This is a genomic window from Achromobacter sp. GW823-FHT04E03, from assembly GCF_058796095.1.
In genome coordinates this window covers 393,939-448,290 of sequence record NZ_JBXAIJ010000004.1, presented here as the reverse complement: position 1 = coordinate 448,290, position 54,352 = coordinate 393,939, and the positions used below count along the sequence as shown (strand labels likewise).

General features: G+C 65.7%; 59 protein-coding genes and 2 tRNA genes (1 of these 61 running past the window's edge). 36 read left to right on the top strand and 25 right to left on the bottom strand.

The genetic code is table 11. The annotated features are described in order from the left end of the window. Nucleotides 1–370 carry the 5' portion of a CidA/LrgA family protein gene (locus AC1RHV_RS27230; protein ID WP_054458484.1) on the bottom strand. The gene continues 35 nt to the left of window position 1, outside the view, so 370 of the gene's 405 nt are visible here — the first part of the coding sequence; the start codon lies at nt 368–370; its stop codon lies off the left edge, out of view. Nucleotides 371–467: 97 nt separating this feature from the next. Between AC1RHV_RS27230 and AC1RHV_RS27225 the strand changes: the two genes are divergently transcribed. From AC1RHV_RS27225 to AC1RHV_RS27185, 9 genes are all read left to right on the top strand, one after another. Then, entirely contained in the window at nt 468–1,355 is an 888-nt protein-coding gene (locus AC1RHV_RS27225) for a LysR family transcriptional regulator (RefSeq protein WP_054458482.1), read from the top strand. A 38-nt stretch (nt 1,356–1,393) separates the two neighbouring features. Further along, nucleotides 1,394–2,281 carry an alpha/beta hydrolase gene (locus tag AC1RHV_RS27220; RefSeq protein WP_119450679.1) on the top strand — a complete coding sequence of 296 codons (888 nt, stop codon included), beginning with the start codon at nt 1,394–1,396 and terminating at the stop codon, nt 2,279–2,281. Between the two features lie 265 nt (nt 2,282–2,546). After that, on the top strand, nt 2,547–3,458 hold the full coding sequence (locus tag AC1RHV_RS27215; RefSeq protein ID WP_054458478.1) for a dihydrodipicolinate synthase family protein: 912 nt from the start codon (nt 2,547–2,549) through the stop codon (nt 3,456–3,458). 89 nt (nt 3,459–3,547) lie between these two features. Beyond that, nucleotides 3,548–4,303, top strand: a complete 756-nt coding sequence (locus AC1RHV_RS27210) for an ABC transporter ATP-binding protein (protein WP_082401334.1) — start codon at nt 3,548–3,550, stop codon at nt 4,301–4,303. Beyond that, nucleotides 4,296–5,015 (top strand): ABC transporter ATP-binding protein, encoded by a 720-nt coding sequence (locus tag AC1RHV_RS27205; protein ID WP_054458474.1) that lies wholly within the window; start codon nt 4,296–4,298, stop codon nt 5,013–5,015. Before AC1RHV_RS27210 ends, AC1RHV_RS27205 begins: the two co-directional genes overlap by 8 nt. Nucleotides 5,016–5,072: 57 nt before the next feature. Next, nucleotides 5,073–6,278, top strand: coding sequence for an ABC transporter substrate-binding protein (locus AC1RHV_RS27200; RefSeq protein ID WP_054458472.1), 1,206 nt, complete (start codon nt 5,073–5,075; stop codon nt 6,276–6,278). Nucleotides 6,279–6,387: 109 nt separating this feature from the next. After that, nucleotides 6,388–7,290, top strand: coding sequence for a branched-chain amino acid ABC transporter permease (locus AC1RHV_RS27195; RefSeq protein WP_054458471.1), 903 nt, complete (start codon nt 6,388–6,390; stop codon nt 7,288–7,290). A gap of 1 nt (nt 7,291) precedes the next feature. Beyond that, the gene (locus AC1RHV_RS27190; protein WP_119450682.1) at nt 7,292–8,257 is read left to right on the top strand and encodes a branched-chain amino acid ABC transporter permease; all 966 of its coding nucleotides are present in this window, start codon (nt 7,292–7,294) and stop codon (nt 8,255–8,257) included. Continuing rightward, nucleotides 8,257–8,907: a GntR family transcriptional regulator gene (locus tag AC1RHV_RS27185; RefSeq protein ID WP_054458468.1), complete on the top strand. Its 651-nt coding sequence runs from the start codon at nt 8,257–8,259 to the stop codon at nt 8,905–8,907. Before AC1RHV_RS27190 ends, AC1RHV_RS27185 begins: the two co-directional genes overlap by 1 nt. Here AC1RHV_RS27185 and AC1RHV_RS27180 read toward each other — a convergent pair. Then, nucleotides 8,882–9,364, bottom strand: a complete 483-nt coding sequence (locus AC1RHV_RS27180) for a multidrug/biocide efflux PACE transporter (RefSeq protein ID WP_492302302.1) — start codon at nt 9,362–9,364, stop codon at nt 8,882–8,884. The genes AC1RHV_RS27185 and AC1RHV_RS27180 overlap by 26 nt on opposite strands. Nucleotides 9,365–9,473: 109 nt before the next feature. On the opposite strand from AC1RHV_RS27180, the gene AC1RHV_RS27175 reads away from it, so the two are divergent. Then, nucleotides 9,474–10,337 (top strand): LysR family transcriptional regulator, encoded by an 864-nt coding sequence (locus AC1RHV_RS27175; RefSeq protein ID WP_054458464.1) that lies wholly within the window; start codon nt 9,474–9,476, stop codon nt 10,335–10,337. 33 nt (nt 10,338–10,370) lie between these two features. Here AC1RHV_RS27175 and AC1RHV_RS27170 read toward each other — a convergent pair whose 3' ends face one another. Beyond that, nucleotides 10,371–11,186 carry a ChbG/HpnK family deacetylase gene (locus AC1RHV_RS27170; RefSeq protein WP_175213117.1) on the bottom strand — a complete coding sequence of 272 codons (816 nt, stop codon included), beginning with the start codon at nt 11,184–11,186 and terminating at the stop codon, nt 10,371–10,373. A gap of 36 nt (nt 11,187–11,222) precedes the next feature. On the opposite strand from AC1RHV_RS27170, the gene AC1RHV_RS27165 reads away from it, so the two are divergent. Further along, nucleotides 11,223–11,618, top strand: coding sequence for a GtrA family protein (locus AC1RHV_RS27165; RefSeq protein ID WP_082401333.1), 396 nt, complete (start codon nt 11,223–11,225; stop codon nt 11,616–11,618). Here the strand turns inward: AC1RHV_RS27165 and AC1RHV_RS27160 are convergent. Together AC1RHV_RS27160 and AC1RHV_RS27155 are read right to left on the bottom strand one after the other, a co-directional pair. After that, the gene (locus tag AC1RHV_RS27160) at nt 11,578–13,155 is read right to left on the bottom strand and encodes an ArnT family glycosyltransferase (protein ID WP_492302301.1); all 1,578 of its coding nucleotides are present in this window, start codon (nt 13,153–13,155) and stop codon (nt 11,578–11,580) included. The genes AC1RHV_RS27165 and AC1RHV_RS27160 overlap by 41 nt on opposite strands. A 1-nt stretch (nt 13,156) precedes the next feature. After that, complete coding sequence (locus AC1RHV_RS27155) at nt 13,157–14,209, bottom strand: glycosyltransferase family 2 protein (RefSeq protein WP_119450685.1); 1,053 nt, start codon at nt 14,207–14,209, stop codon at nt 13,157–13,159. Between the two features lie 257 nt (nt 14,210–14,466). Here AC1RHV_RS27155 and AC1RHV_RS27150 point away from each other — a divergent pair, with 257 nt between their 5' ends. From AC1RHV_RS27150 to AC1RHV_RS27130, 5 genes are all read left to right on the top strand, one after another. Beyond that, nucleotides 14,467–14,964 carry a GNAT family N-acetyltransferase gene (locus AC1RHV_RS27150; RefSeq protein ID WP_175213178.1) on the top strand — a complete coding sequence of 166 codons (498 nt, stop codon included), beginning with the start codon at nt 14,467–14,469 and terminating at the stop codon, nt 14,962–14,964. A 186-nt stretch (nt 14,965–15,150) separates the two neighbouring features. Next, nucleotides 15,151–16,359, top strand: coding sequence for a sodium/glutamate symporter (gene gltS / locus AC1RHV_RS27145; protein ID WP_054458457.1), 1,209 nt, complete (start codon nt 15,151–15,153; stop codon nt 16,357–16,359). Beyond that, a complete protein-coding gene (locus AC1RHV_RS27140) occupies nt 16,356–17,861 on the top strand; it encodes a TAXI family TRAP transporter solute-binding subunit (RefSeq protein ID WP_492302300.1) in 1,506 nt (501 codons plus the stop codon). Before gltS ends, AC1RHV_RS27140 begins: the two co-directional genes overlap by 4 nt. A 42-nt stretch (nt 17,862–17,903) precedes the next feature. Next, nucleotides 17,904–18,170: a hypothetical protein gene (locus tag AC1RHV_RS27135; protein WP_054458453.1), complete on the top strand. Its 267-nt coding sequence runs from the start codon at nt 17,904–17,906 to the stop codon at nt 18,168–18,170. A 4-nt stretch (nt 18,171–18,174) separates the two neighbouring features. Next, nucleotides 18,175–18,639, top strand: a complete 465-nt coding sequence (locus tag AC1RHV_RS27130) for a YaiI/YqxD family protein (protein WP_054458451.1) — start codon at nt 18,175–18,177, stop codon at nt 18,637–18,639. Between the two features lie 24 nt (nt 18,640–18,663). On the opposite strand, the gene AC1RHV_RS27125 is transcribed toward AC1RHV_RS27130, so the two are convergent. Then, complete coding sequence (locus AC1RHV_RS27125) at nt 18,664–18,831, bottom strand: hypothetical protein (protein ID WP_042796365.1); 168 nt, start codon at nt 18,829–18,831, stop codon at nt 18,664–18,666. Nucleotides 18,832–18,933: 102 nt separating this feature from the next. On the opposite strand from AC1RHV_RS27125, the gene AC1RHV_RS27120 reads away from it, so the two are divergent. Then, complete coding sequence (locus tag AC1RHV_RS27120; RefSeq protein WP_156337472.1) at nt 18,934–19,095, top strand: hypothetical protein; 162 nt, start codon at nt 18,934–18,936, stop codon at nt 19,093–19,095. A gap of 55 nt (nt 19,096–19,150) precedes the next feature. On the opposite strand, the gene AC1RHV_RS27115 is transcribed toward AC1RHV_RS27120, so the two are convergent. From AC1RHV_RS27115 to AC1RHV_RS27090, 6 genes are all read right to left on the bottom strand, one after another. Next, a tRNA-Val gene (locus AC1RHV_RS27115) sits at nt 19,151–19,225 on the bottom strand. A gap of 60 nt (nt 19,226–19,285) precedes the next feature. Then, nucleotides 19,286–20,008 (bottom strand): DNA polymerase III subunit epsilon, encoded by a 723-nt coding sequence (gene dnaQ, locus AC1RHV_RS27110; protein WP_054458449.1) that lies wholly within the window; start codon nt 20,006–20,008, stop codon nt 19,286–19,288. Between the two features lie 3 nt (nt 20,009–20,011). Next, nucleotides 20,012–23,128, bottom strand: a complete 3,117-nt coding sequence (locus AC1RHV_RS27105) for an efflux RND transporter permease subunit (RefSeq protein ID WP_119450688.1) — start codon at nt 23,126–23,128, stop codon at nt 20,012–20,014. A 33-nt stretch (nt 23,129–23,161) separates the two neighbouring features. Next, nucleotides 23,162–24,250: an efflux RND transporter periplasmic adaptor subunit gene (locus AC1RHV_RS27100; RefSeq protein ID WP_054458445.1), complete on the bottom strand. Its 1,089-nt coding sequence runs from the start codon at nt 24,248–24,250 to the stop codon at nt 23,162–23,164. Nucleotides 24,251–24,430: 180 nt separating this feature from the next. Then, nucleotides 24,431–24,892 carry a ribonuclease HI gene (gene rnhA, locus AC1RHV_RS27095; protein ID WP_054458443.1) on the bottom strand — a complete coding sequence of 154 codons (462 nt, stop codon included), beginning with the start codon at nt 24,890–24,892 and terminating at the stop codon, nt 24,431–24,433. A 67-nt stretch (nt 24,893–24,959) separates the two neighbouring features. After that, nucleotides 24,960–25,733, bottom strand: a complete 774-nt coding sequence (locus AC1RHV_RS27090; protein ID WP_054458442.1) for a class I SAM-dependent methyltransferase — start codon at nt 25,731–25,733, stop codon at nt 24,960–24,962. A gap of 20 nt (nt 25,734–25,753) precedes the next feature. Here AC1RHV_RS27090 and gloB point away from each other — a divergent pair, with 20 nt between their 5' ends. The 4 genes from gloB (at nt 25,754) to AC1RHV_RS27070 (ending at nt 29,467) form a co-directional block, all read left to right on the top strand. Next, complete coding sequence (gloB, locus tag AC1RHV_RS27085) at nt 25,754–26,575, top strand: hydroxyacylglutathione hydrolase (RefSeq protein ID WP_054458440.1); 822 nt, start codon at nt 25,754–25,756, stop codon at nt 26,573–26,575. Nucleotides 26,576–26,582: 7 nt separating this feature from the next. Next, nucleotides 26,583–28,001 (top strand): transglycosylase SLT domain-containing protein, encoded by a 1,419-nt coding sequence (locus AC1RHV_RS27080; RefSeq protein WP_054458438.1) that lies wholly within the window; start codon nt 26,583–26,585, stop codon nt 27,999–28,001. A 390-nt stretch (nt 28,002–28,391) separates the two neighbouring features. Beyond that, nucleotides 28,392–28,838 (top strand): hypothetical protein, encoded by a 447-nt coding sequence (locus tag AC1RHV_RS27075; protein ID WP_492302299.1) that lies wholly within the window; start codon nt 28,392–28,394, stop codon nt 28,836–28,838. After that, nucleotides 28,778–29,467 carry a DUF8462 domain-containing protein gene (locus AC1RHV_RS27070; RefSeq protein ID WP_492302298.1) on the top strand — a complete coding sequence of 230 codons (690 nt, stop codon included), beginning with the start codon at nt 28,778–28,780 and terminating at the stop codon, nt 29,465–29,467. Before AC1RHV_RS27075 ends, AC1RHV_RS27070 begins: the two co-directional genes overlap by 61 nt. 68 nt (nt 29,468–29,535) lie before the next feature. On the opposite strand, the gene AC1RHV_RS27065 is transcribed toward AC1RHV_RS27070, so the two are convergent. Continuing rightward, complete coding sequence (locus AC1RHV_RS27065; protein ID WP_492302297.1) at nt 29,536–30,468, bottom strand: pyridoxal-phosphate dependent enzyme; 933 nt, start codon at nt 30,466–30,468, stop codon at nt 29,536–29,538. Between the two features lie 24 nt (nt 30,469–30,492). Continuing rightward, nucleotides 30,493–31,566, bottom strand: a complete 1,074-nt coding sequence (locus AC1RHV_RS27060; protein ID WP_492302296.1) for a succinylglutamate desuccinylase/aspartoacylase family protein — start codon at nt 31,564–31,566, stop codon at nt 30,493–30,495. Nucleotides 31,567–31,672: 106 nt separating this feature from the next. Here AC1RHV_RS27060 and AC1RHV_RS27055 point away from each other — a divergent pair, with 106 nt between their 5' ends. After that, on the top strand, nt 31,673–32,557 hold the full coding sequence (locus AC1RHV_RS27055) for a LysR family transcriptional regulator (RefSeq protein WP_492302295.1): 885 nt from the start codon (nt 31,673–31,675) through the stop codon (nt 32,555–32,557). Nucleotides 32,558–32,674: 117 nt separating this feature from the next. Beyond that, complete coding sequence (gene fabI, locus AC1RHV_RS27050) at nt 32,675–33,460, top strand: enoyl-ACP reductase FabI (RefSeq protein WP_013391441.1); 786 nt, start codon at nt 32,675–32,677, stop codon at nt 33,458–33,460. A gap of 51 nt (nt 33,461–33,511) precedes the next feature. Here the strand turns inward: fabI and AC1RHV_RS27045 are convergent, their stop codons facing one another. Further along, nucleotides 33,512–33,910, bottom strand: coding sequence for an OsmC family protein (locus AC1RHV_RS27045; RefSeq protein ID WP_054458431.1), 399 nt, complete (start codon nt 33,908–33,910; stop codon nt 33,512–33,514). A gap of 190 nt (nt 33,911–34,100) precedes the next feature. Here AC1RHV_RS27045 and AC1RHV_RS27040 point away from each other — a divergent pair, with 190 nt between their 5' ends. After that, entirely contained in the window at nt 34,101–34,784 is a 684-nt protein-coding gene (locus tag AC1RHV_RS27040; protein WP_492302294.1) for a tellurite resistance TerB family protein, read from the top strand. Between the two features lie 22 nt (nt 34,785–34,806). Here the strand turns inward: AC1RHV_RS27040 and AC1RHV_RS27035 are convergent, their stop codons facing one another. Both AC1RHV_RS27035 and nadC read right to left on the bottom strand, forming a co-directional pair. Then, complete coding sequence (locus AC1RHV_RS27035) at nt 34,807–35,793, bottom strand: tripartite tricarboxylate transporter substrate binding protein (RefSeq protein ID WP_054458428.1); 987 nt, start codon at nt 35,791–35,793, stop codon at nt 34,807–34,809. A gap of 76 nt (nt 35,794–35,869) precedes the next feature. Further along, on the bottom strand, nt 35,870–36,754 hold the full coding sequence (gene nadC, locus AC1RHV_RS27030) for a carboxylating nicotinate-nucleotide diphosphorylase (protein ID WP_119450693.1): 885 nt from the start codon (nt 36,752–36,754) through the stop codon (nt 35,870–35,872). A gap of 248 nt (nt 36,755–37,002) precedes the next feature. Between nadC and AC1RHV_RS27025 the strand changes: the two genes are divergently transcribed. Beyond that, complete coding sequence (locus tag AC1RHV_RS27025; RefSeq protein ID WP_119450694.1) at nt 37,003–37,137, top strand: type II toxin-antitoxin system RelE/ParE family toxin; 135 nt, start codon at nt 37,003–37,005, stop codon at nt 37,135–37,137. A gap of 44 nt (nt 37,138–37,181) precedes the next feature. Here the strand turns inward: AC1RHV_RS27025 and AC1RHV_RS27020 are convergent, their stop codons facing one another. Further along, complete coding sequence (locus AC1RHV_RS27020; RefSeq protein ID WP_054458550.1) at nt 37,182–38,111, bottom strand: NUDIX hydrolase; 930 nt, start codon at nt 38,109–38,111, stop codon at nt 37,182–37,184. Between the two features lie 199 nt (nt 38,112–38,310). Here AC1RHV_RS27020 and AC1RHV_RS27015 point away from each other — a divergent pair, with 199 nt between their 5' ends. Then, a complete protein-coding gene (locus tag AC1RHV_RS27015) occupies nt 38,311–38,538 on the top strand; it encodes a hypothetical protein (RefSeq protein ID WP_175213113.1) in 228 nt (75 codons plus the stop codon). Between the two features lie 52 nt (nt 38,539–38,590). On the opposite strand, the gene AC1RHV_RS27010 is transcribed toward AC1RHV_RS27015, so the two are convergent. Then, complete coding sequence (locus AC1RHV_RS27010; protein WP_175213112.1) at nt 38,591–39,496, bottom strand: LysR substrate-binding domain-containing protein; 906 nt, start codon at nt 39,494–39,496, stop codon at nt 38,591–38,593. 139 nt (nt 39,497–39,635) lie between these two features. Between AC1RHV_RS27010 and AC1RHV_RS27005 the strand changes: the two genes are divergently transcribed. The 3 genes from AC1RHV_RS27005 to AC1RHV_RS26995 all read left to right on the top strand — a co-directional run bounded on the left by AC1RHV_RS27005 (nt 39,636) and on the right by AC1RHV_RS26995 (nt 44,027). Further along, complete coding sequence (locus AC1RHV_RS27005) at nt 39,636–40,625, top strand: Bug family tripartite tricarboxylate transporter substrate binding protein (protein WP_492302293.1); 990 nt, start codon at nt 39,636–39,638, stop codon at nt 40,623–40,625. Between the two features lie 67 nt (nt 40,626–40,692). Next, complete coding sequence (locus AC1RHV_RS27000) at nt 40,693–41,973, top strand: TolB-like translocation protein (protein WP_054458419.1); 1,281 nt, start codon at nt 40,693–40,695, stop codon at nt 41,971–41,973. 182 nt (nt 41,974–42,155) lie between these two features. Beyond that, nucleotides 42,156–44,027, top strand: coding sequence for a PhoX family protein (locus AC1RHV_RS26995; protein WP_492302292.1), 1,872 nt, complete (start codon nt 42,156–42,158; stop codon nt 44,025–44,027). A 79-nt stretch (nt 44,028–44,106) separates the two neighbouring features. Here the strand turns inward: AC1RHV_RS26995 and AC1RHV_RS26990 are convergent, their stop codons facing one another. The 3 genes from AC1RHV_RS26990 to AC1RHV_RS26980 form a co-directional block, all read right to left on the bottom strand. Beyond that, nucleotides 44,107–45,312 (bottom strand): porin, encoded by a 1,206-nt coding sequence (locus tag AC1RHV_RS26990; RefSeq protein WP_492302291.1) that lies wholly within the window; start codon nt 45,310–45,312, stop codon nt 44,107–44,109. A 125-nt stretch (nt 45,313–45,437) separates the two neighbouring features. Next, nucleotides 45,438–46,943: a sodium:solute symporter family protein gene (locus tag AC1RHV_RS26985; protein WP_492302290.1), complete on the bottom strand. Its 1,506-nt coding sequence runs from the start codon at nt 46,941–46,943 to the stop codon at nt 45,438–45,440. Beyond that, nucleotides 46,940–47,221 (bottom strand): DUF3311 domain-containing protein, encoded by a 282-nt coding sequence (locus AC1RHV_RS26980; protein WP_492302289.1) that lies wholly within the window; start codon nt 47,219–47,221, stop codon nt 46,940–46,942. Before AC1RHV_RS26980 ends, AC1RHV_RS26985 begins: the two co-directional genes overlap by 4 nt. Nucleotides 47,222–47,456: 235 nt before the next feature. Between AC1RHV_RS26980 and AC1RHV_RS26975 the strand changes: the two genes are divergently transcribed. From AC1RHV_RS26975 to AC1RHV_RS26945, 7 genes are all read left to right on the top strand, one after another. Then, entirely contained in the window at nt 47,457–47,993 is a 537-nt protein-coding gene (locus AC1RHV_RS26975) for a helix-turn-helix domain-containing protein (RefSeq protein WP_492302288.1), read from the top strand. Nucleotides 47,994–48,074: 81 nt separating this feature from the next. Continuing rightward, nucleotides 48,075–48,572 (top strand): VOC family protein, encoded by a 498-nt coding sequence (locus AC1RHV_RS26970; RefSeq protein ID WP_492302287.1) that lies wholly within the window; start codon nt 48,075–48,077, stop codon nt 48,570–48,572. 45 nt (nt 48,573–48,617) lie between these two features. Continuing rightward, nucleotides 48,618–49,037: a RidA family protein gene (locus AC1RHV_RS26965; RefSeq protein WP_492302286.1), complete on the top strand. Its 420-nt coding sequence runs from the start codon at nt 48,618–48,620 to the stop codon at nt 49,035–49,037. After that, nucleotides 49,034–49,972: a dihydrodipicolinate synthase family protein gene (locus AC1RHV_RS26960; protein WP_492302285.1), complete on the top strand. Its 939-nt coding sequence runs from the start codon at nt 49,034–49,036 to the stop codon at nt 49,970–49,972. The genes AC1RHV_RS26965 and AC1RHV_RS26960 overlap by 4 nt, the downstream gene beginning before the upstream one ends. Next, nucleotides 49,969–51,174, top strand: coding sequence for an NAD(P)/FAD-dependent oxidoreductase (locus AC1RHV_RS26955; protein WP_492302284.1), 1,206 nt, complete (start codon nt 49,969–49,971; stop codon nt 51,172–51,174). The genes AC1RHV_RS26960 and AC1RHV_RS26955 overlap by 4 nt, the downstream gene beginning before the upstream one ends. After that, the gene (locus tag AC1RHV_RS26950; RefSeq protein WP_492302283.1) at nt 51,167–51,460 is read left to right on the top strand and encodes a (2Fe-2S)-binding protein; all 294 of its coding nucleotides are present in this window, start codon (nt 51,167–51,169) and stop codon (nt 51,458–51,460) included. Before AC1RHV_RS26955 ends, AC1RHV_RS26950 begins: the two co-directional genes overlap by 8 nt. Next, on the top strand, nt 51,450–52,931 hold the full coding sequence (locus AC1RHV_RS26945) for an FAD-dependent oxidoreductase (protein ID WP_492302282.1): 1,482 nt from the start codon (nt 51,450–51,452) through the stop codon (nt 52,929–52,931). The genes AC1RHV_RS26950 and AC1RHV_RS26945 overlap by 11 nt, the downstream gene beginning before the upstream one ends. Nucleotides 52,932–52,960: 29 nt before the next feature. Here AC1RHV_RS26945 and AC1RHV_RS26940 read toward each other — a convergent pair whose 3' ends face one another. The 3 genes from AC1RHV_RS26940 to AC1RHV_RS26930 all read right to left on the bottom strand — a co-directional run bounded on the left by AC1RHV_RS26940 (nt 52,961) and on the right by AC1RHV_RS26930 (nt 54,336). Further along, nucleotides 52,961–53,371: a PIN-like domain-containing protein gene (locus AC1RHV_RS26940; protein WP_492302281.1), complete on the bottom strand. Its 411-nt coding sequence runs from the start codon at nt 53,369–53,371 to the stop codon at nt 52,961–52,963. Then, nucleotides 53,368–54,084 carry a DUF433 domain-containing protein gene (locus AC1RHV_RS26935; protein WP_492302280.1) on the bottom strand — a complete coding sequence of 239 codons (717 nt, stop codon included), beginning with the start codon at nt 54,082–54,084 and terminating at the stop codon, nt 53,368–53,370. Before AC1RHV_RS26935 ends, AC1RHV_RS26940 begins: the two co-directional genes overlap by 4 nt. Nucleotides 54,085–54,245: 161 nt before the next feature. After that, nucleotides 54,246–54,336, bottom strand: a tRNA-Ser gene (locus tag AC1RHV_RS26930). Between the last annotated feature and the right edge of the window lie 16 nt (nt 54,337–54,352).

Below are 54,352 nucleotides of genomic sequence, written 5' to 3'. Positions count from 1 at the left end.
GATCGATGGTCAAGGCCGTGCCCGTCATCACCAGGGCCGTGCCCAGCAGGATGACGGCCAGCAGCTTCAGGCCTAGCACGCCCAGGAATTCGCGGTGGTCCAGCAGCGACATGACGGCCGGCACGAAGAACAGCAGCATCTCGCCCAGCAGCCAGCTGGCGCCGCGATGTACGTTGCGCACCCGCAGGCGGCGCGTGGCCAGCAGCAACAGCACCAGCGCCATGCCGATGACGCCGCCCGGCACGGGCAGCCCCAGCAACTGGGCCAGCGCCTGACCCAGCAGGGAGAAGAGGACCAGCAGGCAGATTTGCAGCACGCGGCTGCGGCGCAGCTTGCTGCGTAGAAGAATGGCGAGGCGTGGGCGAGACATGAGACGAAGTTCCTGCGGCAAGCAGATGTTTTACGCCTGCGCCGCCCATAGATAAAATGAATTCATTGAATTCATGCCATTCCAATAAGGCATAAACATGGAACTGCGTCCCCTGCGCGCCTTGGTCGAAGTGGTCCGCCAGGGCGGTTTCTCCCAGGCCGCCAAGACCATCTTCGCGACCCAGCCCACCGTGAGCAAAGCGGTGCGGCAGCTGGAAGACGAACTGGGCATGCCGTTGCTGGACCGCCACGCCCAGCCGCCGCGGCTGACCGCCGCCGGCGAAATCGTCTACCGCCGTGCCGTCGCCATGCTGGCGCAGCGCGACGATCTGCACGCCGAGCTGGACGAACTGAAGGGGCTCAAGCGCGGCGTGCTGCGCCTGGGCCTGCCGCCGCTGGGCAGCAGCACGCTGTTCGCACCCATGTTTGCGCGCTTTCGCAGCCGCTATCCGCAGATTGAAATCAGTCTGGTGGAACACGGCAGCCGCCGGCTGGAGGAAATGGTGATGGCCGGCGAGATCGAACTGGCCGCCTCGCTCAAACCGGTGCCCGACATCTTCGAATGGCAGCCCGTGGCGCGCGAGCCGCTGGTGGCGCTGATGCCGGCCGACCACCCCAAGGCGCATGCTGAAACCGTCGGGCTGAGCGACTTGCGGGACACGCCTTTCATTCTGTTCGAGACGGGCTTCGCCCTGAACCGCATCATCCACGACGCCTGTCAGCGCGCCGGCTTCGCCCCTGCCGTTGCCGCGCGCAGCGGCCAGATCGATTTCATCGCGGCGCTGGTGGCGGCCGGCCTGGGGGTGGCCTTCCTGCCGCGCCTGAAGGCCCGCGAAGAGCTGCACGCCGGCGTGGCGCGGGTGCCGCTGCGCGATGCCGGCACGGACTGGGAGATGGTGCAGGTGTGGCGGCGCGGCGGTTACCTGTCGCATGCCGCCCAGGCCTGGCTGGCCCTGACCCGCGAAGTCCATCCCGAAGTATGCTGATGCCGGAACCCAGCCGCCTCGCCCGGGTCAGATAATCCATGCCAGCCTTCCCCCGCCTCTCTCCCCGCCGCCTGTTCGCCGTTGCCCTCTTGGCCGGCGCCAGCGTCGTCGGCTGCACCCAGCTCGATTCCTGGCAGCGGCAGACCATTTTCTCCCCCCAGTCCGAACCGCAAACGTGGTGGCGCGAGCCCGCCGCCGGCACCCAGGTTTACGACCTGACGCTGGCCGGCGGCGACAAGGTGCGCGCCTGGTACTGGCAAAGTCCCCAAGCCGGCGCGCCCACCGTGCTGTACCTGCATGGCGCACGCTGGAACCTGAACGGCAGCGCCTTCCGCATCGACGGCTGGACGCGCATGGGCTATTCCGTGCTGGCTATCGACTACCGCGGCTTCGGCGCCTCGACCCCGCGCCTGCCGTCCGAGGAAAGCGCGCTGGAAGACGCAATGGCCGGGTTGAAGGAGCTGGCCCGCATCCAGCCCGATCCGGCGCGCCGTTTCATCTACGGCCACAGCCTGGGCGGCGCGATCGCGATCGACCTGGCCGCGCGCCCCGAACAACCGGCGTTCGCCGGCCTGATCGTGGAATCCAGCTTCACCAGCATCGGCGCGATGCTTGCCACGCTGCGCTGGGGCAAGGTGCCCGGCGCCAGCCTGCTGGTCACGCAGCCGTTCGCCTCGGTGGAAAAGCTTGCGCGCATGCACACGCCCATGCTGTTCATGCACGGCACCGCCGACCGCGTGGTGCCGCACACCATGAGCGACGAGCTCTACGCCGCCGCCAGCAACGTCGCGCCCGAGCTCAAGCGCCTGGTCAAGATCGAAGGCGCCTCGCATTCCGGCGCCTTCCGCAGCGGCGCGCAGTATGAAACCGCGGTGAAGACTTTCATGCAGGACGCGAGCCGCGCGTATCCGCGCAAGGCAGGCTGACAGCCCTCCGCGTCGACGCGGCGGGCTCGGACTGCCTGCCCATGCCTCCTTAGCGCGCTTCCCTTTCGTGACCCGCCCCGCGGAAAGACACGCGCCGCGCTGGCCCCACGCCGAAAGCAATGCCCTCTTGGGAAATCCCCCCGGGTTGACCCGCCCCGGGAAATCCCCGAATCAAAATATCTTCTAAATATATTTATCAGATATTAGACTTTGCACCTGCTCGCCGCTCCGCCATTGAAGCGACGGCATCTTGAGGAGAAGCCAGTTGAGTAACGTGCATTGGCAGGGCGTCTTCCCTGCCGTAACGAGTAAGTTCCATGCCGACGAGACCCTCGACTTCGAGGCGATGCGCAAGCACTTCGGCTTCCTGATCGACAACGGCGTACACGGCCTGGTCACTTGCGGTTCGCTGGGCGAAGCCAGCACCCTGACCCTGGAAGAAAAGCTGGAAGTGACGCGCTGCGCGGTGGAAGTCAGCGGCGGCCGCATTCCGGTCCTGGCCAACGTGTCCGAGACCAGTACCCGCGAAGCGCTGCGCTTCATCAAGGCCGCCGTGGAACTGGGCGTGGACGGCTTCATGCTGATGCCCTCGCTGATCTACGTGGCGGACTCGCGCGAAGCGATGCAGAGCATCCGCACGATGGCCGAGGCCGCGCAGAAGCCCTGCATGATCTACAACAACCCCGTCGCGTACCGCGTGGATCTCAAGCCCGAGCACATGGCCGAACTGGCCGACTGCAAGTGGCTGGTCGCCATCAAGGAAAGCAGCGACGACGTGCGCCGCCTGACCGACCTGCGCAACGCGCTAGGCACGCGCTATCAGCTGTTCATCGGCGTGGACGACCTGTCGTTCGAGGCGCTGGCGCTGGGCGCGGACGGCCTGCTCGCCGGGCTGGTCACCGCCTTCCCGCGCGAAACCGTGGCCCTGTACGACCTGATGAAGGCCGGCAAGTGGCAGGAAGCGCTGGCGCTGTACCAGTGGTTCACGCCGCTGTTGCACCTGGATGTCTCGACCAAGCTGGTGCAGAACATCAAGCTGGCCGAGACCCTGGCCGGCGTGGGCAATGAGCACGTGCGCCGCCCGCGCCTGCCGCTGGCCGGCGCCGAACGCGAACGCTGCGCCGCCATCATCCAGGCCTCTCTGGCCAAGCGCCCCGCGCAGTACCAGTCGAAGTAAGGCCGGGCTCCGGAAGAAGCACGAACCTCCTGGCGCGTGGCGGGACCGCGACGCGCCAGGGCCTGTCCCCAGCAAGCCCAACGGACATCATGCAAAGCGACATCATTCTTCAGACACGGGGCCTGAGCAAGGAATTCCGCGGCTTCGTGGCCGTCAACAACGTCGACATGAGCGTGCGCCGCGGCGCCATCCACGCGCTCATCGGCCCCAACGGCGCGGGCAAGACCACCTTCTTCAATCTGCTGACCAAGTTCCACATCCCGACGCGCGGCGAGATCCTGTACGACGGCGTGGACATCACGCAGGAACGCCCCGCGCAGACCGCGCGCCGCGGCATCGTGCGCTCGTTCCAGATTTCCGCCGTCTTTCCGCAACTGTCGGTGCGCGAGAACGTGCGCGTGGCCCTGCAGCGCAAGCTGGGCGTGGACTATTGCTTCTGGCGGTCGGAACGCACGCTGGAAAGCCTGCACCACCGCGTCGAGGAACTGCTGGATCAGGTCGGCCTGCGCACGCACCTGGACGTGGCCGCGGGCGACCTGCCCTATGGCCGCAAGCGCACGCTGGAAATCGCGACCACCCTGGCGCTCGAACCCGAGCTGCTGCTGCTGGACGAACCGACGCAAGGCATGGGCCACGAGGACGTGGACCGGGTCAAGCATCTGATCAAGCAGGTCAGCGCGGGCCGCACCATCCTCATGGTCGAACACAACATGAAAGTGGTGGCGGACATCTCCGACACCATCACCGTGCTGCAGCGGGGCGAGATCCTGGCCGAAGGCCCCTACGCGACCGTATCGGAAAACCCGGCGGTGCGCGAAGCCTACATGGGAGCCGAAGATGAATGAAGCCGCCGCAGCCTCCAGCATGCTGGAGATCCGCAACCTGCACGCCTGGTACGGCGAATCGCACATCCTGCACGGCATCGATCTGGACGTGAAGCCCGGCGAATGCGTGACCCTGCTGGGCAGGAACGGCGCGGGCCGCAGCTCCACGCTGAAGTCCATCCTGGGCCTGGTGGGCCGGCGCAGCGGCTCGATCAGGATCCAGGGCCAGGAGACCGTCGGCCTGCCGCCCCACAAGATCGCGCGCCGCGGCATCGGCTATTGCCCTGAAGAGCGCGGCATCTATGCATCCTTGACCGCCGAGGAAAACCTCATGCTGCTGCCCTCGGTAGGGCCGGACGGCATGTCGGTGGCAGAGATCTACGACATGTTCCCCAACCTGAAAGAACGCGCGCACAGCCCCGGCACGCGCCTGTCGGGCGGCGAACAGCAGATGCTGGCGATGGCGCGCATCCTGCGCACCGGCGCCCGCCTGCTATTGCTGGATGAAATCACGGAAGGCCTGGCCCCCGTCATCGTGCAGTCCCTGGGCCGCGTGATCCGGCAATTGAAAGAGCGCGGCTACACCACAGTGCTGGTCGAGCAGAACTTCCGCTTTGCCCAGCACCTGGCCGACCGCCATTACGTCATCGAGCACGGCCAGGTGGTGGCGGTGATAGACCGCGCCGAAGTCCAGCAATCGCAGGACAGGCTGAACGCCCTGCTCGGCATTTGAGTTTTCCAGACGCATTCCTTCCGACCGCAGTCCCCTTCCTACACGGAGCGTAGTCAGATGAAATTGAATCGAATCTCAGCAGCGCTGTTCGCCATCGGCATGATCGGCGCCGCCCAGGCCCAGACCAAGGTCAGCGATGACGTGGTCAAGATCGGCGTCCTGACCGACCTGTCCGGCGTCTATTCCGACCTGGCCGGCAACGGCTCCGTGATCGCGGCCCGCATGGCCGCCGAGGAAATGGGCAACAAGGTGCTGGGCAAGCCGGTGGAAGTGGTTTCCGCCGACCACCAGAACAAGCCCGACGTCGCGGCCAACCTGGCCCGCGAATGGTTCGACCAGGGCAAGGTCGACATGATCACCGACTTCCCCACCGCGTCCACCGCGCTGGCGGTGATGGAAATCGCCAAGCAGAAGAACCGCGTGACCATGCCGTCGGCGGGCCTGTCCACCGCGATCCTGGGCGAAAAGTGCTCGCCGTTGAACGCCCAATGGACCACCAACACCTACGCCCTGGCCGCCGGCACCGCGCGCGCGCTGGTCAAGGAAGGCAAGAAGAGCTGGTACTTCATCACCGCCGACTACACCTTCGGCCACTCGCTCGAAAAGGACGGCACCGAAGTCATCCAGGAGAACGGCGGCAATGTGGTGGGCGTGTCGCGCCATCCCTTTCCCGGCAACGACTTCTCTTCGTTCCTGCTGAAGGCGCAGGCCTCCAAGGCCGACGTGATCGCGCTGGCCAACGCCGGCAACGACACGGTCAACGCGGTCAAGCAGGCCAACGAGTTCGGCATCAACAAGAAGCAGATCGTGGCGCCGCTGCTCACCTACATCTCGGACGTGCACAGCATGGGCCTGGCCAAGGCGCAGGGCATGTACCTGACCGAAGCCTTCTATTGGGACTATGACGACGCTTCGCGCGCCTGGGCCCAGAAGTTCTTTGAAAAGGCCAAGAAGATGCCGACCGCCTCGCAGGCCGGCGTGTATTCGGCCACGCTGTCGTACCTGAAGGCGATCGAAGCCGCCGGCACCGACGACGCACCCGCCGTGATGGCCAAGCTGCGCGAAATGACCATCAACGACGCCGTGATCCGCAACGGCAAGCTGCGCGCCGACGGCGCGCTGGTGCACGACATGCTGCTGCTGCAGGTCAAGACGCCCAAGGAGTCCAAGGCGCCGTGGGACTACTACAACGTGAAGTCGGTGCTCAAGGGCGAGGACGTGTTCCCCAAGCCCCAGGCCGCGTGCTCGTTGAACAAGACCTGATGCCGCCACGCGCCGCACGCACAGCGTGCGGCGCCGGCTGCCATGGCCGCGGCGCACCGCCGCGCGCTTCCCGGAAATCGACGCGACACCTTTCCGCCCGCCGCCTACCATGTTCGACATCTCGCTTTCCGCCTTGCTCGCCCAACTGCTGGTGGGTCTGATCAACGGCTGCTTCTACGCCATCCTCAGCATGGGGCTGGCCATCATCTTCGGCTTGCTCAACATCGTCAATTTCACGCACGGCGCCCAGTTCATGATGGCGGCGTTCCTGGCCTGGATCGGCTTCACCCAGCTGCCGCAGTTGCTTGGGCCGGGCGTGCAGATCAACTTCTGGGCCGCGCTGATCCTGGCTCCCCTGCTGGTGGGGCTGGTGGGCGTCGTGATCGAGAAGACGCTGCTCAAGCGCCTGTACCACCTGGACCACCTGTACGGCCTCTTGCTGACCTTCGGCATCGCGCTGATGATGGAAGGCGGCTTTCGCTACTTCTACGGCATTTCAGGGGTGGGCTATGAGCCGCCCGAGGTTCTGCAGGGCGGCTTCGACCTGGGCTTCATGTTCCTGCCGGCCTATCGCGCGTTCGTGGTGGTGGCGTCCCTGGTGCTGTGCCTGGCCACCTGGTATCTGTTCGAACGCACCCGCCTGGGCGCCATGCTGCGCGCCGGCACCGAGAACCCCAGGCTGCTGCAGGCTTTCGGCGTGAACGTGCCAGTGATGATCACCCTGACCTACGGCTTCGGCGTGGCGCTGGCCGGCGTGGCCGGGGTGCTGGCCGCGCCCGTCATGCAGATCAACCCGCTGATGGGCTCGAACCTGTTGAACATCGTGTTCGCCGTGGTCGTGATCGGCGGGCTGGGCTCCATCATGGGCGCCATCGTCACCGGGCTGACGCTGGGCCTGCTGGAAGGGCTGACCAAAGTGTTCTATCCCGAAGCCTCGACGGTGGTCGTCTTCATCGTCATGGCGATCGTTCTGCTGACGCGCCCCGCCGGCCTGTTCGGCAAGGAGAAATAAGGTGCAGCGCATACCCTCCTCGATCCGCATCCTGGCGCTGCTGCTGGTGCCGGCCCTGCTGGTGCCGCTTTTCCCGCAGATCGTCTATCCCGTGTTCGTCATGAAGGTGCTGTGCTTTGCGCTGTTCGCGCTGGCCTTCAACCTGCTGACCGGTTTTACCGGCCTGGTGTCGTTCGGCCATGCCGCCTTCTTCGGCTGGGCCGGCTACGCGGCCGGCGAAATGATGATCCTGTTCGGCGCCCGCGGCCTGCCGCCCGAGATCGCCATCGCTTGCGGCGTGGCCATGGCCGCGGCCATCGGCTGGGCCATCGGCTGGCTGGCGATCCGGCGCACCGGCATCTATTTCGCGATGATCACGCTGGCGCTGTCGCAGGTGGCGTACTTCATGGCGGTGCAGGTGGGCTGGACGCGCGGCGAGGACGGCATGCAGGGCATCCCGCGCGGAAAGTTCCTGGGCCTGGTGGACCTGAGCGTGGACGCCAACATGTATTACTTCACGCTTGGGGTCTTCCTGCTGGGCTTTCTGTTCGTCTACCGGGTGATCCATTCGCCCTTCGGCCAGGTGCTCAAGACCATCCGGGACAACGCGCCGCGCGCCATATCGCTAGGTTACGATACAGACCGGTGCAAGCTGCTGGCCTTCGTGCTGTCGGCCTCGGTGGCCGGCCTGGCCGGTTCGCTGAAGGCGCTGGTGCTCCAGCTGGTTGCATTGAACGACGTTTCGCTCGCCACCTCCACCGAGGTGCTGCTGATGACGCTCCTGGGCGGCATCGGCACGGTATGGGGGCCGGTGGTGGGCGCGACGCTGGTCGTCAGCTTGCAGAACTATCTTGCCACCCTGGGCGACATCGTCACCATCGTCATCGGACTGATTTTCGTGTTGTGCGTGTCGTTCTTCCGGCGCGGATTCGTCGGCGAATGGCTGGCCTACACGCAGTGGCGCAAAACGAAGGAAAACAACAGTTGATGGCAGCAGCAGAATCCAAACGGCGCGCCGCCGATGTCGCCTACGACCAGATCGAAAGCATGATCGCCACGCTGCAATTGCAGCCGGGCAGCGCGGTCGTGGAAGCGGATCTGGTGGAAATGACCGGCCTGGGACGCACGCCGCTGCGCGAGGCGCTGCTGCGCATGGTGGCCGCCGGGCTGATACGCCAGGAACCGCGGCGCGGCCTGCGCGTGTCCATGATCCAGCTGGCAGACCACATGGACCTGATCCAGACCCGCCGGGCGCTGGAGCAGCTGATCGCGGCCAGCGCCGCGCGCCGCGCCACCCCGGCGCAGCGCAGCCAGATCGTGGATTGCGCGGCGCAGATGATCCAGGCGGCGGAAGGCGGCAATCTCGACAACTACATGCATGCCGACCAGATGCTGGACCACGTCTGCCACCAGGCCTGCCGCAACGCCTCGGCCGTGAATGCGGTGGCCCCTTTGATCATCCAGTGCCGCCGCTTCTGGTACGCCTACCAGCACGAGGGCGACATCGCCGAGGGCGCTCGCCGCCACATGCTGATGGCCGAGGGCATCGCCACCGGCAACGAGTCCGCGGCCATCAAGGGCGCGGACTCGCTGATGGACTACCTGGAGATGTTCACGCGCAAGGTGATTGACGCGTGACGGCCGGCGCGGCCTGCCCTTTGCGGCGGGCCAGCCACTGCAGGACCCGTGGCCGCGAGCGGTCATAGGCCAGGTTGTAGAGGAAGGCGTAGGGCAGATAGAACAGCACCAGCGCGATATCCAGCACAAAGGCCTGCCACAGGCTGATGTCTAGCCACCAGGCCGCCAGCGGGATCACGATCAGGATCAGGCCCAGCTCGAAGCCGAAGGCATGCACCACGCGCAGCCGCAGCGTGCGGGTCCAGCCCATGCGGTACTCGATGCGGTCAAAGCCGGCGTTGTAGATCATGTTCCAGACCAGCGCGATCCAGGCGATCACTGCCGTCAGCACGCCCATTTCGAACAGGGACTTGCCCATGGCCCAGGCGGCCGCCGGGGCGCACAGGCCGATGGCGATGATTTCGAACAGAAAGGCGTGGAGGAAACGTTCTTTAATGGATTTCTTGGCTTGCGTCATGACCCACCTGCGGTCGGTTGATACTCAGTGGCAGGGATTCTCGACGATATTTCCGTTACCATAAAGATAGTTTTCATCGGAAAAACCGATAACATCGGACATCCCACCCATGCGCCACTCCCTGGAATCCCTGGCGGCGTTCGCCCAGGTCGCCTCCGAAGGCACGTTTTCGGCTGCCGCCCGCAAGCTCGGGAAAAGCCAGTCCACGGTCAGTGAAACCATCGCCAACCTGGAAGTGGACCTGAACGTGACATTGTTCGACCGCAGCCAGCGCCAGCCCGCGCTGACCGAGGCCGGCCAGGTCCTGCTGGGCCAGGCCCTGCAAGTGCTGGCTGCCAACGATCGGCTGAACCGCAGCGCCAGCCAGCTGGCCGAGGGCCTGGAGCCCCGGCTGACGGTGGTGCTGTCCGACACGTTCCAGTCCGAGACCTTCGACACCATGCTCAGCCAGATCGACCAGCGCTATCCGGCGCTGCGCTTCGAATGCCTGATCGCGGAATACGAGGACGTGGTGGCGCTGGTGCAGCAGGGCCGCGCGCACCTGGGACTGATGGCCGCCCAGGACAGCTACCCGCCCGACGTGGCGCACGCGACGCTGGCAGAGCTGTCTGAGATCGTCCTGTGCGTGGGCCGCGGGCATCCGCTGGCCCAGCTGCCGCAGGTCACGCAAGACCAGCTGAAGTCCGAACGCGCGCTACGCCTGAGCACTTACGAGCTGGGCGACAAGGACGCCGAGCCTGCCTATGCGACCTGGTCGGCGCCCGGCTATCTGATGCTGCTGGAAATGGCCAGCCGCGGATTCGGCTGGACCGAGCTGCCGCGCTGGATGATCCAGCGCTTCGGCCAGGATCAGCTGGTGGAGTTGAAGTCGCCGGGCTGGCCGCGCCACATCCGCGTCGATGCGGTCTGGTCACGGCGGCGCGCGCTGGGACCTGCGGGCGCCTGGCTGCTGCAGAGCCTGACGGGCGGCTAGAGCCAGCCCGCGCCGCAACGACCTTGCAGCCGATCAGCGCGCCGTGGCCGGCAAGCGCGAGATATGCACCCCGTTGGCGTTGAGCCAGTCGCCCAGCTTGGGGCTGGCCAGCACGTCGAATTCCGCGCGGCGCTGGCGTGACATGGCGCAGCCGTCCTGGTTGCCCATGGCCGGATGGCACATGAGCAGGTCGCAGTCGCGCGCATTGAACAGCCAGTTCTGCAGCAGATCCGCATAGCGGCGCTTGCCGCCTGCGAAACCATAGACGCCCAGCAGCCGGCGGTTGGTGCGCATGCCATCCTGGCGCGCTTGGCGCGCCAACGCCGCGGCGCCCAGCGCGCCGATGACACGCGCCTTGATGGCCTCCTTCATGGGAATGCCGAACTGCATGCCCGGCGCCGTCTGGCGCAGCCATGGCATACGGGCGCCGTAACGGCGCTTGAGCAGTTGCAGCAGGCGCTCGCGAATGCCGGGCAGTTGATGCACGTGCTGGTGACCGTCGACATAGTCGGGCGCGCGGCCGAACGCGGCCTCGAAGGCGTCGAACTGACGCTCCAGCTGCGCCTCGATCCACCCTCCGTCCAGCCTGCCCGTGTAGGCATTGAGGATCAGCCGGCTCAGCGTCGGCATGGGCTCGGCGCCGGGCATGAGCGATTCGGTGAAGTTCACATGCAGGCCGATATCCACGTTCAGCGGCGCCAGCCGCCTCGCATTGGCCGCGAACGAAGGGCCCAGCGCGAGGCAGCTGACCGCGCTCAGGCGGCCCATGCCGGCCAGCGCAATCATGCCTTCATCGATGTCGGCATTCATGCCAAAATCGTCCCCGCAGACAACGATACGTTTGCTCATCGCTATACCTCTGACTTCCTTATCTTCACGGCTTTCATGCGCGCCCTGCTGCAACAAGTAAGCACTTTCATTGCTGTCGGATGCGCGGCCGCAGCCACCCATTGGGCTGTCGCCGTGGGTTGCGTCGAACTCTTCCGCCTGCCGCCCCTGGCCGCCAACCTCGTGGGCTGGCTGATCGCCTTCGCAGTGTCCTTCGCCGGCCATTACCGGCTTACATTCCGACATTCCAAAACTCCCTGGACGGTAGCAGCGCGCCGTTTCTTCTTTGTGTCAGCCGCAGGCTTTCTCATCAACGAAGCCACCTACGCCTGGCTACTGCACAACACTGCCATCCGCTACGACATCCTGCTGGCGCTGATCCTGCTCGGGCTTGCCGTGGCGACTTTCATCGTCAGCCGGTTCTGGGCATTCCGCCACAAACCCGCTGCCTGAACGCCGCGTCCACGTCGACGCGCCACATCACGTACTTCACGCTGCTCACCACCGGCGCCAGCCCCTGCAGCGGCGGATAGGTGGGGTTGTCGGCCGCAGTGCCCCACACCCAGAAACGCGCGCCTTGCTCCGCCTGGCACAGACGCGCGGTGAACTCCGCGGGACTGAGCAATACCTCTCCGCCCGTCTCGGGATCGAACTGGGCGGCGTCGTACAACTCCTTGCGCCAGTTGTCGCGCACGGGGACCTCCGGGTTGCGCCAGTCGTCCACCACCCACGCAGGACGCGCCGCCCTTGCGTAGAGCGCCAGATCGAAGGGATAGGTGTGCAGCGAGACGAACGTATCGTCCGGCCGCGCCTGTTCCCGCACCACCCTGGCCAGCGGCTCCGCGCTGCCGCGCGCGTTGTTCGCCGCAATGGCCACCGCGATGACGCAGATGCCCGCCGCCAGGACCGCGCTCAGGCGCACCAGGCGAGTTGCACCCTCGGCATCGGCGCGCCTGGCCCCCTGGATCACTTCAGCCAGCAGAAAAGCCAGCGGCGCCAGCGCCGGCAGGACATAGCCCACGAGCTTGGACTGCGGCAGCGAAAAAAACACGAGCACGACGGCAAACCACACCAAAGCCAGGCGCCGCAGGCTGCGCGTAGGGCCCACCCAGAACGCCTGGCGCAATATGCCGCCGCCCCACAGCGACCAGGGCAGGCTGAGCCCGACAATCACCGGCAGATAAAACCAGAACGGCTGCGCATTGTTGAAGCCGCTGGCCGCGAAACGCTGGAAATGCTGATAGACGAAGAAGTAGTCGTAAAAACCGGGATAGCGCAGCTGCATCAGCAAGAACCACGGCGCCGCCACGGCGATGAACGCCAGCAGCGCGGGCGGCCAGCACAGCGCGGCCAGGCCGCGCCAGCGCCGCTCCCACAGCAGCCAGACCAGCAGGATCGCGCCCGGCAGCGCCAGGCCGATCAAGCCCTTGGCCAAGACCGCCAACGCCGCCAGCACGCCGGCCGCCACCGCCATCGCGCGCCATGCCTGCCCGCGCTCGACGCGCAGCGCCGTGTCCACGGCGGCCAGCACGCATAGCGTGATCAGGCCGGCAACCAGCATGTCCAGATTTGCGAACTGCGCGCCGCCATAGAAGAACGGCATGGTGGCGAGGACCAGCACCGTCAATGCGGCGGTCTCGGTATCTCGGTAGCGCCGCACGAAGCAATACAGGGCCGCCACGGCGCCCCACGCGGCCAGCCAGGAAGGCACCCGCGCCGCCCAGGGATGCACGCCAAACACCGAGAAGGACAGCTCGGTCAGCCAGTAATAGAGCGGCGGCTTGTGGAAGTACGGCATGCCGTCCAGCAAGGGCACCGCATGCGAGCCGCTGCGCAGCATGTCCCAGGCCACGCCTGCATAGCGCCCTTCATCGGGCAGGGTCAGGGGCCTGATCCAGGCCAGGAAGGCAAGCCACGCGCCTATCGCAAGCAGGAAGCGTCCTGCCGGCGGGGTCCAGTCGGAACGCCGCCAGAAAGTCGTGGCGGACATGTCAGCCCAGGCCTTTGCCCGGCCGGGAAGCCTGGCCCTGCCGGCGGCGCACGACGAAGAGCGGCCGTCCCTTCACTTCATCGAAGATGCGGGACACGTACTCGCCCACCACGCCCAAGGAAATCAAATTTACGCCGGCAAAGAACAGCACCGCCGTCACGATGGTCGTCCAACCGGAGACCTGGTTGCCGAAGAACAGGTACTCGCCGACCAGATAGGCCGCGTAGCTCAGCGCCAGCATGGCGAAGGCCACGCCGACCAGGCTGACCAGACGCAGCGGCCAGGTGGTGAAGGCGGTCAGGCCATCCAGCGCCAGCCGGAATAAGCGCATGCTGCCGAAGCGGCTGTCGCCGTGCATGCGTTCCTCGGGGGTATAGGCCAGGGCCTCGCCCTTGAAGCCGACCCAGGCGTACAAGCCCTTCATGAAACGGGTGCGTTCGGGCAGCGCGATCAGCGCGTCCACCACGCTGCGGTCCATCAGGCGGAAGTCGCCCGCGTGCGCCGGCACATCCACGCCGCGCGCGCCGCTCAACAGCTTGTAGAACCAGCGCGCGCCGGTGCGCTTGGCCCAGGACTCGTCGGCGCGGGTCTCGCGCACCGCGTAGACCATTTCGGCGCCGGCGGCCCAGCGCGCCAGCATCTGTTCGATCAAAGCAGGGGGATGCTGCAGATCGGCGTCCAGGCAGATCACGGCATTGCCGGTGGCGGCTTCCAGGCCGGCGCTGATCGCGGCTTCCTTGCCGAAGTTGCGCGACAGCTGCACATAGCGGAAACCGTCGTGTTCGGTCCATTCGGCCATCAGCGCTTCCGTGCCGTCCGTGCTGCCGTCATCGGCCACGATGATCTCCCAGCTGGTGCAAAGCGCCTCCAGGCGGTTGCGCAGCAAAGGCAGCAGGACCCGCAGGTTTTCGCATTCGTTCAGGCAGGGAATCACGCAAGTCACGCAGGCGTCATACGGTACGGGCGCCTCGGCCGCCGGCCATACCGCTTCCAGAGGATACGATTTGGTCAACACTTGCGGGACGGCGGATTCGGACCGGAATTGGATGTGCATGGCTCTAGACTCGGAATGCAGGACTATGGCGAGCAGTATGCGAAGGGTGTCGTTGAATTTTCATAAAATGCGGCGCGCCCGACGATCCGGCAATCCAGGGCGAATTCTAGGGAGCCCCTCCCTGAAAACAATAAAGTCCCGTGAACCTGTGTCCCCAATTTGTGAAGCCCTGTAAAGCCTGAGGCCGTCCGTGCATCGGTAAAATGCGCCCGAGTTTTTTGTTTTCGCAGGTTGTCATGCAATATCAAGTCCGGCTCATGCGGGCCAGCGACGTGGACGCCATCCTGGCTCTCCAGACCCTGGCCTACCCCGGTTTCCTGCTGGAAAGCGCGGATTTCTTCCAGAATCGCCTGGCGCTCGCCCCCGCGCACTGCTGGGTGGCGCAGCCCGCGGCCAGCTCCGATGCGCTGCTGGGCTACCTGATCTCCTATCCCTGGGATGCGGGACTGCCGCCCGCCCTGGACGTCGCGCTCGCGACGCTGCCGGCCGCGGCCGACCACTGGTTCCTGCACGACTGCGCCGTGGCGCCCTCGGCGCAAGGGCTGGGCGTGGGCCAGGCGCTACTGCGCGCCGCCGCCCGCAGCGCGCATGAGGGCGGCTTGCACCGCGCGAGCCTGGTGTCACTGGAATCCGCCGTGGGTTATTGGCAGCGCCACGGCTACCTGCCGGTCAGCGCAGACAGCGCCGATCTGACCGAAAAACTGGCTGGCTACGGGCCGCGCGCGCAATACATGTCGCGCGCATTTCCGCTCTAGCCGCCCCGGCCGTGGCTGCCTGCGCCGCGGCTTTCCGCCCGCCCGGCTTCGCACCGCGCGCCGCCCCCCCTGCCCCCATGTACACCGCCCGCGCGGCGGACGTAACATAAGCCTCAGTCCGTGAGAGGCGGCAGGGTTCAAACAGCCAGAAAGTTCACCGTGCCCTGACAGGGCGCAAAGGTACCTATGATCTCGCTTACGCCCGTTCAATCACTGCTGGCATGCTGCCTCGTCCTGGTCATCGGACGCGTGCTCACCACCAGGATCGGCTTCCTCGCCCGCTACAGCATTCCGGACCCCATCGTCGGCGGTCTCCTGTTCGCCGTACTGGCCTACCTGCTGGCGACCTGGGGCGGCGTGTCCGTCTCGCTGGAAACCAGCATCAAGCCGACCTTGCTGCTGCTGTTCTTCGGCAGCATCGGCCTGACCGCCAACCTCAAGCTGCTGGCCAAGGGCGGTCCCAGGCTGATTGCCTTCCTGCTGGCCCTGATCCCGTTCCTGGTGCTGCAGAACGCCGTCGGGCTGGGCATGGCCTGGCTGCTGGACATGCATCCGCTGATGGGCCTTTTGGGCGGCACGATCACGCTGGTGGGCGGGCATGGCACGGGCGCGGCCTATGCCACGCGCTTCGCCGACTTCAACAACATCCAGGACGTGATGGCGCTGGCAATGACCGCCGCCACCCTGGGGCTGGTGCTGGGCGGCGTGGTGGGCGGGCCGGTGGCCGAATGGCTGATGCGGCGCCACAAGCTGGCCGGCAGCCTGGACCACGCGCCCGGCGACGGCCACGAGCCTGCGGACCTGACGGAAAACGCACCCGCGTCCTCTGCAGGCTCCTACATCGTGTCCCTGACCGCCGCCCTGGTCTGCCTGGTGGTCGGCGGCTACCTGGCCGCCCTGGTCGAGGACGCCCCGGTCAGCCTGCCGAATTTCCTGTGGTGCCTGGCCACGGGCGTACTGATCCGCAACGGCGGCGAAAAGCTGGGTCTGAAGCTGGACGACCGCGCCACCGAAATCATCGGCACCATCTCGCTGTCGCTGTTCCTGGGCATGACGATGATGACGCTGGACCTGTCCAGCGTGGCGCGCCTGGCCGGCCCGCTAGCCCTGATGCTGGCGGTGCAGACCCTGGTGTGCGCGCTGTATGCCGCCTGGGTCGTATTCCGCATGCTCAAGCGCGACTACGAAGCAGCCATCATGTCGGCCGCCTTCTGCGGCTTCGCGCTGGGCGCGACCGCCACCGCCATCGCCAATATGCAGGCGCTGACGCGGCGCCATGGCCCGGCGCCGGAAGCGTTCATCGTCGTGCCGGTCACCGGCGCCTTCCTGGTCGACATCCTCAACGTGATCGTGCTGACCTCGCTGATCTCCTTGCCGTTCGTGGGAGGCATGTGACCATGTTCAAACGTCTTGTCATTCTGAGCTTCTGCCTGCTGCTGGCGGCCTGCGGCCGCGCGCCCGACACCGATGCCCTGCGCGCCGACGTGGAACGCAGCCTGGCCACCGCCTACGGCGCGGATTTGTTCCGCATCGCCGAGATCAAGCGCATGGGCTCGGCCTCGGACAGCAGCGCCCCGGCGGGCGAAACCCGCCGCGTGGTCTATTACGACGTCGAACTGGACCTGGCGCGCAACATCACCCTGGGCGCCTGGGACCAGCCCGGCGCCGCCGCGCTGGTCACGCTGCTGGGCGCAGGTCCGCGCAGCATCAGCGGCGTGAAATCCGGCGGCAACCAGGCCGGCGACCGCATCGTCGCGCACGCCAGCGCCATCTACCGCCAGGAAGGCGACACCTGGAAGCTGGTGACCCCGGCCGGCTTCAAGGCGGCCGAGGCGCCCAACCTGGACACTGGCGCGCCGCCGCCCGTCACGCGCCAGCTGCTGGACACGCTGGACCAGATCACCCATTCGGTTTCCTACAGCGCCTCCAGCACCGCGCAGCACGTGGTGCAGCAGGAACTGGAGCGCTCGGTGGCGCGCATCAACGGCCGCCTGGCCCGCATGCAGCAGGGCTACCCGCTGGCCGGCGGTCCGGACCGTGGCGAGTATGTGGCGTTCGCGCGCGCCCTGAGCGACGTCGCGCGCAAGCAGCAGATCCGGGTCTCACCGCTGATCACGGGCGGCGGCGCCGAGAACATTGCGCTGTTGCGCAGCGGCGACGCGGTGGTGGGGCTGGCCCAGGCCGACACCGCACGACTAGCCTACGACGGCAAGGGGCCGTTCGCGGGCCAGGGACCTTTCACCGGCCTGCGCGCTCTGGGCAGCCTGTATCCGGAAATGGTCCATATCGTGGTGCGCGACGACACCGCCATGCGCGGCGTACGCGATCTCAAGGGCAAGACCATCGCCCTCGGACCGGAAGGCTCGGCGGTGCGCGCCACGCTGGAAACCGTGCTGGCCGCCCACGGCCTGCAGGCCGGCCGCGACTACACCGTGGCCGATACGCCCTTCACCGAGTCCCTGCCTGCACTGAACTCCGGCAAGGTCGACGCCGCCGCCCAGGTCATCGGCGTGCCCGCCACACCCTTGCGCGATGCGCTGACCCAGGCGCGACTGAAGCTGCTGCCGCTGGACCCTGCCGCCATCAAGACGCTGACCGGGGCCGAGGACAACGCGCTGATGCCGCTGGACATCGCCGCCGGCACCTACCCCAACCAGACGGAGCCTATCTCCACCGTGGGCATGGCGGCGCTGCTGCTCACCACCGCGGACCTGACCCGGGACGAGGCCCTGGTGATCGTGCGCGCGGTCTATGTGACCGGGCAGGACCTGCTGGCCGCGGGCTCGGCCCAGGGCGCTCAGGTGGGCCTGGCGACCGCCCGCCGCGGCCTGACCGTGCCGCTGCACGACGGCGCCCAGGAAGGGCTGGCCAAGCTTGAACAGGCCAAGCCGCAATAAAGCCGGTTGCGCTTATGATTGCGCTCCCTACCAGGAATCTCCATGAATAAATTCGATCTGCAGAAAAACCAGGCCCTGAAGCTGGCCGGCCAGCTCAAGCAAGCCTCCACCCCGGACCGCTTCGGCACCGCCTCGCAGGTGCCCGACCGCCGCGAACAGCGCAAGCTGGACCAGGCCGCCGGCCTGGTGCCGTTCCCGCTGAAGCTGTCGCAAGCCCACGCCGACAAGCTGCGCGCCCTGGCGGCCGAACGCGGCGTGTCCACCAACGACATCGTGGCCGAAGTGCTGCAAAACGCGCTGGACAAGTAAGCGCATGCACATCTGGGTCGATGCGGACGCCTGCCCCGCAGTCATCAAGGACATCCTGTTCCGCGCCGCCCAGCGCTGGCAGCTGCCGCTGACGCTGGTGGCCAACCAGATGCTCTACACCCCGCCCTCCCCGCTGATCCGCGCGGTGCAGGTGCCGCGCGGCTTCGACGTCGCCGACGCCCACATCGCCGAGCGCGCATCCGAGGGCGACCTGGTGATCACCGGCGACATCCCGCTGGCCGCGCAAGTCCTGGAGAAAGGCGCAATGGCCCTGAACCCGCGCGGCGAACGCTATACGCCGGAAACGATCCGGGAGCGGCTGGCGCTGCGGGACATGATGGAAGAGCTGCGGGCCAGCGGCGTGGATACCGGCGGCCCGGCCGCATTCAGCCAGGCCGACCGCAAGGCCTTCGCAAACCAGCTGGACACGCTGCTGGCGCGCGCGGCGCGCAAGACGCAGCAGGGCTGAAGTCCGGCCGGCCGCGGCTGGCGGTCAATAGAAGGTGATGTAGGCCTTGTAGATGATCGTGCCCAGGGCCGTGATCAGGCCTATGCCCATCAGCCCCATGCCGAGATTGCGGTCGCGCAGCCCGAAACCGATCAGCATGAGCGCCACCCCGGCGCCGATGATGATCAACATGGTAGTGGTGTGCTCGGACATGACCTTCTCCTGTTCGCCTACGCCTGGCCCCACGGGCCAAAGCCTTTGTTATCCATGATAGTCAGGCTTGCATGCGACGCGGCTCAATCGATGAGAGTCCGCTTGCGTCAAATCAAGCTAAGCGTAATGAAAGGGACGGTTCAGCGCAATGGCTTGCTCGCAATGGGCAAGGCGTCCGGGCTTGAAGGCGGAATCATGTTCGATGCGCACAAAACAAAAAAGCCAACCTCGCGGTTGGCTTTCTTTGCTTTGCGTCTTTTTTAACCTTGGTACGCCGACAACGATAAGCCTGGGGCTTACGTCATCTTCCAAGGGTCTTTGGTGGGTAGTACTGGGTTCGAACCAGTGACCCCTGCCGTGTGAAGGCAGTGCTCTACCACTGAGCTAACCACCCCGAAAGAGGCGAAATATTAGCACGTTTTTTTGGACGTGTGCAAGTCGCCTCGAAAAAACTTTATGCGGCCGCCACCGGCGCGTCGATCTTGCGCCAGGTGCACTCCCCGCCCACGGACTTGTCCAGGGCCGCGAGATAGTTTTCGTGTTCGGCCAGTTCCGCCTCGCTGGCCTTGATCACGGGCAGGCCCGAAGCGTCGAAGCGGGCCAGTTCGATGCCATTGCCGCCGCCGCTGGCGCTGTCGTCCACGTCGATCAGCAGCGCGTCCTGGCCGCGGGTCATGGCCAGCCAGACTTCCGCCAGCAACTGCGCGTCCAGCAATGCGCCGTGCAGGGTGCGGTGGGCGTTGGAGATGCCGAAGCGGTCGCACAGCGCGTCCAGCGAATTGCGCTTGCCCGGGAACAGCGAACGCGCATGCAACAGCGAATCCGTGACCGTCTCGCAGTACTCGGTGACCGCGCCGCGCCCGGTCTTGGCGAGTTCGGCGTTGAAGAACTTGACGTCGAACGCGGCGTTGTGCGCGATCAGCTCGGCGCCCTGGATGAACTTGACGAATTCGTCCGCGACATCGGCGAAGCGTGGCTTGTCCGACAGAAACTCCGTGGTCAGGCCGTGCACGGCCAAGGCCTCGGGGTCGCTGTCGCGGTCCGGGTTCAGGTAGATGTGCAGGTTGTTGCCGGTGGCCATCCGGTTGACCATTTCCACGCAGCCGATCTCGACGATGCGATGGCCCTGGGCAGGGTCCAGTCCGGTGGTTTCACTGTCAAAGATGATCTGGCGCATAACTTATTCCGACGCTTGGGCAGGCGCGGCGGGCTGCGCGTGCGGCGCCGGAGCGGGGTCCGGGTGATGCGCTGCGCTGCCGGCCTGGCCGGGTTTCTTGCGTGCGGTGGCGATCAAGGTATAGGCCACCGGCACGACGAACAAGGTCAGTAGTGTACCCAGCATCAGCCCGCCCACCAGGACCCAGCCGATCTGCTGGCGCGATTCCGCCCCCGCGCCCGTGGACAAGGCCAGCGGCACGGTGCCCAGCACCATGGCGCCGGTGGTCATCAGGATGGGGCGCAGGCGCAGCACGCTGGCTTCGACCACGGCCTCGAACAACTCCTTGCCCTCGTCGCGCAGCTGGTTGGTGAATTCGACGATCAGGATGCCGTGCTTGGTGATCAGCCCCACCAACGTGATCAGGCCGATCTGGCTGTAGATGGACAAGGTGCCGCCGGTCAGCCACAGCGCCAGCAGCGCGCCGGTCATGGACAGCGGGACCGACAGCATGATGATGAAGGGATTGCGCCAGCTTTCGAACTGCGCGGCCAGCACCAGGTAGATGAAGGCCAGCGCCATGGCGAAGACCAGATAGATGCTGCCGGAGGAATCGCGGAACTCGCGCGATTGGCCATCCAGGTCGGTCACGATGGTGTTGGGCAGCACGTCGCGCGCCACCTGGTGCATGTGCGTCAGGACTTCGCCCAGCGCGTAGCCGGGCGCCACCGCGCCGTCGATCTTCACGGCGCGCAGGCGGTTGAAGTGGTTCAGCGATTGCGGCGACACGCCCTCGTGCACGCCCAGCAGATTGTCCAGCTGCACCATGCTGCCGTCGCGCGCCCGCACGTAGATGCCCGAGATATCGGTGGGATTGGCGCGGTCGCGCGGCGTCACCTGCACGATCACGTCGTACTGTTCGCCTTCGTCCTTGTAGCGCGTGACCTGGCGGCCGCCCAGCATGGATTCCAGGGTGCGGCCCACGGTATCCACATTGGCGCCCACGTCGGCCATCTTGTCGCGGTCCACGCGCACGCGCAGCTCGGGCGTATTCAGGCGCAGGTCGGTATCCAGGTTGATCAGGCCGGGATACTTGCGCAGCTCGGCCAGGAACACCTCGGTCAGGCGCGACAGCTCGGCGTAGGACGCCTGGCTCATGATGATGAACTCAACCGGCTTGGAACGCGCCGACTGGCCCAGCGACGGCGGATTGGTCGGGAACGCGCGCACCCCGGGCAGCGAGGCGAATTGCGGCTGCAGCTGCTGCGTGATGGCCTGCTGCTTGCGGCTGCGCTCTTCCCAGGGTTTCAGGCGCAGGATAGCGGTGCCGTCCGTCACGGTGGGGAAGCCCACGGTCACTTGGCTGCCGCTGGCCTCCGGAATGTCGGAGTAGAACTTTTCGATGCCCAGCATGCTTTCCAGCGTGTAGTTCAGCGTCGCCCCTTCAGGCGAGCTGACGATGCCAAACACCACGCCGCGATCCTCGATGGGCGCCAGCTCGCTCTTGACGACCTTGAACAGCACGCCGCTCGCAGCCGCGACCGCCAGGCCGATGGCCACTACCACCCAGCGGTGGCGCAGGGCCAGCGCCAGCGCGCGCCGGTAGCCGTTGCTCATGCCGTTGAGCCAGCCTTCGATCAGGTTGTACCAGCGGCTGTGGCTGCTCTGGTGGCGCAGCAGCACCGAACACATCATGGGCGTGAGCGTCAGCGCCACGAAACCGGACACCAGCACGGCGCCGGCCAGCGCCAGCGCGAATTCGATGAACAGCCGCCCGGTGCGGCCCGTGGCGAAAGCCAGCGGCGCGTACACGGTGACCAGCGTCATGGTCATGGCGACCACCGCGAAGCCGATCTCGCGCGAACCGCGCAGCGCGGCCTCCTTGCGCGGCATGCCCTCTTCGATGTGGCGGAAGATGTTCTCCAGCACCACGATCGCGTCGTCCACCACCAGGCCGATGGCCAGCACCATGGCCAGCAGCGTCAGCGTGTTGATGGAAAAACCGAACAGGTACATCAGCGCACAGGCGCCCACCAGCGACACCGGAATGGTGACGATGGGGATGATGCTTGCTCGCAGGTTGCGCAGGAAGAAGAAGATCACCAGCACCACCAGGACGATGGCTTCGCCGATGGTGTGGAACACGGAGTCGATGGAGCGTTCGATGAACACCGACGAGTCATACGCGATGTTCAGCTTCATGCCGGCCGGCAGGTTCTCGTTCAGGCGCGCCACTTCCTCGCGCGCCGCCTTGGACAGTTCCAGCGGGTTGGCGGTGGACTGGCGCGTCACGCCGATGTTGATGGCTGGCTTGCCATTGAAGCGCGACAGCACGCGGTCGCTGGCGGCGGCGATCTCCACATTGGCCACGTCGCGCATGCGGACCGGATAGCCTTTGACGTTGGCGACGATCACGTTCTCGAACTGGGCCGGCGTCTGCAGGTCGGTGGAAGACACCACCGAGAACTCGCGGGCGCGCGACTCGATGCGGCCGGCCGGAATCTCGACGTTCTGGCTGCGCAGCGCGGCCTCCACGTCCTGCACGGTCAGGCCGTAGGCGGCGAGCTTGTCGCGGTCCACGTAGATGCGCATGGACGGCAGGCGTTCGCCGAAGACGCGCACCTCGGCCGCGCCGGGCAGCACCGACAGGCGGGTCTTGATGTAGCGGTTGATGTAGTCCGAGGTCTGGATCGCGGAGTACGAACCGGACTCGACCGCGATGTAGATGATGGGCTGGGAATCGGCCTCGACCTTGCCGATGATGGGCTCGTCGATCTCGTCGGGCAGGAAGCGGCGGGCGCGCGAAACCTTGTCGCGGACTTCCGCGGCCGCGGCGTCCGGATTGCGGGACAGGTTGAACTTGATGTTGATGAGGCTGCGTTCCGAGCGGCTGCGCGAGGTCATCACGTCCACGCCCTCGATGCCGGCCAGCTGGTCTTCCAGCGGCTTGGTCACCTGCGATTCGATCACCTCGGGCGAGGCGCCCTTGTAGGTGGTGTCCACCGACACGATGGGCTCGTCGATCTTCGGATACTCGCGCACGGTCAGGCGCGAATACGAAATCAGGCCGATCAGCACGATGATCAGCGACAGGACCGATGCGAACACCGGCCGCTTGATGCAGGTTTCCGAGATACGCATTGCGCTACCGCCACATAGGGAAAAAAGCCGGCGTCACGCGCCGTTGGCCAGGACGGTCACCGCGGCGCCGTCTGTCACGCGCTGCAGGCCCGACACCACCAGCCGGTCGCCCGCCGCCACGCCGGTCAGGATTTCGACGCGGCCCTCGCGGCGCTCGCCGATGGTGACCTCGCGCCGCTCGGCCACGCCATCCTTGACGCGGTAGACGTATTGCGTCGCGCCCGAGGGCGACAGCGCGGCTTCCGGCGCGACCAGCGCCTTGTCCTGGTTGAACTGCAGCTGCACGCGGGCGAACATGCCCGGACGCAGCACCGCATCCTTGTTGGGGACCGTGGCGCGCAGCAGGATGGAGCGTCCGCCCGCGTCGACCAGCGGGCTGACCGCGTAGACCACGCCCTGGCGCTCCTGGCCGGGCAGCGCGTCCATGCGCAGCGTCAATTGCTGGCCCACGCCCACCTTGCTCAAATACATTTCAGGGACGCGGAAATCCACCTTGAGCGGATCGATCGCCTCCAGCGGGGCCAGGTCCTGGCCCTGGTTGACGTAGTCGCCCACCGACACGCTGCGCAGGCCCGCGATGCCGCCAAACGGCGCCGAGATCGTCATCTTGTCCAGGCGCGCCTGCGCCAGCGCCACGGCGGCTTCCTGCACCTTCAGGGTGCTGGCGGATTCGTCGCGCGCCTGCTGGCTGACGAAACCCTTGCCCTGCAGCTCCACCGAGCGCCGGTAGTGGCTTTGCGCCAGCGTCAGGTTGGCGCGCGCCTGGGCCAGCTCGGCGCGCGGCACGGAATCGTCCAGCCGGATCAGCACGTCGCCGCGCTTGACCGGCTGGCCTTCCTTGAAATCGATCGACTGGATGCGACCCGCGACCTCTGGTCGCAGCACCACGGACTCGTCGGAGCGCAGGCTGCCCACGGCCGAGATGCCGCGCGCGAAAGGAATCTCTTCAACGGCGGCCACTTCGACCCGAACGGGCGCAACGCGCGTCACGAGGGGCGCCTCGACGGCGCCGGGTTGTGGACTGACGGTTCCGAAGGCGAGCCAGCGCGGCACAAAAACGCCGAGCGCGGCCCCCGCGGCCAACCCTGCCGCTACGGCGGCGAGCAGTACTGCTTTTTTCATGCGCGAATGTGGCGGTATTGCGGCGCGGGCCTGGCATGCCCCCACGCGGACTGCGCCGCAGGAACTGGAATGAGGGTTGGCACTTTAGCACCCGGATTTACATACTGGAACAATCCTGAAGCCGGATGAAAGAACTAAATCCGCCCCAGAGGGCGGATTTGAGGGTATATCCCGATGCCCTCAGCCCCGGCGGGCCGATTCCACGCCCATGTTGGCCAACTGGTCTGCCCGTTCGTTGCCGGGATCGCCGGCGTGGCCGCGGACCCAGCGCCAGGACACGGTATGGCGCTGCACCTGTTCGTCCAGCAGCTGCCACAGCTCGGCGTTCTTGACCGGCTTCTTGTCGGCCGTCATCCAGCCGCGCCGCTTCCAGTTGGCGAGCCACTCGGTCATGCCCTTCATTACATATTGGGAGTCCGTGTGGATGATGACCGTGCACGGGCGCTTGAGCGCGCGCAGGCCCTGGATGACTGCCAGCAGTTCCATCCGGTTGTTGGTGGTCTGGAGTTCGCCGCCATGCAGGGTCTTTTCATGGCTGCCGGCGCGCATCAGCACGCCCCAGCCGCCCGGACCGGGGTTGCCCTTGCAGGCGCCGTCGGTCCACATTTCCACTTTCTGCTCGTTCGCTTTGTCGTCCTGCATGGTGCTGCTTGGTATTCCTTGCTAAAAAAAGTCCCAAAAATTGGCCCCGCGGCGCGGGACTGGGGCCTCAGGAGCCGTCGTCCGCGTGGCGGTTGACCACCACGGACGCGGCGCGGGCGCGTTTGGGCTTGGCCTTCTTCCAGGCCGGGCCAATGATACGCATGCCGGCCACCCGCTTGACGGCCGACACCAGATAGACCGCGCCGCCCACGCTCCACCAGCGGGCGCCCGCCGACTCCAGGAAGGACCAGCGCTGCAGCCACTTTTCGCTGCGGCAGGCCGGGGCGTAGCAGCCGAAGTGGCTGGCCTCGACCTCGAGCGACAGCAGCTTGAACCAGTCCTTCAGGCGCGGCAAGGACACCTGGGATGACGGCGGCTGCGGCAGCCAGGGTTCCATGCCGGGCATGCGCGTGCGCATGCCCCACATGCTCCAGGGATTGAAGCCCGAGATCACGACCCGCCCTTCGGGCACCAGCACGCGTTCGACCTCGCGCAGCACGTTGTGGGGATCGTCCGCGCACTCGAAGGCATGCGGCAGGATCAGCAGGTCCACGCTCTGGGATTCGAACGGCAGGGCCTCGGGCTCGGCCAGCACCACCCGCGACTGCCAGGCCGCCGCGCTTTCCGCGGACGGGGTCTCGGCGCCCACGTAGCCCTTGAAGGGCATGCGGTTGGCGCGCAGCAGATTCATGTCCGCCAGACCCACCTGCCAGGCGTAATATCCGAACACGTCCGCGACAGCCGCATCGAACTGCGCCCGCTCCCAGGCCAGTACGTACTGTCCCGGCGGCGTCTGGAACCATTCGGCCAGTTCTACAATCGGCGGAGTATCTTCTGCCACGTTCTATTCCTTCGAATCCCATGCAAGCCTTGACCGCCCCCACAGGCGGCCGCGATCGCAACGCCGCGGTCTTGCCTCTACCCGCCTTCAACGACAACTACATCTGGGCCATCGTCCGCGGCGATGAAGCCGCCGTGGTCGATCCCGGCGACGCCGGCCCGGTGCTGCAATGGCTGGCCCAGAACGGCTTGAGACTGCGCGCCATTCTACTCACGCACCATCATGGCGACCATGTGGGCGGCGTACCGGAATTGTCCCGCATCGAGGGCATTACCGTATACGGCCCCGCGCATGAACAGCTGCCGCGCTGCGACGTGCGCCTGGCGCAGGGCGACCGCGTGGCGATCCCGGAACTGGACCTGGATCTGGCCGTGCTGGACGTGCCCGGGCACACCGCCGGCCATATCGCCTACTACGGCCGGGCGGCCGGTCAGGAGCCGGTTCTGTTCTGTGGCGACACCCTGTTTGCGGGGGGCTGCGGCCGTCTTTTCGAAGGCACTCCGGCGCAAATGCATGATTCTTTAGGGAAATTTGCTGTTTTACCGCCAGATACACAGGTTTTTTGCGCACACGAGTACACTCTAGCGAACTTGCGCTGGGCCTTGGCAGTCGATCCGGCCAACCGCAGCCTGCAACAGTGGCACCAGCAGGCCCAGCAATTACGAGCAGAAGGTCTTCCCACGCTTCCGTCCACCATCGGGCAGGAACGCGCGGCCAATCCGTTTTTGCGCACGCAAGAAGTTGAGGTCGTCCACGCCGCAGAGCGCTGGGCCGGCCGCAGCCACGCTACGCCGGTAGAGGTTTTTGCCTCCCTTCGTGAATGGAAGAACGATTTCAAGTGACAACCCGATGAATCTATCCCGACTCCTTCTGCCGCTCATGCTGGCAGTCCTCGCCGGTTGCGCAGGAACCAAAGCCCCCGATAGCAAGAACCTCACCACCAATTCGCAAGGGCGATACATCGCCCGCGACACGTCCCGGACGGTTGACCTGACCAACCCGCCCGCCGACGCCTGGGACCGCATCCGCCGCGGTTTCGCCATCCCCAACCTGAACACCGATCTCTCGCAGCAGTGGACCGAGTACTATGCGTCCCACCCCGAGTCGGTGCAGCGCATGGCGGAACGCGCAGGCAAATACCTGTACTTCATCGTCGACGAGATCAACCGCCGCGGCCTGCCGACAGAGCTGGCGCTGCTGCCCTTCGTCGAAAGCGCCTACAACCCGACCGCGCTGTCGCGCGCCCAGGCGTCCGGCCTGTGGCAGTTCGTGCCGGCCACGGGCCAGCACTTCAACCTGAAGCAGGACTGGTGGCGCGACGAGCGCCGCGACCCCATCGCCTCGACCAACGCGGCGCTGGATTACCTGGAAAAGCTGTTTGAAATGCAGGGCGACTGGTACCTGGCGCTGGCCTCGTACAACTGGGGCGAAGGCTCGGTGCAGCGCGCCATGGCCAAGAACGAGGCGGCCGGCCAGGGCACGGACTACCTGTCCCTGAACATGCCCGATGAAACCCGCAACTACGTGCCCAAGCTGCAGGCCATCAAGAACATCATCGCCGATCCGCAACGCTACGCGGTGGCCCTGCCCCCGGTGGGCAACACGCCCTACTTCGTGACGGTCCAGAAGAACAGCGACATCGACCTGGAAATCGCCGCCAAGCTCGCCGAAATGCCGCTGGACGAATTCAAGGCGCTGAACCCCTCGTTCAACCGTCCCGTGATCCGCGGCGACCACGGCCCCACCCTGCTGCTGCCGGCCGACCGCGTCGAGATCTTCAACGCCAACCTGACCAACTACAAGGGCGACCTCAGCGCCTGGAAGATCTACCATACGCGCCGCGGTGAATCCTACGCCTCGATCGCCAAGCGTTTCGGCGTGAGCGAAGCCACGCTGCGCCAGACCAACGACATCGGTTCGCGCCAGAAATCCGCCTCCGGCCAATCCCTGCTGGTGCCGGGCGAACCCGGCACGGGCGGCGTGCAGCTGGCCTCGCTGGCCACGCCGGTGGGCGCGCTGGACTCGACGCCGTCGGACAACAAGGCCGCCGCCCCGCGCGGCCGCACCACCCAGGCGCCGGCCGCCCGCGTGGCCAGCGCCCGCCCCAATGTCCGCACCCACAAGGTGCGCCAGGGCGACACGCTGTTCTCGCTGGCCAAGCAGTACGGCACCTCGGTCGACGCGCTGCGCGCGCTCAACAACATCAAGGGCAGCGCCCTGAAGGTCGGCTCGCAACTGCGCGTGCCGGGCACCAACGCCCGCGGCTGATCGGCGCAGAAACAATAAAGACTCACCATGAAACGACCCCAGAAGTTGGACTAGTGTCCGACTTCTGGGGTCAGTCCATTTTCGGCCGGTGATTTCTATGGAAAATTGCTCCCAATCGGCCGAAAAACCATGCGTCGTCAAGCGCAAGCCCAACAAGCTGCATAGGGAACGGCCCCGCAGGAGATTGATTGGCAAGTTCGCTTGCCGCAATCCCACTATCCCTTCTCTTAATCTTGTTGATAGCGAAATTAGTGAAATTATCGATTCAGGATAATTTCTCTAATTTCCGTACATATGAACCCTGTCCTGAACCCATACGCGCCAGGCGCAGGCAGCCCTCCTCCCGAACTCGCGGGACGTGCCCACATCCGCGAGGACGTGCGCGTGTGCTTGGAACGCCTGAAGCGGGGCAAGCAAGCCAAAAGCGTCTTGTTGTTCGGCCTTCGTGGCGTCGGAAAGACTGTGCTCTTGGACAAGATGCGATCCGATGCGGAAGATAGAGGCGCGCACACCGTTCGCGTCGAGGCCCCCGAGAATAAGTCCTTGCCAGCACTACTGGCGCCGCAACTGCGCTTGGCCCTCCTGCGCCTAAGCAGAGTAGAGGCCGCCAAAGACATCGCGATCAGGGGGCTAAGAGGCTTGGCCGGCTTCGCAAGAAGGCTCAAGGTCTCGTTTACGGACATCGAAGTCGGCTTCGACTACGAACCAGAACCCGGCCTTGCTGATAACGGAGACCTGGAAGAGGACCTTGCCGCGCTGCCCGAGCAGCGGATACCGTGGTCGCCCTCTTCATTGATGAACTCCAATACGTTGAAGAAGAGCAACTGGCGGCGCTGATCTCCGCGCTACACCGGTGTGCACAACAGCAGTTGCCCGTTACCTTGGTCGGCGCAGGACTACCCCAGCTACGCGGGCGCATGGGCCAGGCGAAGTCCTATGCGGAACGACTGTTCAAATTTGCCGAGATTGGAGCGTTGAGCACGGCTGATGCAACGTTGGCGATCAACGTACCGGCAAACAATGAAAACGTCGAAGTCGAGCCCGCCGCGATCGACTCGATCATTGCCGTAACGCAGGGGTATCCATACTTCCTACAAGAGTGGGGAAAATGCGCCTGGGATGTTGCGACAGCCAGCCCGATCACTGTGGAGGACGTCGAGAACGCGTCTCGCGAAGCCGTCGCAGCATTGGATGAAGGTTTTTTTCGCGTCCGATTCGATCGGCTTACTCCGGCCGAAAAAAAGTACTTACGCGCGATGGCGGAATTGGGACCTGGTCCTCACAGATCCGGTGATATTGCGCAGCAGTTGGGCCGGCCCGTTGCGTCCTTTGGCCCCGTTCGTGGCTCTCTGATCGTCAAGGGAATGCTCTGGAGCCCAACTCATGGCGACACGGCGTTTACCGTGCCTATTTTCGACGCATTCATGAAACGCATCATGCCCGGAGACAGCTGGCAGACGAACTGAGGCCTATGTATTGAGGCACTGGAGAGCTGTCCTTGAAGGCGCTCCCCGAGAGCGTCAAAACCAACTCCTTAACCTCCACCACCTGCTAACTGCGTACTCCATTGCGTCAGCTGGCCGGCCGTTACGCCCACGCCGCCGCACAGGATCACCGCCACCGATCGTGCGTTCTTCAGGAACTCCGAACCGCCGTCCAGCGCCGCAATCGAGGCGCCGCAGGCGGGCTCGACCAGAATGCGGTGCTCCAGCAGCACGTCCTCGCAGGCTGCCACCGCGGCGGCATCCGATACCACCACGCTCTCGATGGGATGCTCCTTCGCCAGCTCTAGCGCGCGGTCGCAGACCTGCCGCGCGCCCAATGAGGTCGCAATGGACCGGATCTCGGGCAACAGCACCGGCGCCCCCGCGCCCAGGGCCTGGGCATAGGAGTCGGCGCCGGCCGTCTCGGCCGCAATCACCGGCACTTCCGCCCAGCCATTGCGCCGCAGGCCTTCGACCACGCCGCATAGCAGCCCGCCGCCGCCGACCGAGCAGATGACCGCATCCGGCCGCCCGCCCTGCCGGGCCAGCTCGTCGATCATGGTCGCGTGCCCCTCCCACAGCAAAGGGTCGTCGAAGGGATGCAGGAACGCATCCGCCTCGGTCATGAGTTCCAGCGCGCGGGCATTGGCCTCCATCCAGGAGGCGCCATGCACCATGACCTCCGCCCCTTCGGAGCGGATCAGGCTCTTGGCGCGCTCCGAGGTCGTGGCGGGCACCACCACCGTCACCGGCGTGGCCAGCATGCGGCCGGCGTAGGCCACCGCATAACCGGCGTTGCCGCCGGACGAAGAGATGAAGCGCCGGGCCCCGCGGGATTTGTAGATCTGGCAGGCGTGGCCTATGCCGCGGGCCTTGAACGAGCCGCTGGGCTGCAGCGCCTCCATCTTCAGGCGCACGTCCTTGCCGCTGCGCAGGGAGAAGGCGCGGGATGCGAGCGCCGGGGTTTCGATATGGATTGCCATGTTCCGTTCTTCAAAATGGGTGAATCAGGCCGCGCTGGCCACAACGCAGCAGACGTTGCCGGGCACGACGATGCCGGGATGGCGCTTGGCGAAGATGACGCCACTGGTCCCGTAAACCAGCTCGACCGGCGCGCGGCGCGGATCGAATGTCTGGTGGATGCGGCCCGCGGGCTGGCCGGCCTCGACGGCTTCGCCATGCCGATGGTAAGCCTCGAACACACCGCGTTCGGAGGCGATGACGTAGGACTTCGCGCCGCTGACCTTGCACAGGGGCGCTGGCTGCGCCGCCAGCGGCTGGGCGCAAGCCTGGTCCAGCACGCCCCAATGCGCCAGCACGCGCAGCGCGCCGGCGCGGCACAGCGCGAGCGCACTGTCCGTCACCGTGCCGCGTCCCGCCATCTCGGTGCTGACACAGGTAAGCCCCGCCGCCACGGCCGTGGCGACGCTGGTGCGGGTATCGCCCAGCGTGTCCAGCATCACGTTGAACGGCGCGCCGAAGGCCATTACGGCATCGATGTTGCGCTGGGTCTGCCCGGCGTCTTGCGACGGCTGGACCAGGGCGCTGGGAATGATGTCCAGCGACGAACCGCCGGAATGCAGGCTCAGGAACGCGTCGCCGCGCGAGAACAGCTCGTCGCTGACGTAGGCGGCGATCTGTTCCGTGATGCTGCCCGCATGGTCGCCGGGAAACGTGCGGTTCAGGTTCTTGCCGTCCAGCGGCGAGGTACGCAGGCCGGCTTCCGCTGCCGGCGCGTTGAGCGCGGGCATGACGATCAGGCGCCCCCGAATGCGGTCCAGTGGCAGGTCGCGGATGAATTCGCCCAGCACGATCTGGCCTTCGTACTCGTCGCCGTGGTTGCCGGCTTCCAGGATGACGGTGGGGCCGTCGCCATTGGCCAGCACCGCCATGGGTATGCGTACCGTGCCCCAGGCGTCTTCGTGCGGCGACTGCGGGATGTGCAGGAAGCCCGCCTGGCGTCCAGGCGCGTCGAGATCGATGTCGGTGAAGGCCGTCGCGCAGTGCGGGTTGCGTGCCGACAGGTGCGCGACCCGCCGGTCACGCAATAACGACGACTCGCGGAATGTCGGTTTCGTCATAGACCTTTTGGGTATACGTTATGGGGTTAAATCCGAAAATATAGGTATTTGACTGATCAGCAACAAATACTTTTGATGCTTGCTACATATGCCCGGGAGGCATGGCATGGAATTGAGACAGTTGCGCTACTTCGCAGCGGTGTGCGCAGCCGGCAGCGTGGCCGGCGCGGCGAAGGCGTTGCATATCGCCCAGCCCGCCCTGTCGCGCCAGATGATGGCGCTGGAAGAGGAATTCGGCGCGCAACTGCTGGTCCGGTTGCCGCGCGGCGTGGCGCTCACGCGCGCCGGCGAAGCGCTGCTAGCCCACGCGAAACTGATGCTGGCGGGTTCCGAAACCCTGCGGGCGCAGGTGGCGCTGGCGGCCAATGGCAAGGCAGGCTCGCTGAAGATCGGCATCATGCCCGGCTACAGCTGGCTGCCCGGCCTGGGACAGGCGATCGCGGCCCTGTCGCGCGCCTCGCCCGATACCGATGTACAGCTGGAATCCGGCCTGTCGGCCTGGCAGCTCGATGCGATCAAGCGCCACGAGCTGGACGCGGGCGTCGTCGCCTGGCGCTCTCCGCTCGATGGCGAAGTGGAGGGAATGAAGATCTATGAAGACCGCATGCTGCTCGCCATGCCCGCGGCGGTGGCGCGCAACGTCGGCAAGATCCGCACGCTCAAGGACCTGGCGGGCCAGAAGTTCATCCTGTTCCCGCGCGCCGGATCGCCCTCGCACTATGACGCGCTGGTGCGCATCCTGAAGGCCGCCGGCATTCCGTTGACGCGCCCGGCCGCCGTGGCGACCGATCTTCCCACCATCCTCGGCCTGGTGGCGGCCGGCCTGGGCTGCGCCATCATTCCCGCCTCGTTCCGGCTGCATGGTCCGGCCGGCGTGGTCTTCAAGGAAATCGGCGGCATAGACCTGACGTTCGATCTGGAGTTGGTCTGGCGCGCCGACCAGCGCGATCCCTTGCTCGCCAGTTTCGTGCGCCTGTTTCCGTCGCTCTGAAAACCGTCCTAAAGGCTCATGCCGGTCGGATCCGTCCCAGGGATTTTCATATCGCGAAACCGCGCAAACTCCTTAAAATAGGCGGATTCCAGAGGGAAAAAATCAAAGGATAGAAATATGGGCTTTCTCGCCGGCAAGCGCATCCTGGTCACCGGGGTGCTTTCCAACCGATCCATCGCCTACGGCATCGCGCGCGCCTGTCACCAGCAAGGCGCCGAACTGGCGTTCACCTACGTGGGCGACCGCTTCAAGGACCGCGTAGGCGAATTCGCGGCCGAATTCGGCAGCAAGATCGTGCTGCCCTGCGATGTGGCCGAAGACAGCCAGATCGAAGGCGCCTTCGCCGAACTCGGCCAACACTGGGACGGCCTGGACGGCCTGGTGCACTCCATCGGTTTCGCCCCGCGCGAAGCCATCGCCGGCAACTTCCTCGACGGCCTGTCGCGTGAAGGTTTCCGCATCGCGCATGACATCTCGGCCTACAGCTTCGCCGCCATGGCCAAAGCCGCGCTGCCGCTGATGGAAGGCCGCAACGGCTCGGTGCTGACGCTGACCTACCTGGGCGCCGAACGCGTGGTTCCGAACTACAACACCATGGGCCTGGCCAAGGCCTCGCTGGAAGCCAGCGTGCGCTACCTGGCCACGGCGCTGGGCCCGCGCGGCATCCGCGCCAACGGAATTTCCGCCGGCCCCATCAAGACGCTGGCCGCCAGCGGCATCAAGGACTTCTCGGCCATTCTGAAGTTCGTGGAAGCCCAGGCTCCTCTGCGTCGCAACGTCACCATCGAAGACGTGGGCAACGTCGCCGCCTTCATGCTGTCGGACCTGGCCGCCGGCGTGACGGGCGAGATCACCCACGTGGATGCCGGTTTCTCGACCATCGTCCCGGGCATGGAAGACTGAATCCGCCCGCGGCGGGGCCGCCGCCAGCCCCTGCCGCCGCAACCGGCCCCGTCAGGCCGGCTGCACCACCACGGTGGACACCTGCACGTCCACCGCCGTCATCAGCTTGTGCACCGGGCACTTCTCGGCCACCGCCAGCAGTTCGTCGATCTGCGCGTCGGACAGCTCGCCGTTCAGCGTCAGCTTGGCCGTCAGGCGGTAGATCCCCTTGCGCTCCTCGCTGGCGTCGCGCACCACTTCCACGCCCACCGATTCCAGCGGCAGGCCCTTGCGCTGCGCGTAGACCATCAAGGTCATGGCCTTGCAGCCGCCCAGGGCGGTGTCGAAGTAGTCGTGGGGGTCGGGGCCGGCGCCGGCAGGCTGGGGCATGTCCAGCGGCAGATCGTGGCCTTCGGCCGTGGCGGTGAATTGCAGCGTGTTGGGCGCATTTTGGCTCACGCGGATGCTCATGGGTCCTGTCTCCTGGTAACGGGGTCCTGACGGGCAGCCGCCGCGGCCGCCCCAGACCACGTTGTATCACCTGGCGGGCGCTCCAAGGACGTCGCCCGCGCAAGCAACTGACTGTAAGCTGAACTTCTGCCTCCCGCTCCGGTCGGATATCTCTATCCGCAATACCTGAGCAAACTTTAAAGGGGGCCGCATGAGCGCCAGACAACTTCTCGATCAACTGCTGCAGTCCGGGCAAGGGCTGCTGTCGGACACCACCAATCGCGTGCAGAACGCCACGGGCGGCAAGGGTTCGTCCTTCCTGACCGGCCTGGGCGGCGGCGCGTTGGGCGCGGGCGCGCTCGGACTGCTGCTGGGCAGCAAGAAGGCCCGCAAGATCGGCGGCAAGGTTGCCATGTACGGCGGCATGGCGGCGCTGGGCGCCCTGGCCTATCGCGCCTATGGCGACTGGCAACGCAGCCAGGCTGGCGCGCCGGCCGCTCCCCCGCAGACGCTGGACCGCCTGCCCGCGCCCCAGGCCGAGCAGCACAGCACGGCGGTGCTGACCGCCATGATCGGCGCGGCCAAGGCCGATGGCCACATCGGCCCGGAAGAACGCGCGCTGCTCGAAACTGAACTATCCAAGCTGTCGTCGGACGCGCAAGACCGCCGCTGGCTTGAAGCCGAACTGTCGCGCCCCCTGGATCCGTCCGTGATCGCGCAAGCCGCGCAAACGCCGGAAATGGCGGCCGAGATGTACCTGGCCAGCCTGCTGGTGGTGGATGAGGAAAGCTACATGGAACGCGTCTATCTGGACGAACTGGCGCGCCAGCTCAAGTTGCAGCCGGGCCTGAAGGAACAGCTGGAACAGCACGCCCGGGCCGCCGCCGCGGCCTGAGTCCGGCCGGCCTGCGCCCGGCTCAGTCGGCGCGCAAGCCGATCGCCTGCGTCAGGGCGGTATATCGGTCAATATCCGCGTCGATCATGGCCTGGAATTCACGCGGGGTGCTGCTGGCGGGCGTAAAGCCCTGTTCGCGCAGCGCCGCCTGCACCTCGGGGCGCTGGACGATCTTCGCCACTGCCGCATTCAACTTGGCCACCACCGCGGGCGGCGTGGCCGCCGGCGCCAGCAGGCCATGCCACTGGTCCAGCGCGTAGCCGGGCACGCCCTGCTCGGCCACCGTCGGCACCGACGGCAACAGCGGCGAGCGCGCCGGCGAGGTCACGGCCAGCGCCCGCAACTTGCCGGCCGCAATCAAAGGCGCGGCGCTGGACGCGGTGACCACGCCCATTCCAACCTGGCCGGCGGTCACGTCGGTGAGCGCCGGTCCGCAACCCTTGTAAGGCACGTGCTGCAAAGGTGCGCCGGTGGCGCGCGACAGCATCTCGCCGGCCAGGTGTTGCGGCGTGCCGTTGCCGCAGGACGCGAACGGCAGCGGGCGGTCCGGCGTGGCGGCGGCCAGCGCATCGTCCAGGCTGCGCCAGGGCGAAACCGCCGGCACCACATACACCGACGGCACGAAGGCCACGTTGATGACCGCCGCAAAATCCTGCTTGGGCGAGAAGCCCAGATTGCTGTAGACCCCCGGATTGATCGCGAAGGAACTGTTGACCATCAGCAGCGTATGGCCGTCGGCTGGCGCTTCGGCCACGGCGCGCGCGCCGATGTTGCCGCTGGCCCCAGGACGGTTTTCCACCACCACCGCCATGCCGAACTGCTCCTGCAGGCTGGCGCCGATGCGGCGCGCCAGCAGGTCGGTGCCGCCACCCGGCGGAAACGTCACCACGATGGTGATGGGGTGCGAAGGATAAGCGGCGTCCTTGGGCGCTTCGCCCGAGGGTGAATTGCCGCAGGCGGCCAGGGGCAAAACCAGGAATGCGAGAACAGAGCTAAGCAGGCGATTCATGATGCGGGCTTGCAAGCGTCCCCGCGCGGCATGCGCGCGGGGGCATGGGCAATGCCGGCCGGCGGCCGGCGGAAGGTCAGGCGTCCAGGCCGATGTCGAGCACCTTGGCGCTATGGGTGATCCAGCCCACCGCGATCTGGTCCACCCCGGTGGCCGCCACCGCCGCGGCGGTTTCGGGCGTAATGCGCCCCGAAGCCTCGGTGATGGCCCGGCCGCGCGCCATGGCCACGGCGCGGCGCAGATCGTCCAGGCTCATGTTGTCCAGCAGCACCACATCCACGCCCAGGGACAGCGCCGTTTCCAACTGCTCCAGCGTGTCCACTTCCAGTTCGATCTTGACCATGTGGCCGATGCCGGCGCGCGCCCGCTCGACCGCCGTCGCGACCCCGCCCGCCAGCGCGATGTGGTTGTCCTTGATCAGTACCGCGTCGTCCAGGCCGTGACGGTGATTGCTGCCGCCGCCGACACGCACCGCGTACTTCTGCACGGCGCGCAGGCCCGGCATGGTCTTGCGGGTGCAGGTGACGCGGGCGCCGTAGCCTTCGATGGCGCGGGCGATGGACGCAGTGGCGCTGGCCACGCCGCTCAGATGGCACAGGAAGTTCAGCGCCACGCGCTCAGCCGTCAGCATGGCGCGGGCGTTACCGCTGATGCGGGCGATTTCCGCGCCTGGCTGCAATTCGCTGCCGTCGCGCAGCGCAACGTCGAACTTGATGCCCGGGTCCATGGCGCGAAACGCCAGGCGGGCCAGGTCCAGCCCGGCCAGCACGCCTTCCTGGCGCGCGACCAGACGGGTCTGCGCCGTGGCGTCGGCGGGCACGATGGCGTCGGTGGTCAGGTCCCCGGCGCGTCCCAGGTCCTCGAGCAAGGCCGCGCGCACCAGCGGCTCCAGCATGACTTCCGGCAGAGGGGGAACGGGCAGTCGGGCGATGGTCATAGGCGCTTCGGCTTTAATGCTCATTTTGAGTATTTACCAGTTAAAAAAAGGCGCGCGGAGATTGCGCACCACTTATGCTAGAGACGAGCATAAGGCTTGTCAAGCGTCAGCCATTTTCCGTCCAGTTTGAAATAGCTTGTGTGATCGATTAAATTTTAATCACTGTGATTATTTCGAGATCATTAGCGTGTCATCGAGTCCGAAATCTGCCTCGCGCTGATCACGGCGTCGCCAGGAGCAGGGCAAGATCAAGTTCTTAGACCAACCCGCGTATTGGCGAACAACTGTTCCAATTCGAACCACGAGAGGTGAGAAGAATCCTGGTTGGAGAGTACGAGATTCGCTACGAAAACCAGGATGCGGTTGTCCACGTGCTGCGGCTGTGGCACACCCGCGAGAACCGCTAAAACTCTTGGGTGACTTGGACTCTCAAGCGTGATGCATCTCAACGTCACATCGCCCGAGACAGCGGCAACTTGCTCCCTGCAATAGCGCGCTCCAGCAGCACGTCACGACGAAAACGGAACAGTTTGGCCGGCCTGCCGGCCGTGCCCGTGGCCATTTCGCCCGTCTCTTCGACCAGCGCCTGCTGCTCGATGAGGCGGCGGAAATTCTGCTTGTGCAGGCCGCGCCCGGCCAGCGCCTCCACGGCCAACTGCAATTGCAGCAGGGTGAACTGCGCGGGCATCAACTCGAACACCACAGGGCGGTACTTGATCTTGGCGCGCAGCCGCGCGATGCCGGTGGCCAGGATGCGACGGTGGTCGTGGCGCATGGGTTCGCCCGGCACCACGGCGCCCTTGCCCCCGCGCCGGGCCGCTTCGGGCACCAGCCCCGCTTCGAACAGCAGCTCGTAGCGCTGCAGCACCATGTCCTCGTTCCAGGGCGAGCCGTCCAGTCCGAAGGTGATAGCGGCGCGTTGGCGGCGGCGCATGCGCACGGCCGCATCGCTACTGTCTTCGCACCAGGCGGCCAGACGCGGGACGATTATTTCTTCCACCAGCGCGGGCGTGCCCGTGCGCTGGTCTTCCCAAGGGAAGTAGCGGTACCAATCCTGCCAGCCGACTTGCGCCACGCCGGTCTCGCCCGCCTCGCGCGTCAGGCCCAGGTAGCTGACCGACATCACGCGCGCGCCCGATTCATCGGAGCGGTCGCCGTCGGCGAAGGTGTAGAGCTGCTCCACGTAACCCAGCGGGTGATGGGTCTGCTCCTCCACCCAGGCGCGCAGCCCGGCCTGCAGCGAACGGTGCGACAGCTTGAAGGGACCGGCCGGCAAGGCGCGCGCATCGTCGGTCGTCAGCACCCGCGGCTCGCCGTTGGTGACGGCGACCAGCACGGCAACGAGTTCAGCATGGACGGAGCGTTCGACGGATTCAGTCAAGGTAGGCTTATGGAAAGTGAGAAACCGGGCGGCTTGCGGCAAGCCGCGAGGCGTCGGAAATTATAAGGGTCGGGCTCCTGCAACAGCCCCTTGCAAACGTGACAGGCATTCCTGCTCCCAGCCGGCCGCACGGCCCTAAGATGGAAGTGGCAACCAGGCGCGTCGCCATCCCGGGACGCCCGCAAGCGGAGCAGACATCATGTTGAAAACCGCCCCCGATCCGCAGGCGGCCAAGGCCGCTGAAACGGAACAACCCGTCGCCGTCGACCCGCGCAAAGGCACCGAAATCCTGCCGATGGCGGATCACAGCAAAGAGGTCGCCGGCATGCCAAGGCGCGGACGCGCCATGGCGGAACCTGGCGAACCCGGCATCATCACCCCGGAAGATGACGTGCTGGATACGTCTTACGAAAACCGCAAGAACTGAGCCGATGCGATGGCCAGATGATACGCGAGCCCGGGCGCGGCCCCTGCCGCGCTCAGGTCGCGTTCGGCTGCGCCTGGAAACCGCGCGCCAGGATCTCCACGAAGGCCTCGGTCACCGACGACGGCGCGGTCTGCGCGGGGTAAGCCATGCTGACGCGCACCGGCAGGCGCGGTGTGAACGGCCGTATCGCCAAGCGGTCCGCGAACACTGCGGCGATGTAGGGATTGACCACGCCCAGGCCGCTGCCGGCGGCAGCCAGCGCGCAGATGGTCGAGGAATACGTGGTCTCGATTTCCGAGGCGGGCTGCGCCCGGTGTTCCTGCATCGCGCCGCGCAGTTGCAGATAGACGTCGTCATCCGCGTTCAGCACTAGCAGGCGGCGCCCGTCCAGGTCCATGATGTCGACGGACGGCTGGGCCGCCAGCGGATGGTCCGGCCGCATCACGCAAACCGCCGCGCTTTCGTGCAAGGCCTGCATTTCCAGCAGTGCGCCATCCATGGGCGCCGTGGTCACCACCAGGTCGTAGGTGCCGTGCAGCAGCCCTTCCCGCAGGTACTGACTGCCCACGGTCTGCATGTTGATGTGGACCTCTGGATAGCGCTGCGCGAAGGTCTCGATCGCGCCGGGCAGCACGCCCAGGCCCAGCGCCGGCGTGCAGGCCAGCCGCAACACGCCGCTGCCGCTGCGCCGCATCGCGGCAACGCGGTCCTCGATGCGCTCCAGCCCCACGAAATGCCGCTGCACGGTATCGAACAGATCCTTGGCCTCGCGCGTGGGCCGCAGACGTCCGCGCTCCATGTCGAACAGCTTCAGGCCGCTGGCCTGCTGCACCTGCGCCAGCAGCCGGCTGACCGAGGGCTGGGTGGTGCGCAGCATCTGCGCCGCGCCGGTGGTGGTGCCGGCCAGCATGACCGCGTGGAAGGCTTCGATCTGGCGGAAATTCAGGGGTCGGCTCATGGCAGGCAATGTATAGCAAACTTGCATAGCCTATGTTGAAAAAAGAATTTTTTCAAATATATGAGGACTCCTACACTGGTTTTCCCAAGGGCGCCGCCAGATGCGCCCCCGCGCTACCCAACCTTCCAGGGGAAACTACATGAACCTCCGCCGCTCCTGGCGCCAACTCCTGCAAACGCTGTGCCTGGGCCTGACGGCAGCCACCCTGCCGCTGGCCGCGCACGCGCAAGCCAACTATCCCGACCGCCCGGTGCGCATCATCGTGCCCTTCACCGCGGGCGGCAGCTCCGACATCCAGGGACGCCTGCTGGCCGAACACCTGGGCAAGCTGTACGGTCAATCGGTAGTGGTGGAAAACCGCCCCGGCGCGGGCGGGCACATCGGCGGCAAGTTCGTCGCCGACTCGGGGCCGGACGGCTATACGCTGCTGCTGGGCTCCATCGGCCTGCATGCCACCTACGGGGTCTACAAGAACCTCAACTACCAACCCGCCCGCGATCTGAAGCTGATCACCATCGTGGCCGAAATGCCGCACGTGGTGGTGGCCAACCCCGCGCTGGAAGCCAACACCCTGGCCGAACTCACCGCGCTGGCAAAGGCCAAGCCGGAAACGCTGCACTTCGGCTCGGCCGGCGTGGGCTCGTCCGTGCACATGGTGGGCGAGCTCTACAAGATGGCCGCGCAGGCGCCCATCGTGCACATTCCATACCGCGGCAGCTCGGCCGCCACCAACGACCTGCTGGGCGGCCAGATCCAGCTGCTGTTCGAGAACGTGCCCACCACCATCGGCTACATCCAGGCCAAGAAGCTGAAGGCGCTGGCCATCACCGGCGCCACGCGCTCGCCGGCCCTGCCCGACGTGCCCACCGCCGCCGAAGCCGGCCTGCCCGGCCTGACGGTGACGTCGTGGACCACGCTGGCCGCCAGCAAGGACGTGCCGGACGCATTGATCGAAAAGATCAGCGCCGACCTGCGCCGCGTCTACGCCGACCCGGCATTCCGCGAAGGCCTGGAACGCCTGGGCATGACCCCGGTGGGCAACAGCCCCGCCGACGCGCGCGCCTTCGTCGAACGCGAACGCGCCCGCTGGAACAAGGTCATCGAGACCGAACACATCACCGCGGGCTGAACGCCTGCCAGGGGCGGCGCCTGCGCCGCCCTTTTTTCTTTTCGACCTTATCTTTGCTCCGCCATCCATGAACCGCATGCTCGCCACGCCCATCGCCTGCCGCCGCCTGGGCGTCACGCCGCACCACCATTTCTTCGGCTACTACAACAAGACCGTCTGGCATCGCGACGGCCGCTATCTGCTGGCCAACCGCACGCCGTTCAAGGACGCGCGGCTCACGCCCGAGTTGAGCGCCGAGGTGGGTTACTTCGATCTCCAGGACGGCGACCGCTACCACGCCGTGGGCAGCACCACGGCCTGGAACTGGCAGATGGGCTGCCAACTGCAATGGCTGGACGGCGAATCCGAGCCGCAGATGATCTACAACTGCCGCCGCGACGACGACAGCGGCTTCTATCCGGGCTTCCGCTCCGCGGTCCACAACGTCGCCACCGGCCAGACGCGCCACCTGCCGCTGCCCATCTACGTGGCCGCGCCCAACAGCCGCTACGCGCTCTGCGTGGATTACCGCCGCCTCTACATCACGCACGAGACCATCGGCTACAGCGAACACGCCCCCGGCCCCGTGGACTACGCCCCAGCCGACGACGGCATCCACAGCATGGACCTGGAAAGCGGCGCGCACCGCCTGCTGGTCAGCTACGCCGACCTGCGCAACTTCCATCCGCGCGACTCGATGGAGCGCGCCATCCACTGGGTCAGCCATATCGAGATCAATCCTTCGTCCTCCCGCATCCTGTTCCTGCACCGCTGGACCGAACGCGTCAAGGACGAGACCTGCTTCCTGCACCGGCTGATCACCATGAACGCCGACGGCAGCGACATGCGCCTGCTGGAATGCTCCGACCATCCGCTGCCGCAACTGGCCGACGACTTCGATCCCGGCGCGGTCGGCACGTTCGACTACGAGAAATCCGAATACCAGATCTCGCACCCGCTGTGGCGCGACGACCAGACCATCATCGTGTGGGGCCCGCATGACGGCAGCATCCACTACCACCTCTACCGCGATGCGCCCGGCGGCGCGGTCCAGGTCGTGGGCGACGGCGTGCTGACGGAGAACGGCCACATGACCTACTCTCCCGTGAACACGCGCTGGCTGCTCAGTGACACCTATCCGGACTCGACCACGCACGAGCGCATCCTGTTCCTCTACGACATGCAGACCGGCCTGCGCCATTCGCTGGGCAGCTTCTACGCCGATCCCAATCTGTCCAAGGAAAACCGCTGCGACCTGCATCCGCGCTGGAGCCGCGACGGCACGCAGGTCTGCATCGACTCCGTGCACGAAGGCGAGCGGCAGATGTATGTGCTGGACGTCACGCCCATCGTCGGGCCGCAAGACTGACAATCGCAACGCCGCCGCCTCAACCGGAATTCCGATCACGGGCTCGGTCAGGCGGCGGACTACCCACTTAACCATAAGGACTTCACACTATCGTCACCCCGTTGTAACGACCGACCTTTAACCTCGCTTTCGTTTTGCTTACAAACAATTGAGCGACTCGATCGCGACACTATGAGGTTGGAATGTCTTACTTGACTGATAAATTGCGCGCCCCCTATCGCGAAGCCCAAGACGAAGTCACCGTTCCCGGGCAGATGTTCGACGAAATCGTCGCCGCGAATCCCCAGCGCCGCACTTTGCTGAAGAACAGCTTCGGCCTGTCAATGCTGTCCGTGTTCGGCGCATCGACCCTGCTGACCGCCTGTGGCGGCAGCGACGATGACGACGACGACACCTCCGGCAACGAGCCGGGCGAAGGCGGCACCAAGCCGCCCCCCGGCCCCGACTATTCCGTCACGTTCACCCCGCTGGCCGACAAGATCGTCGCCGACACCGTCACGGTTCCCGCAGGTTACGTGGCCGAAGTGCTCTACTCCGCCGGCGACAAGTGCATGATCGGCTCGGCTGGCTACGCCGGCGTGCCGCAGTCCTATCCCGCCACGGAAACCCAATCCGGCGGCCAGCACGATGGCATGCACTTCTATGCCCTGCCCGGCGTGGACCCCAACCAGGGCGGCCTGCTGGTGCTGAACCATGAAGCGCTGGACGACGAGACCCTGGACCAGAGCGTCGAAGGCGTGAAGACCCGCCTGTCCAACGTCGGCGTGTCCGTCATCGAAATCGCGCGCAGCGCCAATGGCGCATGGGCCGTCAAGACCGACTCGCGCTACAACAAGCGCTACACCGGCAACACCGTCTACAACGTCAGCGGTCCGGCCAAGTCCGTCGTGGGCGACACCGTCGTCGGCACGCTGAACAACTGTTCCAGCGGCGACACGCCCTGGGGCACCTACCTGACCTGCGAAGAAACGCTCAACAACTACCACTACAAGACCGGCGACGCCGGCAAGCCGGCCGACGAAGGCTATGGCTGGGTGGTGGAAATCGATCCCCAGAACCCGGATTCGACCGCCGTCAAGCGCACCGCGATGGGCCGCTTCAGCCATGAAAACACGGCCTTCATGCTGGACGAGAACAACCGTGTTGCTTTCTACATGGGCGACGACACCACGCCTGGCTGCATCTACAAGTTCGTGCCGAGCAAGCCGTACGATCCCGCCAACCGCGCCGCCAACATGGGCCTGCTGGACGAAGGCACGCTGTACGCCGCGCGCTTCAATGACGATGGCAGCGGCAACTGGGTCGAACTGACCGTGGGCAAGAACAACCTGACCGCCGGCGCCACCGATCCCGGCAACTTCACGCAGGTCGCCAGCGGCACCGTGATCACCGGCAAGCTCGTCAACTTCAATACGCAGGCCGACGTGCTGGTCAACACCGGCGCCGCCGCCCGCGTCGCCGGCGCCACGCTGATGGACCGCCCGGAATGGATCACGGTGGGCGTGGACAAGACCGTGTACTGCACGCTGACCAACAACGGCAGCCGCAAGCGCACCAGCGCCGCCAACCCGCGCGTCAACAACTCGCACGGCCACATCATCCGCTGGCACGAGCGCGGCGACTCGCCCCTGGCCACCACCTTCGAGTGGGACCTGCTGCTGCTGGCCGGCCGCGACAAGGCCGACGGCGTGGCCGCCAACCTGACGGGCAACGTCAACGGCGACACCTTCTCCAGCCCCGACGGCATCCGCGTCGACCCCAAGGGCCGCCTGTGGGTCCAGACCGACGCCGGCACCAGCGCCTCGACCACGGACTTCTTCGGCAACAACTCGATGTACTACATCGACCAGAAGACCGGCGAATCCAAGCGCTTCCTGGTCGGCCCGCTGGGCTGCGAAATCACCGGCATCGCCTACACGCCGGACCTGACCACGTTCTTCATCAACATCCAGCACCCGGATCAGACGTGGAACACGTTGCGCACGGGCGGGGGCGACGCGCGTTCGGCGACGGTGGTGGTGCGGCGTACGGATGGAAAGCCGGTGGGCGCGTAAGCGTTACACCGTCGGACGCCGCCCGGTTGAACACGCCGGGCGGCGCCGCAAGACGGGCTGGCCTCGCGGCCAGCCGCCGTCAGAACCGGTGGCTGAAGCCCATCGTCACCAGCGCTTGCCTGTTGGACCCCGAATCGGCGCCAGCCCCCGGGATCTCCGCGATCGCGGCGCGTCCGACGACGGCGCCGCCCGCGCCCAGCACGGGCGCGATGCCATCGCCGCCCGCCTTTTGCAGGATGACCGCGCTGTAGAGTTCCGTTCTTTTCGAAAGCGTGTAGCTGGCGCCCAGATTGACCTGATGGAACTTCGGCTTCAGTTTCTGGTAATCCGCGCGGCCGGCGTTATAGATGTACGCCACGCCAAAGGAAAACGCCGGCGTGAACCGGTAGGTTGTCATCACCTCATAGCTGTCCATCGTAAAGTCGCCGCCATTGCCTGCGCCGGGAAACCCGTTCACAACAAAGTACTGGCTGTTCCGAAGCAGCGTACGCGCATAGGTGAAGCCGACAGTCGCCGCGCCGAACTGGTAGGACGCCCCGACGCCTAGCACCTTCATCGCATCAGCATCCTGCAAACCCACGTACTGGCCCAGCGCGCCGACATAATTGCCGTTGGACTCGTACACGCCCCCCGTGCCATTGGCGCGGGTCGCGGGCGGGTGTATGTCCAAATAGCCCACCGCCATCGCGAGCGGCCCGTCAGCATACGAGCCGGCCAATGCCCACGAGCGGTTCGCGGCAAAATCGCCCGTCTGCCCGCCAAAGCTATACATGCTGTGCAAACGCAAGCCACTCGCGTTCGGGCTCACATACTTCACCGCGTTGTTGATCCGGATCGACTGATTCAGGTTGTTCAGGTCGCCGAAGTGCGAGCCATAGCCCGTCGCGAAGTTGTTGCTGGACGGGAACATGCCGACGGTGTCCGACAGGGAATCGTATTGTCGTCCGAGCGTCAAGACGCCATAGCGTTCGCTGGAAAAGCCGACATAAGCCTGACGGCCGAACAGCAAGCCGCCCTGGCCGAGCTTGCCGTTCTGCAGATTGAAGCCATTCTCCAGGACGAACACGGTGGACACGCCATCGCCCAGATCCTCGCGGCCGCGCAAGCCGAACCGGTTGCAGCCCTGCGGACCGCAGATGTCGGCGTGAATGGAGCTGCCGTTGCCGCCGCCGCTGACATAAGTCAGGCCGGAGTCAAGCATGCCGTACAGCTCGACGCTGCTCTGGGCCGCAAAGGTCTGCGGGGCGACTACCAGCAGGGAAAGACACAAGCCGATCTTCTTCATGAATTGCTCTCAAACAAGGAGGGACTGGGGCGCACGAGGCCGCACCCGGCAACATGGCGGCCGGATGGGCAGGCATCGGATCTGTTGGGGGAAGCAGCCTCTCTTCATGGAGGCTGCGCGCGGCGCTAGGGTTTCTGGTCGCGCAGGGAGACCGAGGGCGACAGCGCGGCGGGATACACGCCAACGGCGATCGCCGCGGGCCTGGGAGCCGAGGTCAAAAGACTGACCACGATCACCGCCACGGCATTGATCGCCATCGCGATGAGGCCCGGCTCCCACTCGGGCGCCACGGTTTCCCAATACTGCGACGCGAACGGCGCAAGCAGCGCTATGAACCCTGCGGCCAGCCCGGCCAGCACGCCTGCCGCGGTGGTGCGCTTCCAAAGAAAGCCGAGGAACACCGGCGGGGCCAGCATGCCGATCGCCGCGTAGGCATTCAGCAGGATCCGCACCAGCGAGCTGCCCTGATGGATGGACAGGAATGCCGCAATCAAGGCAAAGCAGATCAGCGACGCGCGCGACAGGCGCAACGACATGGCGTCGGGCATTCCCTTCCAGAACGGCTGCACGATATTGCGCGTGAAGATGGTGCCCGCCGACAGCAGCAACAGCGATCCAGGTACCAGCGCCAGCAGGAAACCCGTGCCCGCCACCAGCCCCACCACCCACGAGGGATAGGACGTAGCGACGAATTGCAGCAACGCGGCGTTCAGGTTGTTCCCCGGCGGCTGCGTGCCGGCAAGCAAGGCCGCGAACCCCAGCAGGATGATGAAGAAGTAGGCCAGCGAATACAGCGGTTGCCAGATGGCATTGCGCCGGATCACGGTTGCGCTGTGCGCCGAATAGCACATCTGGAAAAGATGCGGAAAGACCCAGTTGCCCAACGCGATGTTCAGCGCGGAAGTCATGAGCCAGACCGAAGTCGTCGGTGAAGCCGGATCGATGCCCGGAAACTTGCCGATTCCGGGATAGGCGGCTTCAGCCATGTCGAAGATGTCGAGCAGCGAAGCGGCGCCGACCGTACCCGCCACGGTGGCGCTCAGCATCACCACGACCACGATCATCAGCACATCCTTGATGCCCGCGGCAAACGCCGCCGAACGCATGCCGGCCGCGAACACGAATGCGATCATCAACGCGGCGGCGACCAACGTTGCCGTCACGGTCGAGACTCGGCCATCCAGCGTCAGCTGCACCACCAGCCCGAGGCTGATCAGCTGGATCTGCACATAAATGACCAGCGAAGCGATGCCTATGACGCCTGTCAGCACCCCCAGCCAAGGCGCGCCATAGCGCGCGGCAAAGTAGTCGGCTTGCGTCACGAAGCCGCCGGCCCGGCCGGCGCGCCAGATCTTGGGCATCAGCCAGTACCCCAGCGCGTAGCTCAACGACACTGAGCAGAACGCCAGATAGGCGGGCGCTCCCAGCGCCCATGCATATCCCGAAATGCCCAGCACGGCGAAGGTGGTGTAGACCTCTCCCGCGTTCATGAACCAGAAGATCAACGTCCCCAGACTGCGGCCGCCGACCGCCCACTCGGCAAGGGTCTTGCCGCGCTTGGCCCGGCGGCCATAGCCCAGCGCGCCGGCGAGCGTCGCCAGCAAAATGATGAACACGATGCCCAGCGTCATGGGTGGCTCCCGTTCTGCGCGGCGGTCGCTGCCAGGAAGGCAGCCTCTTCGTCATCAACGCCGGCGATCCGGTCCAACCGGAACACGACGCCGATCACGATGCTGGCCAACACGATTCCGGCCATTTGCCAGGCCATCGGGAACGGCAGGTTCATCGGCCGGTACGCCACGTCGTTCACAAGGGGAGCGAGCGCCGCCTGCCAGATAAAGGGAAGAATGAGCAGCCATCGATGCAGCTGCCGCCCAGGCCGGCGAGCCGGTTGAACCAGATTTTCCATTGGAGACTCACGTAAAGTTTGACTGCACTATTGGATGACGTTTTGTGCATCCATACTGCACAGAAATTCTACGCAGATCTACACCACAAGACGCACTAGTGTTTACCACTACTCTACAAATTTTCGTTTCCCAGAGAAGCGAAGCTATCTTTGCTGTACACTTGCTTCATACATCGGCACACAAAATGTGCACTACCAGTGCACATCTAGATTCAGCAGATACGGAATAGGCAACATGATTGGTGAACGCTTGAAAGAGCTGAGGACGGCGCGCAACCTGTCGCTGCGCGATCTGGCGGCCCAGGCGGGGGTATCCGCCACCCTGCTGAGTCAGGTGGAGCGCTCCATCACCGACCCCAGCCTCGAAACCATCCGCCGCCTGGCCGCGGTGTTTGGCGAATCCATCACTTCGCTTTTTGCGGAACCCAGCGCGCCTTCAGTCTGGATAAGCCGCCCCGGCAATCGCACCAAATTGACCGCCCCGGCGGGACAGGTCGGCTACGAACGGCTGACCGCCGGCCAGGGCGACCTGGAAGTGCTGCGGGCAGTGCTCGAACCTGGACAGGTTTCAGCGGATGAGCCTCGCGGTCACCCATCAAGCGAATCCGTCTACGTCATCCGCGGCGAACTGATCGCACAGATCGCCGGCGTGGACTATGTGGTCGCCAGCGGCGAAAGCATCTCGTTCGACGCCCGGCTTGCACACCGCTACCGCAACGACTCCGCAGCAGCGACTGAAATCCTACTGTCCATCACGCCCCCCAGCCCCTGACCGAACTCTGACTACGCAGGATCCGTACGCCGCGTCGCCCCGGCGCGGCGGCGCTCGTCCCGACTTTCATGGAGCAACGCCGTGCAGAACAATCCCCTGGGAATTTCTCGTATCGACCACGTGTCCTGGACCGTCGAAAGACTCGATCCGGCGGTCGCGTTCTATGAGCGCGTTTTCGGTGCGCAGGTGCTGTATCGGCTCGGCCCGGTCCATGCCGCGCAACTGCCAGGCGCCACGGATGGCCGCGACTGGACGGAAGCGCACCTGGGCGTCAAAGGCGCTGGGCTCGAACTCGCCATGCTCGTGCTGCCCGGCGGCGCCAGGATCGAGATCTTCGAATACGAGAAAACGCCCGACGACATCCGCATCCCCGCCACCTGCGACCAGGTAGGCAGCTATCACCTCAGCATCGAAGTCCAGGATCTGGACGCCGCCGCGCAACTGCTGCGCGACAACGGCTGCACGGTCTTCGAACGCATCGCCTTTTCCGACGGCCCCACGTCAGGCTCGCAATTCCAGCGCTTTCTGGATCCTTGGAAGAACATCTTCGAACTTGCGGCCCATGCCCCGTCAGCCTGAACAGGCTGGCAGCCCATACCTTGCACACTCCTGGAGCATCGCATCGTGACACGCATCGCCATCAACCCCGATTCCATGTACGCGAGCCTGCCGTTCGGCTTTTCGCATGCCGTTGAACTGCGCGGCGCGCGCAGCCTGCACCTGGCTGGCCAGGTCGCGTGGGACAAGGATCGCAACCTGATCGGCGCGGGCGACGTGGTCGCGCAAGCCCGGCAGGCGCTGAGCAACCTCAAGCAGGTGCTGGCCGCCGCCGGCGCCACGCCGGCCGACGTGCTGCGCCTGCGCACTTACGTGGTCGATCACAAGCCGGAAAACCTGGGACCGATATGCGCCGAGATCAGCGCCTTCTATGGCGACGCGACGCCTGGCGCCAACACGTTCATCGGTGTTCAGACGCTGGCCCTGCCTGAATTCCTCATCGAAATCGAAGCCGACGCGGCACTGGACCAAGGAACCTCTGCATGAACCGCAATGACATCAACTGGACCGGGTACATCCCCGCCATCACCACGCCCTTCAAGCGCAATGGCGAACTGGACTGGACGGCCCTGCCCAAGCAACTCGAATGGTATGTGCAGGAGCGCATGCACGGCGTGATCCTGGCCGGAACCTCCGGCGAATGGTTCAGCATGAACGAGGCCGAACGCGCGCTGCTCTTCCAGGAAGCGAGCCGCGCGATCAACGGCCGCTTCACCGTCCTGGGCGGCTGCAATGCCTATACCGCCGCGGAAGCCATCCAGCATGCGCGTGCCGCGCAACGCGCGGGGTTGGACGGCATCATCCTGACGCCGCCCCCCTACATCGTGCCCAGCCGCAGGGAACTCCTGCAGTTCTACCAGGACGTCTCCGACGCCACCGACATCCCCATCTGCATCTACAACTGGCCTCGCGGGTGCGTCGTCGACATGGACGTGGACCTCCTGGACGAACTGGCCGATATCGACCATGTGGTCGCTATCAAGAACTCCACGCCCGACTTCGGCATGTTCCTGAAAGGCGCGTATCAATTGGGCCACAAGGTCCGCTACTTCAACATGCCGACCTCGGCGCTGGGCGCCGACCTGTCCGCGCTCGGCGTGGCCGACGGCCTCATGGGCGCTGGCGGCGTGCTGGGCGCGGACCACCCTGACTTCTGGCGCTGCATAGCGGCCGGCGACAAGGCGGCGGCCGTCATGCTGGGCGAGCGCGACCGGATCATCATGGGCGCTTGGTTCAACAAGGATTTCGCCGGCAATTTCGGCAGCGCTCAGGCCATCCTCAAGACGGCGCTGCGGCTGCGAGGCGTGCCCGCCGGATACGTCCGCCGCCCCCTGCTGGAACTGACCGAGGCCGAAGTCGGCCAGGTCCGCGCCACGCTGGAAGGACTGGGCATCGAAACGGTGCCGCTGGAACAATCGTGACTTCTGCCACACCCGCGGATACGGACGCCTGCGTTCGCGCCTCCACCCTCGTCATCGGCGGCGGCCTGTTGGGCTGCGCAATCGCCTACTACTTGGCCAAGACCGGAGTCGATGTGCTTTTGGCTGAAAAAAGCCAGCTCAACAGCCAGGCATCGGGCCGCAATGCCGGAAGTCTTCATTTCCAGCTTGAGTACCGCATGATCGAGCATGGCCTGGAGAGCGCGCGCAAGGCCGCCGAAGCCCTTCCGCTGCACCTGCACGCCCAGCGCGCCTGGAGCGGGCTTGGTGCCGAACTGCAGGACGATCTTGGCGTGGTCCAGCATGGCGGGCTGATGGTGGCTGAAACCACTGAGCAAGTGGAACGGCTGGAGCAGAAAGTTGCGCTCGAGCAGGCCGCCGGCTTGCAGATTGAGCTGCTTGATCGCGACGCTTTGCGGACCCGTGCGCCCTACCTGAGCCAGTCACTGCTCGCGGCAGCCTTCTGCCCCGGCGAAGGCAAGGCCGACCCGAGGCGCAGCGCGTTGGCCTACGCCCGGGCCGCCGCCCGCCTTGGCGCGCGCATCCGCAGCGCGACCGGCGTGCGTTCGCTGCGGCGTGACGGAAGAACATGGCGCATCGCGTTGGACGGCGGCGCATCCTGCCAAGCCGACAACGTGGTGCTTGCCGCAGGCGTGTGGTCGGGCAGGATCGCGCAAATGGCGGGCGTGACACTGCCAGTCAGCGCCGTCGGCCTGACCATGGCCGCCACCGCGCGCGCGCAGCCGTTCATCAAGCACCTGATCCAGCATGCGGGGCGGCGCCTCTCCATGAAGCAGACGCCAGAAGGCAATGTGCTCATCGGCGGCGGCTGGCCTGCCGCGCTGCCTCAGGCCGACGGCATACTCGACCTCGAGCGCCAGCCGGACCTGTTGCTGCCCTCAATGGCGGGCAACCTGAGCGCGGCCACGTCCGTCGTACCCGCGGTCGGCGAACTTCCCGTGTTGCGCGTCTGGACCGGCGCCACCGCCCTGGTTGCGGACCAGCTGCCGCTTATCGGCGCAGTCCCCAAGGCGGCCGGCCTTTTTATCGCCACGGGCGGGTCCGCTTTCACGCTGGGACCCACCTATGCGCAAATCCTGGCCGACGAGATACTGGGCCGCGCCAGAACCTTCGACACCTCTCCCTACGACCCCAAACGCTTCGGGAGCTTGACCTTTGCCTGACGCCACACGACTGCAGGACCGGGTTGCCAGACCCGCCCCCATCCGCATCCACATCAACGGCCGCGAGGCCTGGACCTATCCCGGCGAGACAGTCGCCACAGCCCTGCTGGCCGCTGGCGTCTCGGTGTTCCGCCGCAGCCACGGCCACGCGGCGCACGCGCCCGTCTGCAACATGGGCGTCTGCTTCGAATGCCTGGTCACCATCGACGGCTGCGGGTCGATACGCAGTTGCATGACCTTGGCAACGGAAGACATGCGCATCGAGGTTCCTTCGAATGTTAAATAGCGCCAACCAGAACACCGCCAAGCAGGCGGACACGCGGTTTGATCTCATCATCGTGGGAGCCGGACCCGCGGGCCTGTCGGCGGCATTGACCGCAACCGAGCACGGACTGCGCGTCGTCGTGATCGATGAACAACACGACGTCGGCGGGCAGATCTTCAGACAGGCGCCCGGCACCTTCAAGAGCGAGCCCAGCAGCGCCTTCAAGAGCTATCCTTTCGGCCGGCAACTGCTAGAACGGGCGCGGCAGTCGACGCGGATCCAATGGCGCTTCGGCAGCACCGCCTGGGGCGTCTTCCGCACGCCGGACCATCCCGGCGTACGGGTCGGCATCAACCGGGGTAATCAGGCCTCGCTGATCGACGGCGCTGCGCTGTTGATCGCCACCGGCGCCTACGACCTGCCCGTGGCCTTTCCCGGCTGGACGCTGCCCGGCGTCATGTCCGCCGGTGGCGTACAGACCTTGATGAAGAGCCAGTTTCTCCGGCCTGGAAAACGATTTGTTCTGGCTGGCTCGCACCCCTTGCTGCTGCTGGTCGCGGATCTTCTGGTCGAGTCCGGCGCCGAAGTCGCAGAAGTCGCCATTGCGCGGCCGAAACCCGCGTTGGCCGAAATGCTGTCGTCCTGGCGGGCGCTGCCAGGACACCTCAGCCTGTTCCGGCAGGCCGCCGGCGCACTGCGCAACCTGCGACGGCATCGGGTCCCGATACGCTTTGGCACGCTGCTGACGCGCGCCACGGGAAATGAGGCCGTGGAGCAGATTGTGTTGAGCGACGCCACGCCCGATTGGGAGCCCATTGCAGGAACCGAACGCACGCTGCAGGCCGACATCCTGGTCACAGGCTACGGGCTGCTCGCCTCCACCGAGCTGGCTCGGCAGGCCGGCTGCGCAAGCGTCTGGCGGCCGGAGCAAGGCGGCTGGATCGTGTCGCATGACGAACGCATGCGAACCAACCAGCCGCGGATTTTCGTGGCGGGAGAACCCGCCGGCATCGGCGGCGCCGAAATGGCTGCCATCGAAGGGCGCATCGCCGCCTTGCAGGCCGTGCTGGATCTGCATGGCGGCACACCCGACCAAACCATCCAGGCGTCATTGCGCGAAGAAGACGACGCGCGCCGAAAAGTATGCCGCTTCAGCGAAACCGTGCTTCGATTCTTCGAACCAAGACTGGACGCCCTGGCAAAACTCGCCACGCCGCAAACCACCATCTGCCGTTGCGAGGAAGTCACAGCCGGCGCCGTGCAGTCATTCCTGGACGACAACCGCCACGTCAGCGACGTCAACAGCATCAAGCTCGCCTGCCGCACGGGGATGGGTTTCTGTCAGGGACGCTATTGCCAGCATACCGTCGCCCATATGCTGGCCGCGACGCGCAAAATGGAGGTCGACGCGCTGGGCGCCTTCACCGCTCGGGCCCCGGTCAAGCCGGTGTCTGTTGCGGCGCTGGCGGGTCTGCTGGAGCATACGCCGTGAGGCATCCTCCGCTGACGCGCGTGAGTCGCCTAGAGCTGCTTGAAGCGACCGGATATCCGCCAAGGCACCTCGACAGTCGATGCCTCGACCGCATTGGCCTGTTCGACGATGCGAGGCCACCACAAAGCAAATTGAGACAGCTTTTCCCAATATCGCTTGGAAGCCCAAGATGGCTGAAGTACAAACACGGATAGCCCGCGCTGCCGAATGACCTGACGTTCAGCGCCGCTATGCTTGCGAAATTTGTCGCAAGATACGATTGCCCAATGCCCGGCGCTACCCAACTCGGCCAGCCATTCCTCGTCTTTGGTATTCGCCGCAAATTTCTCGCGTAGATGGCACACCTCGCCAAGCTCGGCATCAAGAAATATGCGTTTGCTCGCGGCAGAGAATGTGGCCGCCCAACCAGGCGGCAGATTATTGTCGAACAGAAAGTTCAATTTGCAGTCCGCCGCAAGCTCTCTTCGAACTTGACGGCGGAACGGACATACTTCGGCGCCACGTCGTAGGCCTCGGACGTGATGTGCAACGCTCGGTCGTTAGCGCCTTCCGCCAGGAAAGACGCGTACAGCGCATCAGTAGGCGTACCCGTGTCCTCAATGATGGGACTGCCGAACTGCCGGGAAGGATCGAGCACAACTCGATCACGCCGGGATGCCGGATACCATCTCGTTGCCTGGGAGCCGTTGTATTCGATTCCCGCGTACAGAGACGGGTGAATGATGTCTTTGAAAACGCCCTGCCTGCTGCGCAGGTCGACCATCGTCCCCTCGCTCTCGACCTGCTTGATGGCATCGCCGAATATGGTCTTACCGTCGGTCTTGAATTGCAGCGTGGTGAATGGATACTCCACGCCATAGATCGCCTGAGCGTTCTCCAGGCATCTACGGATCACCGCTAGCGGCACACCGTGAGCGATGAACGCCTGCACAAAGCGCACCTCCAGTAGATCGCGAAAACCAATGACGGGCTCATCGTAAGCCGCCAAATCTACCTGCGTTTTCCACAACGGCGCGGAAAAGGCGCGAACGGCATCGTCGCCCCGGCCTTTTTGGTAGTGATACCCAAAAAGCCAACGATTGAGGTCGCGAGACTGTGCTTGGACTAGCCGAGCAGCTTCCCGCAGCGAGTACATGCCGGTGCCGTCGTACATGGGGAAGGACTAAGAGATATCCAAAACGAGTTTAGCACCGGGCTATCGACTTCCCTGGGTGAAACCGTCTGGCAAATAGGCACGAAAAAGCCCCACCGTGCATCACGTGTGGGGCTTGGGCGTTCGTCGCTTCGTTCCAAGCGACGATCCATAGGTATTCCTGGCGGACAGAGGGGGATTCGAACCCCCGATACGCTTTTGACGTATACACGCTTTCCAGGCGTGCGCCTTCAACCACTCGGCCACCTGTCCTATCTGCGATTTTCGC

Bases quoted from the DNA above. Each gene is read 5' to 3' on its own strand.
- AC1RHV_RS27225 (WP_054458482.1), top strand. From the start codon at position 468: ATGGAACTGCGTCCCCTGCGCGCCTTGGTCGAAGTGGTCCGCCAGGGC.
- AC1RHV_RS27220 (WP_119450679.1), top strand. From the start codon at position 1,394: ATGCCAGCCTTCCCCCGCCTCTCTCCCCGCCGCCTGTTCGCCGTTGCC.
- AC1RHV_RS27210 (WP_082401334.1), top strand. From the start codon at position 3,548: ATGCAAAGCGACATCATTCTTCAGACACGGGGCCTGAGCAAGGAATTC.
- AC1RHV_RS27205 (WP_054458474.1), top strand. From the start codon at position 4,296: ATGAATGAAGCCGCCGCAGCCTCCAGCATGCTGGAGATCCGCAACCTG.
- AC1RHV_RS27200 (WP_054458472.1), top strand. From the start codon at position 5,073: ATGAAATTGAATCGAATCTCAGCAGCGCTGTTCGCCATCGGCATGATC.
- AC1RHV_RS27195 (WP_054458471.1), top strand. From the start codon at position 6,388: ATGTTCGACATCTCGCTTTCCGCCTTGCTCGCCCAACTGCTGGTGGGT.
- AC1RHV_RS27185 (WP_054458468.1), top strand. From the start codon at position 8,257: ATGGCAGCAGCAGAATCCAAACGGCGCGCCGCCGATGTCGCCTACGAC.
- AC1RHV_RS27180 (WP_492302302.1), bottom strand. From the start codon at position 9,364: ATGACGCAAGCCAAGAAATCCATTAAAGAACGTTTCCTCCACGCCTTT.
- AC1RHV_RS27175 (WP_054458464.1), top strand. From the start codon at position 9,474: ATGCGCCACTCCCTGGAATCCCTGGCGGCGTTCGCCCAGGTCGCCTCC.
- AC1RHV_RS27170 (WP_175213117.1), bottom strand. From the start codon at position 11,186: ATGAGCAAACGTATCGTTGTCTGCGGGGACGATTTTGGCATGAATGCC.
- AC1RHV_RS27165 (WP_082401333.1), top strand. From the start codon at position 11,223: ATGCGCGCCCTGCTGCAACAAGTAAGCACTTTCATTGCTGTCGGATGC.
- AC1RHV_RS27160 (WP_492302301.1), bottom strand. From the start codon at position 13,155: ATGTCCGCCACGACTTTCTGGCGGCGTTCCGACTGGACCCCGCCGGCA.
- AC1RHV_RS27155 (WP_119450685.1), bottom strand. From the start codon at position 14,209: ATGCACATCCAATTCCGGTCCGAATCCGCCGTCCCGCAAGTGTTGACC.
- AC1RHV_RS27150 (WP_175213178.1), top strand. From the start codon at position 14,467: ATGCGGGCCAGCGACGTGGACGCCATCCTGGCTCTCCAGACCCTGGCC.
- gltS (WP_054458457.1), top strand. From the start codon at position 15,151: ATGATCTCGCTTACGCCCGTTCAATCACTGCTGGCATGCTGCCTCGTC.
- AC1RHV_RS27135 (WP_054458453.1), top strand. From the start codon at position 17,904: ATGAATAAATTCGATCTGCAGAAAAACCAGGCCCTGAAGCTGGCCGGC.
- AC1RHV_RS27130 (WP_054458451.1), top strand. From the start codon at position 18,175: ATGCACATCTGGGTCGATGCGGACGCCTGCCCCGCAGTCATCAAGGAC.
- AC1RHV_RS27125 (WP_042796365.1), bottom strand. From the start codon at position 18,831: ATGTCCGAGCACACCACTACCATGTTGATCATCATCGGCGCCGGGGTG.
- dnaQ (WP_054458449.1), bottom strand. From the start codon at position 20,008: ATGCGCCAGATCATCTTTGACAGTGAAACCACCGGACTGGACCCTGCC.
- AC1RHV_RS27105 (WP_119450688.1), bottom strand. From the start codon at position 23,128: ATGCGTATCTCGGAAACCTGCATCAAGCGGCCGGTGTTCGCATCGGTC.
- AC1RHV_RS27100 (WP_054458445.1), bottom strand. From the start codon at position 24,250: ATGAAAAAAGCAGTACTGCTCGCCGCCGTAGCGGCAGGGTTGGCCGCG.
- rnhA (WP_054458443.1), bottom strand. From the start codon at position 24,892: ATGCAGGACGACAAAGCGAACGAGCAGAAAGTGGAAATGTGGACCGAC.
- gloB (WP_054458440.1), top strand. From the start codon at position 25,754: ATGCAAGCCTTGACCGCCCCCACAGGCGGCCGCGATCGCAACGCCGCG.
- AC1RHV_RS27080 (WP_054458438.1), top strand. From the start codon at position 26,583: ATGAATCTATCCCGACTCCTTCTGCCGCTCATGCTGGCAGTCCTCGCC.
- AC1RHV_RS27065 (WP_492302297.1), bottom strand. From the start codon at position 30,468: ATGGCAATCCATATCGAAACCCCGGCGCTCGCATCCCGCGCCTTCTCC.
- AC1RHV_RS27060 (WP_492302296.1), bottom strand. From the start codon at position 31,566: ATGACGAAACCGACATTCCGCGAGTCGTCGTTATTGCGTGACCGGCGG.
- AC1RHV_RS27055 (WP_492302295.1), top strand. From the start codon at position 31,673: ATGGAATTGAGACAGTTGCGCTACTTCGCAGCGGTGTGCGCAGCCGGC.
- fabI (WP_013391441.1), top strand. From the start codon at position 32,675: ATGGGCTTTCTCGCCGGCAAGCGCATCCTGGTCACCGGGGTGCTTTCC.
- AC1RHV_RS27045 (WP_054458431.1), bottom strand. From the start codon at position 33,910: ATGAGCATCCGCGTGAGCCAAAATGCGCCCAACACGCTGCAATTCACC.
- AC1RHV_RS27040 (WP_492302294.1), top strand. From the start codon at position 34,101: ATGAGCGCCAGACAACTTCTCGATCAACTGCTGCAGTCCGGGCAAGGG.
- AC1RHV_RS27035 (WP_054458428.1), bottom strand. From the start codon at position 35,793: ATGAATCGCCTGCTTAGCTCTGTTCTCGCATTCCTGGTTTTGCCCCTG.
- nadC (WP_119450693.1), bottom strand. From the start codon at position 36,754: ATGAGCATTAAAGCCGAAGCGCCTATGACCATCGCCCGACTGCCCGTT.
- AC1RHV_RS27015 (WP_175213113.1), top strand. From the start codon at position 38,311: ATGTTGAAAACCGCCCCCGATCCGCAGGCGGCCAAGGCCGCTGAAACG.
- AC1RHV_RS27010 (WP_175213112.1), bottom strand. From the start codon at position 39,496: ATGAGCCGACCCCTGAATTTCCGCCAGATCGAAGCCTTCCACGCGGTC.
- AC1RHV_RS27005 (WP_492302293.1), top strand. From the start codon at position 39,636: ATGAACCTCCGCCGCTCCTGGCGCCAACTCCTGCAAACGCTGTGCCTG.
- AC1RHV_RS27000 (WP_054458419.1), top strand. From the start codon at position 40,693: ATGAACCGCATGCTCGCCACGCCCATCGCCTGCCGCCGCCTGGGCGTC.
- AC1RHV_RS26995 (WP_492302292.1), top strand. From the start codon at position 42,156: ATGTCTTACTTGACTGATAAATTGCGCGCCCCCTATCGCGAAGCCCAA.
- AC1RHV_RS26990 (WP_492302291.1), bottom strand. From the start codon at position 45,312: ATGAAGAAGATCGGCTTGTGTCTTTCCCTGCTGGTAGTCGCCCCGCAG.
- AC1RHV_RS26985 (WP_492302290.1), bottom strand. From the start codon at position 46,943: ATGACGCTGGGCATCGTGTTCATCATTTTGCTGGCGACGCTCGCCGGC.
- AC1RHV_RS26980 (WP_492302289.1), bottom strand. From the start codon at position 47,221: ATGGAAAATCTGGTTCAACCGGCTCGCCGGCCTGGGCGGCAGCTGCAT.
- AC1RHV_RS26975 (WP_492302288.1), top strand. From the start codon at position 47,457: ATGATTGGTGAACGCTTGAAAGAGCTGAGGACGGCGCGCAACCTGTCG.
- AC1RHV_RS26960 (WP_492302285.1), top strand. From the start codon at position 49,034: ATGAACCGCAATGACATCAACTGGACCGGGTACATCCCCGCCATCACC.
- AC1RHV_RS26945 (WP_492302282.1), top strand. From the start codon at position 51,450: ATGTTAAATAGCGCCAACCAGAACACCGCCAAGCAGGCGGACACGCGG.
- AC1RHV_RS26935 (WP_492302280.1), bottom strand. From the start codon at position 54,084: ATGTACGACGGCACCGGCATGTACTCGCTGCGGGAAGCTGCTCGGCTA.